Here is a 57,385-nt window from a genome sequence, read left to right on the forward strand (position 1 = left end):
TGATCAACCCGCTGTTTGCTTGCGGTGAGGAGGGCGCATCGGCCCCCTCGATCACCTGCGCGTAATGTTTGGCCCACGTGTAGAACAGCAGCACCGAATGTTTCTTCGCCTGCTCAAGCAGCAGGCTCAGGAGCTCGCGGGCGACCGGGGTGTCGCCGTTGTAGTGAGCGATCAGGCAACCGGCCAGCGCCAGGGTGTAGCAGATGGACGTGCCATGATTGATCTGCATCGCGATGTCGAGTGCTTGTCGTGCGGTACGCCAGGCTTTTTCCGGGTGCCCTTGTAACCAGAGAATGCGCGCCAGAATCGTCAGGGCTGCGACGCTTTGATCGTACTGCACACCAAAACAGTAGGTGAAGCGGTTGAGTTGACCGCTCTGGGCCAGGCATTGAATAACCTGTTCGACATTCTCCCGCGCCAGAGCCTGATCCCCCGCAAAGTGCAGCGCCAGAACCCGCAAGCGTTGGGTGCTCAGGGACAATGCCGCATCACCGTGCAGCCCCAACCGCTCAAATTGTCGGCTCTGCTCCAGGGCCTGTTGGTAGTGGCCGCAACTAAGATCAACCGCCAAGTGCCCGGAAATCGCTTTGAGCTGACCGGCCACATCGTTGCAGTGTTCGGCCAAGTGTTTGGCGCTGACAAACGCTTCGACGGCTTCGTCGCTGCTGCCCAGGGTGTGGTAGCAGGAACTGCCGAGGGCAAGCTTGAGGGTCATGGTCACACGCGGGCAGGGCTGATGCGTCGCTTCGAGCAACGCCAAAGCTTTGCGCACATACACGCCATGCTCCTTGAGCAGCGACAGTTCCTGCCAGAGCGGCGTCGAGGTCGCGGCGAGGCGGATCGCCAAGGCCTGCGGCCCTTGAGCATTCAAGCCCCAATCGAGTGCAGAACGGATGTCTTCCAGGTTGCGGGCGTAACGCTCGATCCAGCGATCGCTCGAGATCTGCTCCCAGTCGTCCCGGGCTTGCTGCATCAAGGCCAGGCAGCGTTCGGCGTGGCGCTCGCGGGTGTCCGGCAATTCCTGGGCCTGGGCGAGTTTTTCCAGTGCATAGCCACGTGTGGTGTCGAGCAGCCGGTAGAACACTTCTTCGTCGCCGACTTCCACGTTCAATAATGACTTGGCGACCAATTGGGTGATCGAGGCGAACACCACGCCGGGTTCGAGGTGTTCACCGACGATCACGGCGGCCGCCGACTCCAGGGTGAAGGCGCCCCGAAAAATACCCAGTCGACGCAGGCAGATTTGCTCGCAGGCATTGAGCAGTTCGAAGCTCCAGTCCAGCGTCGCGCGCAACGTCTGATGGCGGCCCAAGGTCGTTTGGCAGCCTTGGGTGAGCAGGCGAAAGTTGCCTTGCAGCTGCAACAGCAACCCACTCAAACCCAGGCTGCCCACTTGCGCTGCCGCCAGTTCGATGGCCAGCGGTATGCCGTCCAGACGCCGGCAGATTTCAATGGCCAGCGGCAGTTCGGCTTCGCTCAGTTCGAAACTGTCGTGGCTGGCCATCGCCCGTTCGACAAACAATTGCAGCGCCGAAAACGTCAGCGCCTGAGCGCGGTCGAGCACGGCGATGGGCGGTGGGCAGTCCAGCGATTCCAGGCGCTGCACGAACTCGCCTTCGGCCCGCAGGCTCTCGCGGCTGGTAGCCAGAATGTGCACTTGGGGCGCCGCGCGCAGGATGCTTTCACTGAGCAACGCAATGGCATCGATCAAGTGTTCGCAATTGTCGATGACCAGCAGCATCTGCCGTTCGCGCAGGAACGTGGCGAGACCGCTCATGGGTTCGGCGTCGTGCAAGGATAAATCCAGCAGCGTTGCCAAGTGCGTGGTGATCATCAAAGGGTCGTTGATCGGTGCCAGGTCCAGCAGGCGAATGCCGTCTCGGTAGCGGCCGATCAATTGCTCGGCGACGCGCAGCGCCACCGTGGTCTTGCCGATTCCGCCGGGGCCCACGAGGGTGATGAAACGCTGCCGCGTCAATTGCGTTATCACGCTGTCGACCAGAGTCTGGCGACCGATCATGCGGGTCCGACGGATTGGCAGGTTATGCCGGCTCCCATGTTCGGCGCTTTTCGGGCTTTGCTCGATGTGCTCCACAGAGAACGGCGCGACAAAACTGTAGCCGCGCTGAGCAACGGTGATGATGTAGCGCTGGCCGGCCTGACCACCACCGAGGGCCTTGCGCAGCGCAGCCATGTGCACCCGCAGGTTGATGTCTTCCACCACGCTTTTGGGCCAGACCCGGGCGATCAGTTGCTGCTTGCTCACCACCTGCCCGGCGTGCTCCAGCAGGATCAACAGAATGTCCATGGCCCGCCGACCCAGGCGCAAGGGCTGGTCGGCCTCCATCACCAGGCGTTGTCCGGGGTAAATCCGGTAAGGGCCGAAATGGATGGCCTGTTCGGGAGAAAGGGTCAACGGGTCACTCCTGCATCCGTCTATCGCACGGTATCGGGGCATATTCCTCAGGTTTTTTCGGCAGTGCAATGCTCTGTCGTGCACCTCGTCGGTGTGTGCATCGGCTGCTGGATTCCCGTCAGCGCTTGTCGATCCCGTATTTATTGGGTGCGGTGTTGGCCGGGGGCGTGGGCGCCCCGTTGAAAATTAACAACGTTTAACTCGTCGTGTGTCCGGTCTACGCTCAAAAATCCATCCCTTCAAGTTCAACCGAAGGCACCGGCCTTCTTGCAACAAAAAGCGTGCCGCAAAAAGGATGAACCCTTCTGGAGGAGCCGGAATGAGCAACGTGGTGGTTGTCTATCACAGTGGCTACGGGCACACCCGGGTCATGGCCGAGGCCGTGGGCCAGGGTGTGGAACGGCACTTGGGTAGCATCTGTAGGCTGATTCCGGTCGAAGAAGTGGACGATCACTGGGAACGCTTACACCGCGCCGATGCAATCATCTTTGGCGCCCCGACCTACATGGGCAGTGCTTCGGCAGCCTTCAAGGGCTTCATGGACGCTACCGCCTCGTTCTACCTGGCCCAGCCCTGGCGCGACAAACTTGCCGCCGGCTTCACCAACTCAGGCTGCCTGTGCGGCGACAAGCTCAACACCTTGCAGCAGATGGCAGTGTTCGCCGCCCAGCACTCGATGATCTGGGTCGGCCTCGACCTGCTGCCGGCGCGCAGCAGCATTGGCCTGTTCGATGGGCAGTTGAACCGTCTCGGCAGTTCGCTGGGAGCCATGGCCCAATCGAACGTCGAACAGTCCCCCGACCTTGCACCGCCGCCCGAAGACCGTCGCACTGCCGCGCATTTGGGCGAGCGGGTGGCACGCCTGGCTGAACGAATGGTCCGCACCTCTTATTAACCGCCACAAAAACCATGCATGAGGAGACATCGCCATGAGCACCTTTATTACCCGAGACGGCACCGAGATTTACTACAAGGACTGGGGCACCGGTCAGCCAATCGTCTTCAGCCACGGTTGGCCATTGAACGCTGACAGCTGGGAGTCGCAGATGATCTTCCTGGCTTCGAAAGGTTACCGGGTCATTGCCCATGATCGCCGTGGTCACGGTCGTTCGAGCCAGCCATGGTTCGGCAATGAGATGGACACTTACGCCGATGACCTGGCGCAGCTGATCGAGCATCTGGGCCTGCAAAACGCCGTGCTGTTCGGCTTCTCCACCGGCGGTGGCGAAGTGGCGCGCTACATCGGTCGCCACGGCACTGGACGCGTGGCCAAGGCCGGGCTGATTTCCTCGGTGCCGCCGTTGATGCTCAAGACCGAGGCCAACCCGGGCGGCTTGCCGCTGGAAGTGTTCGACGGTATTCGTCAGGCGTCCCTGGCCGACCGTTCGCAGCTGTACAAGGATCTGGCCAGCGGTCCGTTCTTTGGTTTCAATCGCCCGGGTGCCAAGCCGTCCCAAGGCATGATCGACTGGTTCTGGCTGCAGGGCATGATGTCCGGCCACAAGAACGCGTATGACTGCATCAAGGCGTTCTCCGAAACCGACTTTACTGAAGACCTGAAGAAGTTCGACGTGCCGACCCTGGTGGTGCATGGCGACGACGACCAGGTCGTGCCGATCGAAGCCGCCGGCATCGCCGCGGCAAAACTGGTCAAGGGCTCCATCTTGAAGGTCTACCCGGGAGCACCCCACGGCCTGACCGATACCCACAAGGATCAACTCAACGAAGATCTGCTGGCGTTCATCAAGGGCTGATCAAGATCAAAAGATCGCAGGCTGCGCCAGCGCCTACAGGGTTAAGTGAACTCCTGTAGGCGCTGGCGAAGGCTGCGATCTTTTGCTGTTGGGAGAGGGAAGAGAACGCACAGTTCGACAGCGCCAGGCAAACGGTGAAACGCCTTCGCTGCGGGTGAAGATATGGGAAAAATGCGCCTGATCGCAGAAGCCGCATTCCAGGCTGATTTGCGTCAGGGTCAGGTCGGTGTTCTGGATCAGCTGCTTGGCCCGGGCGATGCGTTGCCGGCGAATCCAGTCTTGCGGCGAGAGGCCGGTGCTGCATTTGAACGCACGGGAAAAATGACTGCGTGACAGGGCGCACGCCCGTGCCAGTTCAGTCACTTCCAGGGTTTCATCGAGATGGTCGAGGATCAGCTGCTTGGCCAGATGTTCACGCCAGGGGCTGAGCCCGCCAGTGGTTTTTTTTTGTGTTTGAGTGGCTGACGCGCTGACCGCGTTCTGCTGGAAGTGAGCCATGACAAATGTCCGTGTCGGTGGGAGCGCGCTGGTGCACTGCACGGTGGATCAGCACGTTCCCTTTTCTGAAAAAAACAGGTCTGCGCAGAGGGTTTCATTCTTGGTCGTGGGGGCTTTGGCTTGCGAGTTAAACGTTGTTAATTCCTCGATCTGGGCGGGCCGTCTCGAGTAAAGTCAGATGCTCGTCAACCTTCGTGCCTGGCCGAAATCACCATGGGATTGTGCATATGAACCGTAATGATCTGCGCCGCGTCGACATGAACCTGCTGGTGATTTTCGAGGCGTTGATGTTCGAAAAAAACCTGACCCGGGTCGCCGAAAAACTCTTCATGGGCCAACCCGCGGTGAGCGCTGCGCTGGGGCGGTTGCGTGATTTGTTCGACGATCCGTTGTTGCTGCGCAACGGTCGCGGGATGGAGCCGACCGCGCGGGCGCTGGCGATTCTCAAGGAACTGCAACCGGCGATGGACACCATCTCGGGGGCGGTCAGCCGCGCCAAGGAATTCGACCCAACGACCAGCTGCGACGTGTTTCGCATCGGGCTGTCGGACGATGCCGAGTTCGGACTTTTTCCTCCGTTGTTGCGCAAACTGCAAGAAGAAGCGCCGGGGATTGTGGTCGTGGTGCGCCGCGCCAATTATCTGCTGATGCCGGCGTTGCTCGCGTCTGGCGAGATTTCGGTGGGGGTGAGTTACACCACCGACCTGCCGGCCAATGCCAAGCGCAAACGCCTGCGCGACATTCCCTGCAAAGTGCTGCGCGGTGACGATCGTCCAGGGCCGCTGACGCTCGACGAATATTGCGCACGGCCGCACGCGATGGTGTCGTTCTCCGGTGACCTGAGCGGCAACATCGATATGGATCTGGCCAAGGTTGGCCGCTCTCGCCGCGTGGTGCTGGGCGTGCCGCAATTCAGTGGCTTGCGGGCGTTGTTGGCCGGTACCGAGATGATTGCCACGGTGCCGGATTACGCTGCGTGTGCGCTGGTCGAGGGATGTACTTTGCGCGCCGAAGATCCGCCGTTTCCTATCGACGCCGCGCAGTTATCGATGGCGTGGAGCGGGGTGCATGACAACGATCCTGCGGAGCGCTGGTTGCGTTCGCGGATCAGTCAGTTCATGTCGGTGGCGCTGGATATTCCGGTGGTTTAAGGCTGCAAATACAGGTTTTCAAAACGCCTAAACCCCTGTGGGAGCGGGCTTGCCCGCGATGAGGTCGGCACATCCTGCATTGATGTCGACTGGCAGACCGCTATCGCGGGCAAGCCCGCTCCCACAAGAATCTGTGTCTGTCTGACAGATTTGTTGAATAGTGTTGAAGATGATTTCCGGGAAGCTACAGATCCTTGCGCCGTTGCCTACGACTGCGCCAGAATCCGCCGGCTTGTGCGCTTTGGGCCTGGTCTTTATCGTTTCCGCATCGCTGCCAATCAGCGATCGGGTTTAGCGACTCGGACTATTCAAAGTGCATCAGTGCTCCAGACTTCATTGCCGACTTTTGACGTCTGCAATTGCATTATGGTGGCTGTATGCGGGAGACCCTTGGGTCTACCGGGTGCCTTTGACCGGTTCGCTAACCTGCATACAGCCGCCACCCTTATTTGTTTAGCGACAGGTTCTGGTGGTGCTATTTTCCAAAGGAGATTCACCATGTTCAAAGCCACACCTAACCCGCCAGAAACCGACGACGTTTCCCCCTACGATCCCCTCGATCCCAAAAAACTCAATGAAGCCGCCGAGCGTGCTCTTGATCACTACCTCAAACCGTCCACCGCCAAGACTTCGCGCAAACCGAGCACGATTTACACCGTCGCGCCGGGCATCGACATCGAAGAGCTACTGGCCAATGCCTGCGAATCCTTTGCCTCGGCCAAGGTGATCGCCAGCGACTGTGCCGGGTTTCTGGAGGGGTCGCAGCGCAATACGATACTGGGCGTCGCGCAGCTCATCATGCTGGGTGAACTGGCTGTGAGTCGGGCGCTGGATAGTCTGGAATTGAAGGCCAACCCGGCCCTATAACCTGAGGTCAAACGCTGATCCCTGTGGCGAGGGAGCTTGCTCCCGCTCGGCTGCGCAGCAGTCGTAAACCCTGTACACGCGGTCTACCTGATGCAATTGGGTCGAATGGTTTTGGGGCTGCTTCGCAGCCCAGCGGGAGCAAGCTCCCTCGCCACAATTCCCGCCGTACAAAGAGAGCACGTACATTCAATTTTTCCCTACCCCGTCACTGCACTATTCAGGGCAATGATTGATCAAGGGTAGGGCCATGAACGCTTCGCGATGGGATGAACAGGCTCAAGATTTCGGGCTGCTGTTTTTGCGGGTCAGTGGTGGTCTGTTTCTGCTGTGGGTTCACGGCTTGCCCAAGCTGCTGGACTTCAGTGCGCAGCTGCAACTGATCGAAGACCCGTTCCACCTCGGTGCCCACCTCACCCTGATCCTGGCGATTTTCGCCGAAGTCCTCTGCCCATTACTGATCATCGCCGGGGTGCTGGTGCGATTGGCTTGTTTGCCTATTCTCTTCGTGCTGCTGGTGGCGATGCTGATCGTGCATCCGCAATGGAGCGTGGCCGAAGGGCAGTTCGGTTGGTTGCTGTTGATTCTCTTCACCACTGTGTTTATCGCCGGGCCCGGACGGCTGGCGCTCAATGTTCGTCTCGCTGGAGCCCTCCGTTATGCCTGATTCCAATCGATTCGAAGAAGTCGTGACCCTGATCGTCAAACACCGGGTCAAGGCCGGTTTTGAAGCGGCCTATGAAGCCTGGCTGCGCAACATCGTCAGCGTGGCCGGGCAACGCGAAGGGCACTTGGGCGTGGATGTGATTCGCGGCAAGAGCGGTGGCCTCGACCTGTTCACCTGTGTGCTGCGTTTTTGCTCCACTGACGCGATGCAGCGCTGGCTCGACTCGCCGCAGCGCCAGGCGCTGGTCGATGAAGCTGCGCCGATGCTGGCCGACGGCGACCAGACCGAGGTCAACCCGGTCAATGAGTTCTGGTTCTCACCGCTGGCTGAGGCCGGTTCGCCACCGCCGCGCTGGAAGCAGGCCGTGGTGACGTTGTTGGTGATTTTGCCGCACACCTTGCTGGTGCCGCTGATCTGGGGGCCGCTGTTGCAGCTCAATGCCTTCCTGTCCAACTACGTGGTCGCCACTTTCCTGATCACCCTGACCATTGTGCTGTCGGTGGTGTACGTCTTTATGCCGCTGGCCACGCGCCTGTTCGCGCCGTGGCTGGAAGCCGGCCAGTCCCATTCCACACAGCCTTAAGGAAACGCGATGAACGCCGATCTGATTCTGTTCAATGGCCAGTTCCATACCGTTGACCGTGAGAAGCCCCTCGCCAGCGCCGTGGCGATCAGCGATGGCCGCTTCGTCGCGGTTGGTACCGATGCCGACGCCATGGCCCTGCGCGGTTCGGGCACGCAGGTCATCGACCTCAAGGGCCGTTGCGTCATCCCCGGTCTCAACGACTCGCACTTGCACCTGATCCGTGGCGGCCTGAACTACAACCTCGAATTGCGCTGGGAAGGCGTGCCGTCCCTGGCCGATGCCTTGCGCATGCTCAAGGATCAGGCCGACCGCACGCCCACGCCGCAGTGGGTGCGGGTGGTGGGTGGCTGGAACGAATTCCAGTTCGCCGAAAAGCGCATGCCGACCCTGGAAGAGCTCAACCAGGCCGCACCTGATACGCCGGTGTTCGTGCTGCATTTGTACGACCGCGCCTTGCTCAACCGCGCCGCGTTGCGTGTTGCCGGTTACACCCGCAACACGCCGAACCCGCCGGGTGGCGAGATTGTGCGCGATGCCAACGGTGAGCCGACCGGCATGCTGGTGGCGCGGCCGAACGCGATGATTTTGTACTCGACCCTGGCCAAGGGGCCGAAGTTACCGCTGGAATATCAGGTCAACTCGACCCGCCAGTTCATGCGCGAACTCAATCGCCTCGGCCTGACCAGTGCCATCGACGCCGGCGGTGGTTTCCAGAATTACCCGGACGACTACGCGGTGATCGAGCAGTTGGCCAAGGACCAGCAACTGACCGTGCGCATCGCCTACAACCTATTCACCCAGAAGCCCAAGGAAGAACTGACCGATTTCAAGAACTGGACCGGCAGCGTCAAGCTGCATCAGGGCGACGATTTCCTGCGGCACAACGGCGCCGGGGAAATGCTGGTGTTCTCGGCGGCGGATTTCGAAGACTTCCTCGAGCCGCGTCCGGACCTGCCGCAAACCATGGAAGACGAGCTGGAACCGGTGGTCCGCCACCTCGTCGAGCAGCGCTGGCCGTTCCGTTTGCATGCGACCTACAACGAATCCATCAGCCGCATGCTTGATGTGTTCGAGAAGGTCAACCGCGACATTCCCTTCAATGGTTTGCCATGGTTCTTCGACCACGCTGAAACCATCACCCCACAGAACATCGAGCGGGTGAGGGCGCTGGGCGGTGGTATCGCCATCCAGGATCGCATGGCGTTCCAGGGTGAATATTTCGCCGAGCGTTATGGCGCCCAGGCCGCCGAAAACACGCCACCGATCAAGCGCATGCTGGCCGAGGGTGTACCGGTGGGGGCCGGTACCGATGCGACTCGAGTGTCCAGCTACAATCCATGGACCTCGTTGTACTGGATGGTCAGCGGTCGCACCGTCGGTGGGCTGGCGCTGCACAGCGAAGGCCTGCCCCGGCAGACCGCGCTGGAACTGTTCACCCACGGCAGTGCCTGGTTTTCCTCCGAACAAGGCAAAAAAGGCCAGATCAAGGTCGGGCAACTGGCCGACGTCGCCGCCCTGAGCGCCGACTTCTTCAGCGTGGACGAAGAAGCCATCAAGTGGATCGAGTCGGTGTTGACTGTGGTCGGCGGCAAGGTGGTGTACGCCGCCGGCGAATTCGAAAAGCTTGGACCGCCTAGCGTGCCGGTGCTGCCGGACTGGTCGCCGGTGGTCAAGGTGCCGGGTCACTGGCGTCCGGCTTCACCGATGCAGGCACAGGTTCACCAGTGCAGCGGGCCGTGCGCGGTGCATTCCCACAGCCATGAGCGGGCGCGTTTGTCGAACGCACCGGTCAGCGATTTCCAGGGGTTCTGGGGCGCGTTTGGCTGCTCGTGTTTTGCCTTCTAGTGATTAAACAATGCGCCGGCCTGGTGTGTCGGCGCCCCTGAGGTAAGTCCATCCCCCGAGGAGTTTCACATGAGCAACGTTCCTTACAAACGTCTGAACAAAGATGATGCAGTGGTATTGCTGGTTGATCACCAGACTGGCCTGATCTCGTTGGTGCAGGATTTCTCGCCTAACGAATTCAAGAACAACGTGCTGGCCCTGGGCGACATCGCCAAGTTCTTTAACCTGCCGACTGTCCTCACCACCAGTTTCGACAGCGGCCCGAATGGTCCGATCGTGCCGGAACTCAAAGAGCAGTTCCCGGACGCTCCGTTCATTGCACGCCCGGGCCAGATCAACGCCTGGGACAACGAAGACTTCGTCAAAGCCGTGAAGGCCACCGGCCGCAAGCAGCTGATCATTGCCGGTGTTGTAACTGACGTGTGTGTGGCGTTCCCGACGTTGTCGGCACTCGCTGAAGGGTTTGAAGTGTTCGTGGTAACCGACGCCTCCGGCACTTTCAACACTACGGTGCAACAAGCGGCGTGGGCTCGCATGTCGGCTGCCGGTGCGCAACTGCTGAACTGGTTCTCGGTGGCTTGCGAGTTGCAGGGCGACTGGCGCAACGACATGGAAGGCCTGGCCAACCTGTTGTCCCAGCGCATCCCGAACTACCGCAACCTGATCAACAGCTACACGACGTTCACCGCGAAGTAAGAGGTATGGCTGCCGGCCTCGGCCGGCCGCTTGAAAAGATCGCAGGCTTCGCCAGCTCCTACATGATTGGGTACACCCGCCTGTACTCAATCCCCGTAGGAGCGGGCGAAGCCTGCGATCTTTTGATCTTTAGATTTGGGGAGTCAGAAACGAAAAAAACGGCTATAAAGCGTTTGGCTGTCAACCAGGGCGCGACAATGAACCCGTTCGAAGATATGCGTATGTTTTGCCAGGTCATGGACTCTGGCAGCTTCACGGCGGCAGCCGATCAATTAGGGTTGTCCAAGCAGTTCGTCAGCCGCCGCTTGATGCAACTGGAAGAGCGCCTCGGCGTGCGCCTGCTCAACCGTTCGACCCGGCGGTTGGACGTCACGCCGCTGGGGCAGAGTTATTACGAATCAGCCCTGCGCCTGCTCAGCGAAGTCGAGCAAGTGGAGCAGGGCATCGCCGGCCAGACCACCGAGCCTCGCGGTACCATTCGCCTGAGCGCACCGTTGTCGTTTGCCGTGGCGCATCTGGGCTGTCTGTTACCGGAGTTTTTGCAGCGTTATCGCGAGGTCACCGTGGAAGTCGACCTGAGTGATCGACCAGTGGACTTACTCGGTGAGGGCTACGATTTGGCATTGCGCATCGGAGTGCTGGAAGACTCGACACTGATCGCTCGACGCCTCGCCTCCATCGAGCGAGTGTATTGCGCCAGCCCGGAGTATCTGGCCGAGCGGGGTACGCCGCTTAAACCCGAGGATTTACACACTCATGATTGCCTGCCTTACGGCCACAGTCGTCAGGTGCAATGGCGTTTCGAGGGGCAGGGCAGGCCGCAGAACGTCAACGTCACTGGGCGGATGCGGGTCAACAATGGTGAGTTGCTCAAGGACGCGGCCATCGCCGGTATGGGCATCACGTACCTGCCGACCTTCATCGTCGACTCGGCCCTGGAGGACGGCCGACTTGTGCCGGTGCTGGATGATTTTCGCCCCGTGCCGCTGACCTTGTCAGCCGTCTACCCGCAACATCGCCAGAGGTCACGACCGGTGCAGGCGCTGATCGAGTTTTTGCGTGAGCGGTTGAATCAAGGCGAAGAGGTTTCGCCCCACCGGTGATTACAAGATCGCAACAAAGCTCGAATGGTAGTTTTGCTGACGCTGATCCAGACTCGTGCCGGCCAATCAAAGGCCTGAATTCTGGAGTGTGCAATGGAAATGCCGACAAAAGAAAAAGCCATCGCCAGCAATCGCGATGCGTGGAATGACTCCGCCCAACACCACAAAGACACCCCGGAGTGGCGGGCCTGTTTGAGTGCCGTGAGCCATGGCGATTTTTCCTGCCTGGATGACACCCTCACCGGGTTGCTTCAACAGGTCGGCGTCGCCGGCAAGGATGTGGTGCAGCTCGGCTGCAACAACGGACGCGAAAGTCTTTCACTGTTCGCCCTGGGGGCCCGTCGTGTCGTCGGCATTGACCAGTCGGAAGCCTTTCTCGATCAGGCCCGGGAGCTGGCATCCCGTTCGCCCCATGCGCCCGAATTCATCGAGGCTGACATCCATCATCTGCCGACTGATCTTCACCAGCGTTTCGATGTGGCGCTGATTACCATCGGCGTATTGAACTGGATGCCGGACATCGCTGAATTCTTGCGCCATGCCGCGCAAACCCTCAAGCCCGGCGGTGCTCTGGTGGTGTACGAAACCCACCCGTTCCTGGAAATGTTCGACCCCGAGTCAGCCGATCCCTATCGCCCGGACAGTTCGTATTTTCGCAGCGAACCTTTCGTCCAGAACCAGCCGATCGTTTACGAGGGCAAAGTCGAACAGCCCGTCTCAGCGTCTTACTGGTTCGTCCACACCCTGGGTGCCATCTTCACCGGTGCCATTGAGGCGGGGTTGCAGATCAGCCACTTCAAGGAGTACCCGCACTCCAACCGCGAAGAACTCTACGATCGGTATCAGCAGCAAAAGGCGCAGTTGCCGTTGTGCTACACGTTGGTGGCGGTGAAGCGCTGAGTGTCAGACCTGAGGAATGAGTTGCACTGACTGACGCCTTCGCGGGCAAGCCCGCTCCCACAGTGATCGCTGTCGTTCACAAATCCTTTGGTCAAAGCAGATACCTGTGGGAGCGGGCTTGCCCGCGATGGCGGCGACACGGTCCGCAGTCAAGCAACAACCATCGCTCCCACCAGCCAAAATCACGCCTGCGCCGCAGTCGCCGTCGACTGCGCAGGTTTGCGCAGCGCAGTCAGCCGCGAGCCGCTGTAGTAGGTTTCGCGGAAGAAGCGAAAGCGGCCGAACAGGTCGTAGACGTGGGTGATTCGCCCCTGTTCCTGGTAGTCCATGCGCAGGTGCATTTTCATGGCCTGGATGTTGCGGACATCGCAGACGTCCATGACCTTGTCGCAACCTTGGTCCCGCATCGCACCCCAGATATTGTACTGGGCGTCCACCGACAGGCTGGAGCCGAAGTAGAGAGGGATCATTTCACCGCCGAACTGGAAAAACTCACCCGGTTTGACCCGGAACCAGCAGCCATAATAATGCTGGTCAAAGTAGTCACTGAGGCTGCCCCAGATGAATCCGATGGCATCACCTGCCTCGTCCACATACATGTGCCCGGTGTGACCTTCGGAGGCGATCTGGGCCATGGCCTTGACGCGGTTACCGTAATACTTGGTGAAAGCGATGGCGTTCTCCTGGGTAATCGTCACCCGCTTCAAACCCGTATAGGGCCGTAGTTTGTGCGGCGCCACCGGGGTGACCAGATCGCGCCCCAGCCACAACAGTTCTCGGTGGAAGTACACATAGCGCTTCCAGAGCGTCTGGAGCGTATGCAGCAGGCCTTTTTGTTTGATTCGTTCGCGAAGCTTGGCGATGGCGCTCATGAAGTCCTCCGTGGCTGAAGCCAGGGTTGGGTGGGGAACGTTTTTTTCAATGGCGATTAATCAAGGTTGCAACGTTCGTAGGTCAATCGAGTACTGCGGTTCCTCTTCGAACGTCCTTGGCACTGCGGCATAGGACACTCTCGGAATGCCCGGAAGACGCAGCTCCAGAATGTGAGCCAGAGACTCTCCGGGGTTTAAATAGATATCGCCAAAATCGGCGCCGATATGGGTCGGGTGGACGACGATCTCCAGCAGTCCGTCGATCGGCATCGCCACGTTGCGCAGGTCTACCGGGGTGCATACGTACTGGGCGGTCGCTCCGGCGAGGCGGTTCAATCGATGATTGAGCAGTGTCTTGAACACCCGCTTGCGCACACTCAGGTTATTTCCCAGATGGCGCGCCAGTCGTACGGGCACCCCCTGGTAGGCGGCAAAGCGCGCGACGATTTCGCCGATGGGCCAGATGTTGTGCACGTGCTGATGGGAATCGATGTGGCTTGGGAGAAGGCCGTTATCCAGGCAACGTTGCCATTGAGCCTGGAGTTCCTCCAGCACCGCTTCGCGATCCAGGCGGTTGAGCCAGAGGCTGTGGCGGGGCAGGTCGAGATCGAACATGCCCTGGCTGTCGCAGAACGTCGAACGCGCGAGAATCGACGGGCTCAACGGCCGGCCATAGGTGAGGTTGAAGTGCAAGCCGATTCGCCCCTGGAGCAACGGTTGCCGGGCCAGGACGCAGGCTTCCTCGAACGCCGGCATATTGGCCATGGCGGTGGCGGAGCTGATGACCCCGGCCTGGAAGGCACCGAGGATCACTGCGTTTTCGCTCAGGCTGAGGCCGAAATCGTCAGCGTTGACTATGACTTGGCGAGGCATGTTTGCCCTCCCTGTTTTTTTCGGTGGGCGCAGGGCCTTTGTCGACACGAGTGGGTGTCGCAGGGGATGCAGGAGCAACTGATGCACGCCAGGCCCGCCACTTTTTCAACCACGGCTTGAATTGATGCCAGAGTCGCATGGTCAGCCCCAAGGCGAGGCCGCTGGGGCGCCAGGAGTAGAAGCTCCAGCGCCAGTGCTCAAGTTGCCCGGTCATGCGCTCCTGGAGTTGATGGCTGGAGTTCATCAGGCTGACCCGCGAAGCGTCGATCCAGTGCCAGTTGTCGTCCAGGCCCCAGCGAATCCACTCTTCGAGCAACACACGACCGCTGCCCAGATCGGCGTATTTGGGCAGGAACGCCAGGTTGTAGTCGTACAGCCGGCCCTCTTCCAGCAAGCCGAGCCGGTAGCTGATGCAGCGCCCGTCCACCTCCAGCAGCACCACCCGCAGCAGTCCCTGTTCGGCGAGGGCGGTGAAGGCCAGGTTGATCCATTGTCGGCTACGGTTGCTGGTGAAAATCCCCACGCCTTCGACACCTTTCCAGCTCTGTACTTCGACTTCGCTGAGGGCCTGCAATAAAGGCCCGATGGTGGCTGCGTCAGGGGTAATGCGTCGGACCTGAGCGCCATAGGCCAGGATGCGTTTACGCGCCCGGCGCAGTTTGTAGCGCGGGTCGCCGGACACTTCCTGGCGGTCGATATCGCTGATCAAATGCACCGGCACCCGGCAACTGATGCGACGTTCGCCGGTCGAGCTGTGGGCCATCCATGCGGTCAGCGTGCTTTCTTCGCCGATGGGTTCGGACAATTCGTTGAGTTGCAGCATCGCATGGGGCAAGTGACGGCGGATGATCACCAGCGCCTTGCGCATGCTGTCGGCATCGAGGCAGGTGAGCAGGGCCAGGCGATCGGTGAGGGGATAACCGAGGTGACGCAAGACCCGAAATGGCAGCCTTCCAAAGCGCTCGACGGACGCCACCAGCGGCAGGCACAAGGCCAATTCATCACCTTGCCAGCCCAGCAGAACGTGCAAGCGTTCCCCTGCGGTCAGTGCCTGTTCCGATGCGCACAGCCAGGCGAGGGTGTTGAACGGCGTATGGTCCGTCACACGCCTGCGCAACCCCTCATAAGCAGCTGCCGGAAAGTCCGGGGCGCACAGCGAGGTGCGCCATTCGAATCGAGCCATCATATTTTCACGCCACTGACTCAGGAACAGGTGAACGGGACGGTTTGCGTAGCGCATCCAGGCGTGAGTCGCTGTAACGGGTTTCACGCAAGAAACGCCAGCGACCGAATAATCGATAGACGTGCTGGATGCGTCCTTGCTCTTGATAGCCCATGCGGATGTGCAGTTTCAGCGCGGGTATGTTGCGGGCATCGCAGACATCCACGACCGTGTGGCAGCCTTGGGCCTGCATGGCTTTCCAGAGTCGCAGTTGCAGGTCCACCGAGAGCGTGGTGCCCCAATAGGCACGAGCCAGTTCGCCGCCAAATTCGAAGAATTCGCCTTTCTTTACCGGGAACGTGCAGCCGTAGAAATGCCGGTCGTGGTAATCCCGGGTGCTGCCCCAGATGAAAGCCACCGTGTCGCCTTTACCATCCAGATACATGTGCCCGGTGTAACCCTCGGTGGCCAGTTCTTCCATGATGTTGACCCGGTCGCCAAAGTGACGGGCAAAGGCTGCGGTGTTGTGCACGGTGATGGTCTTCAACTGTAGCGGTGGGTAAGGCTTGAGCTGATGGGGCGGGACCGGGCTGACCAGGTCACGCTTCATCCACAGAAGCTCCCAGTGAACGAACATGTAGCGCCTCCAAAGGAGCCGGACCGTTGCACGCAGGCCTTTTCGTTTGATGTGTTGGCGAAGTTTTTCCAAGGCATTCATATCATTGCCTCCTGACAGAGACCGGTCGCCGCTGGCGTGGTGAAACGCGCGGTCGAGAGCGGCACGGTCGTGGTGATGCAAGTTGGCGGCGTTCATGAGGCACTCCAGCTCAAGGCGAACAGGGTTTCGCCCGGCAGGTCGAAGCTGACGCGACCGTCGTGACAGGTGAACTGAGCGCTACGACTGCGGTTGTCGGCACCGAAGTACACCAACGCTCCCTTGGCCAGCGGGCACGTCGCCCCGGCCAGATCGACACGCTGCAAGCGTCCCCCTTTATTGACCCCTAACAGGCTGCGCTGGCGCTCGGTGGCCATCGCCAATACATCGACTTCGAAGGCGTCGTTGTCCAGGCGCATGACGTTTTTCAGCCAGTGCTGCTGAATGAATTGCTGGGCCAGGCCCACCGGCTTGAGTTCGAAACGATCGCCGCCCAGCACCCGCACCATGCCTTTGGGGTAGGTCGGCTCGTCGGCGGCCTGGAACCAGTTGAGCATGTCCAGCAACCCATCCTGCGCCGAGTTGATGACCACCGAAGTCCACCACAGCGAAGCAAAGTGGGTTTCCTGATCATAGGGGCTCAGGCTTGAACCGCTGGACAGGTTGGTCTGATCCAGCAGCAAGGCCTTGCGTGGCCGGCCCTTGGCATCGAGGCCCACCAGCTCGGCGGCACGGCGTACGCTGTCGCGGTAGACCCGAGTGGCCAGCAGGTCGCGAATCATCCATTCGTGCCAGGCGAGGGCGTCGATCTGCTCACCGGATTCGGCCAGCAGGCGCCGCGCCCAATCGATACCGCGCTTGTCGACGGCGTTGTCGGCGAACGGGCCGTTGACGAAGCGCGATGTGGCGGGCATGGCGATGCGCACACCCGCCTTGGCGTTGGCCGGATCGCTGCGTACCTGCCGGGCCATGCTGTTGAAAATCGACTGGTAGTCGGCGTAGCTCGAGTAGTTGAGGTTCGGCTCGTCGGCGAACGCGATGTAGTGCGTACCGGTACCGCCAAGGGCGCGAGTGGCGGCGAGCCAGGCATCGAGGCCGGCGTTGCTTTGAGTGTCGGCGCGCAAATCCGCCTGGCGCTGGCTGCCGGCCAACAGCGTGAGGTCCTGGGTGATGCCGAAGCGGTTCTGATAGAGCTGGCGGAACGCATCTTCGTGGTGCGGATTTTGCGCGGTGACGTCAACGAAACTGTAATAGGTGCCCGCCTGGGGCCTGAGGGCGTCGAGCGCTGCGAAACTGGATTGAGGGGGCAGCACGTAGGGCAAGTAAATGCCCAGGTTCGGGGTCGGGCCGAGCATTTCTTTGTGCAGGGTCAAGCGGGTCTGGCCATCGTCCTCGCGCAGCGGTTTGAGCTGCTGCGGTTTCTGGGCAAACAGATTTGCCGTGCCATCGAGCCAGAACGCGACCTTGCCGCTGCCTTGCAGGCGCAGGCGCCAGACCTGTTCGTCCTGAGTGACGGGCAATGCCACCTGATCGAACTGCCAATAGGCGCGATGGGGTTTCAGTGCCAGCGACAGCTGTTTGTTGTCGCTCACGCGCTGGGCCTGCAGGGCGTTGATCCCACCGTGAAACTTGCCGGCCAGTACGGCGTGTTCCCCGGGTGCGACCTTGAAATACAGCTCATCGCCGCCGCGGGTTTCGGCGCTGAAATGCACCTTGGCGGGGGCGAACAACGCCACTGTGCGTTCATCGTGTTCGATCGTGTAGCGGCGGAAACTGTAGCCCGGGATTTCCAGTCGATAACTGGCGGCACTCGGCGCCAGTGGCCAACTGTGCTTGCCTCGGGTTTCACTGGCGGCGATCAGGCGCTCGCCCTTGAGGTTACCGTTGCCGTCGAGCAGGTACAGGCGTTCTTCGTTGGCATCGGCCTGCCACGCCGGAGCCCAGCGAACAGTCAGCGTGTCGGGGCGATCCGTTTGCAGGTACAGGCTGCCGTCGCGAATATCAGCCCAGCGCATGGGCGCCGCCTGGGCGCTCAAACCGAGGCTCAGGCTCAACAGCAGCATGAGGCGTTTCATGCCGATTTCCGTTGCAGCATCTGAAGCATCGGAGCCACATCGCTGGGCAGGATGATCAGGGTTTGCCAGACCGGTACGCCACTCAACCGGCAATACATCACCAGCAGCGCGAGGGTGACCGCCAGGTAGGCGATGGACGATGCCGTCGCAGCGCCGACGATGCCGTAAATCGGGATCAACAACAGGTTCAGGGCCAGGTTCAGCAACGCGCCGAGGCCCATCAACAGCGAAATCGTGCCGGGGCGATTTTTGCCCAGCAAGTCCAGGCGCAAGATGCTCGCATAGCAAAGGCCGAGCAGCCCCGGCAGCAGCGCCAGCAACGCCGGGTAGGCTGGCTGATAGGCAATGCCGAACAGCGTGACGATCAGCCATTCACCGATCACCGCCATGGTCAGGCAGGCGCCGAGCATCACCGTGGCGGTCAGGCGCAGGGCCAACGGCGTCAGGCGATCCATGCCTTCGTCCTGTTGCAGCAGGCGTTTCATCAGCGGCGTGGTCACCGCCTCCGGGACGATCAGCAGCAACTCGGCAGCGGCGCTGGCCATGGCGTAATGCCCCAACGCGGTGCTGCCGAGCAGGGCGCCGATGAACAGGTAATCGGAGCGCAGAATCACTTGCTGGAACAACAGGTCCGGATGGCTGCGAGCGCTGTAGCGCAGCAGTTCATTCTGGCTGGCACGGTCCCACTGCAACTTCAAGGGCTGAGCGCGCTTGAGCCAGAACCACCCGGCCAGCACCACCAGGCTGAGGCCGGCCAGCCAACTGATCAGCGCCGCCTCCAGGGCTGCGTCTTTCCACATCCAGAACAAGGCCAGAAACAGCAGCAGTGGCGCCAGGGATTCCACCAGCCGCAAGGCATTGAACGCCACCACACCGCCCGACGCATTGTGCAAGGTCAGCAGGCCGCTCTTGAGGACGGTCAGCGGCACCGCCAGCAGCAACAGCCAGGCGAGCAATCCCAGTTGCGTGGTGATGTCGAGTTCACCACCGAACTCGCGCACCAGCGCCACCACCAGCAATGTCAGCAAACCCGCCAGCAGGCAACCGAACACCAGCACCTGGCTCAACAACAATCCCATGGGCCGTTGCTTGGCCGCCTGATACCCCACCGCCGAATTCAGCCCGCCGCTGGTGGCGGCGCTGATCAAATCGGGCAGGGTACTGAGCAACGCAAACAGACCGCGCTCGCTGGGCCCCAGAATCCGCGCCAGTAATACATTGCGCAGCAGCCGCAGGCCGATCATCGCCAGTTTGGTGCCCATGCTCAGGGCCAGGTGTTTGAGGTAATGACTGCGACTCATGGCCTGGCTCCGCGATAGATGCGCCAGGACAGCAACTCCGGATTGCGCGCCGTGCGATGGCTGATGCCGATTCGCGGCAAGGCCAATGGATCGCTGATACCCCGATAAATCCCGAGGTCGGTGCCCAGGGCAAACGGGAAGTCATGATCCGCCACGTGTTCGCGCACCCGCGCATCATGGTTGCCATTGGGGTAGCAGTAGACCGGCAGTGGCCGGTTGCAACCGTTGTGCAGGGCATTGCGGCTGCGGCTCAGTTCTTCATCCAGACGTTGATCGTCCAGGTCGGTGAGAATTGCGTGGCTGGCGCCGTGCGGACCGAAGCGGATCAATCCGCTGGCTTCCAGCGCGCGTACCTGATGCCAGTCCAGGGCCTGGGGCAACGACTCTTCAGGGCATTGATCGCTGAGCCGATTCAGTTCGCCCGATGGCAAGTTTTTCAGGCTGTGCAAAAAGTGCAAAAGCGCCAGGCTTCGGCGCTGCACATCCAGATCATCGAGCAGCACCGGTAACGGTCGCCCGATCTGTTGCAGGCATTCAATCAAATGCGTCCGGGCTTTTTCACCGTGGCTGTGCCACAGGGTTTCTCCCAGGCTTTCCCACCAGAAGCGTTGTCGGCTGCCGATGAAATCGGTGGAGAGAAAAATGCTCGCCGGCACCTGATACTTTTTCAGCAACGGGAAGGCATTCAGCGCGTTGTCGCGCCAGCCGTCGTCGAAGGTCAGCGCGATTTTTGGTCGTCCGGTCCTGATGGCGCCCGGTTGCAAGATCTCCATCAGAGGCACGCAGTCGAAGTTCTTTTTCAACCAGGCGAGCAGATGTTCGAATGCCTTCGGCCCGACGCACAGTTCATTGCGATGGGGCAGGTCGGCGGCGCGGTCATTGGCCAGCACCCGATGCAGCATCAGGATCACCCCGGCACCGTGCAGTTGATGACGGCCTACGGGCGAGTTGAGATAAAGCCAGCCACTGGTGCGTTTTAATAATTGTTTGATCGCCATGGCACGGTCCTTTCAACGATTTTGCTCGGGGTTCCATTGCGCGTACCGCTGGCCGCGCAAGAACTGCCACAGACCGATACTCATCCCGGCCAGGGTCACCAGAACAAACGCGGCGAGGCGAAAGGGTTTGGGCAAACGGTGTTGCACATCCAGCAGGCCGACGATAGCCATCGCGTAACCGAGCAGTTGCGCGATCAGGCTCAGGCGATAGAAGCCATGAACATTCCACAGCCAGACATTGCTCAGCAGCAACGGCACCAACAGGATCGGTGCCAGGCGTCGAATCAGCTTGTGGCTGATCAGTGCAATCGCATACAGGCCATACCGCCAAGGGTTCAGCAGCTCCCGGCGCTGGGCCAGGCTTTGCAGACCGCCGACGGTGACGCGCTGGCGACGGCGCCACTGTTTGGCGATTCCGTCGACGCCCTGGTCGCTCACTTGTGCTTGGGGCACATAGACGATGCGTTTGAACGCCACCGGTGCGCAGGTACTGATAAAGAAGTCATCGTTGACCTCCGCCGGCACGTGCTGGAACAACTCGCGGCGCAGGGCGAGCAGGGCGCCGTCGGCGGAGACCATGCAGCCGGTGCGATTTTCCACCTTGCGCAACCAGCCTTCGTAATGCCGATAAAGGCTGTCGCCCAGGCTCAGGCCCTTGCCCGGCACCGGGATCAGCATGTGCCCGGCACAGGCCCCGACCTGTGGATCGGCCAGGGGTGCGAGCAACTGGCCGAGGGTGTCGGTCGACCATTGGTTGTCGGCATCGGTGAACACCAGAATCTCGCCCGTGCTCAGGGCTACGGAAGCATTCAAGGTGGCTGCCTTACCCTGACGAGGCAGGTCGAGCACGCTGATGCGCGGGTCAATGACCTTGTGGGCGCAGGCCACGGTGTCGTCGGTGGAGCCGTCGCTGGCCAGAATGATCTGTAGCGAGCGCGCCTGATAATCCTGGGCGAGCAGGATGCGCAATTTCTCTTCGATATGCCGGGCTTCGTTGTGCGCGGCGATGATGATGCTGACATTCATGGGGGGGGCTGGCGCATGACGCCGCGCGCGGAACAACGGCGCGATCAGTGTCAGCAGCAGCGGATAGCCCAGCCAGGCATACACCGGCAATAACAGGCACAACCAGAAAATGAATTCAGCCACGGGCCGGCCTCCTGGCATTCCAATGACACAGGCTCAAAATGAGCGCGGCACCGGCCAGGTGCAGGCGCACCCAGTGCAGGCCCCACAGTTGCAGCATCAGGCCTATGTCATGGTGTTTCAGGCTTTGGCGCAGGCTCAGCACCAGCGCTGGCAGGCTGGTGATGAATACGATGAACAACGTCGCTTTGGGGAAACCATTGAGCAGGGCCGACAGAGCGATGAAATCCAGTGCCCAGACGCCCATCGAAAAGGCCGGGAATCGCAGCAAGCGCAGGCTCATCCCTTGGGTGCGCAGCAGTTGCAAGTGACTGCCCTGGCGCCACAACTCCTTGCCCATCCATTCACGCCAACTGCCTTCGAAACCCCAATGTAAGGCGACGCTTTGATTGACCGCGAGCAATCGCGCGCCGGCTTCACTCAGACGCAAGGTGAACGCCTTGTCTTCGCCGGTGCGCAGGGTTTCGTCGAAGCCGCCGACCTCGTCGAACCAGGTGCGGCGCATCAGCAGGTTGGCGCTGGGCAGCCATTGCACCGGGTGCAAGGCGTGAGTGGTCGGGCGGGCCATGCGGCGTTGCCAGGCCGTGGCAAACCACGGCGCTTCGACAGGAGTGTGCAAGTCCAGGGCAAGCACATCGGCCTGGCCGCCGGACTCGAGTTCGAAAAGCCGCGTCAACCAATCCTCGGGCATCTCGATATCGGCATCGATGAAGCCTAGCCATTCACCTGTCGCCACCGCCGCCCCGCGATTGCGCAGGGCGCCGATCAGCAAGCCGGGCAGCACCAGCACCTGCGCACCGAACTGGCGAGCGATGTGTGGTCCCTGATCGTCGGAGCCGTTATCGACCACAATTAACTCGCATTCCAGCCTGGCAGCCTCGACGGCCTTTTTCGCGGCAAGCAATGTACGGCCGATGTGTCGGGCCTCGTTGTACATCGGGATGACGAGGCTGATGCGGCTCATGCGCTGGCCTCCGTCGGCGGACGTTCTTCAGCCTTCAAGCGCAACACGAACGTCAGCGCGAGCATGATCCACAGGTATTTGTGATTCGGTGCGCTGAGGAACATCAAGAACAGCAGCAACGACACATAGCTCATGCTCAGGTGCGTGATCAGGTCGGCCTGTTCCCAATTTCGTCGCAGCATCCAGGCGTGACGGGCGCGGACCAGGTTGTACATCCCCAGGCCCAGCATGCCGACGAACAACAGGCCGGCGGGAATCCCCACTTCGCTGAAGATTTCCAGGTAAGTATTGTGCGCGCGGCGGTACAGGTCGGCAGGCTTGCGGTTGGCGGAAAACACCTTGGCGTAACCGGTGGTGGCGTAGTGCAGCGGGAAGGTGCCGGGGCCGGAACCGAGTAACGGGTGCTCCTGGATGATCTGGCTGCCGACCACGATGTACGACGCGCGACGGCCGAGGGATTCGTCCTGGCTCTTGGCACCGGCCTTCAAGATGCTCAAGGACTGGATGCGCGCGATGTAACCGGCCGGCATCGAGTAAATCGCCAGCGGGATGACGATCGCAAGGCCAAGCATGGCAAAACCCAAGTGACGCGGACGGATGCGCGGCAGCTGTGCACGGTAGTGCCAGGCGCCGATCATCAAGCTGAGAAAAAGCACCACCAGCCCGGAACGGGAATCGGTCTTGGTCATGCCGCCCAGCAGCAAAATGCAGCAGCCGCCCCAGAACAGTCGGTGCAACAGGTTCGGGCCGCGGATCACCAGCAGCAGCGCCAATGGCACGGCGAAGGCAATCAGCAGGGCAAAGGAGTTCGGGTCTTCCAGCAGTCCGGAGGCGCGGCCCTGGTCCTGATACTTGGTGGAGAACATGGCCAGCGCGCTGGTCGCGCTGACGCTGAGGGTCACCAACCGGGCGAACATATCGAGGTTCAACTCACGGCCGATCAGCAAGGTGATCACAAACAGAACCAGGCCGACGCTCAGATCCCGCAGATGACTCTGGGACATGTCCAGGTTATCGGTATTGATCATGCTCAACCCGTACAACACCATGAACCAGATAAGGAAGCGCCAGATGTTGCTGCGCAGGCGCTCGGACGGAATCTGGTGGATAGCCAGTTGCAACATCACGATCAGCGCCAGTGACGCACCGATGAATTTGGTGCCCGATAGCGCGCTGCCCTTGAAGAAACCTTCGAACGGCACCAGCGCCGCGATGCCCAACAAACCCCAGGCAGGTTTTCGGTACAGCACCGCGATAGCCACCAGGCCCAGTACTGCGCCTGGCGCCAGATAGGGATAAGGGCTGGCCAGCAAACCAAGGCAGACCAGGGCGAGCAGACTGACGATCGAGAGCGGAAAGATCACGCGCGTGCCTCCCGTGCAGTACGGATATAAAGCTGCGACCAGCGTTCGGCCAAGGCCTTCAGGTCGTAACGGTCCAATTGCGTACGTCTTGCGTTGTCGATCAATTCGCGAGCCAGGGCTGGTTCACTCAGCAGCGTGTCGATCTGCCGGGCGAGGGCGGCGCTGTCGGTGGGTGTCGCCAGCAGGCCGTTGTGCCGGTCCTCCAGCACATCGGGAATCCCGCCGACGCTGAACGCCACCACCGGCACTCCGGCCTGCATGGCCTCCAGCAAAATCATCGGCGTGCCCTCGGTACGCGAGCTGATCACCAGCGCATCGAGTTGCTGCCACCACCGGTTCATGTCGGTCTGATACCCCGGCAAGGTGATGCGTTTGTGCAAGCCGGCAGCGGCAATCCGCGCCAGCAAGGTTTTCTGTTCCGGGCCGTCGCCGAGCATCACGGCGTCCAGTTGCGGGTGTTGCTGACAGAGCGGAATCAGGGCATCGAGAAACAGGTCCGGGCCTTTCTCATTGCTCAGCCGACCGACGTAACCCGCCAGCCAGCGCGGGTGTGTGGCAGTGTGAGGTAGCAGGCCGCAGGCCTTTGGCAGACCATTGGGAATCACTTGCAGTTTCTCCGTCCGGACACAAGCCTTGCGGTGCAGCACGGCGATGCTTTCGGCCACGCAAACCACGCGGTGCACCGACGCCGTGCGACACAATTGCAAACTCAGCCAGCCATAAACGCGTTGCTTGCGACTGCGCGGGGTGAAACCGTGTTGCGTAATCACCAGCGGTAAGTCCAACAACGTGGCGGCCACCCAGCCAAATAACAGCCCCTTGAAATTGTGCGTGTTGATCAGCGGCTGTTCAGCTCGCCGCTGACGTAAATGACGCAGCAATTCCCTCAAACCCGTGAAGCTACGGCAGTCGACCCCAGCCCCGCGAAATCGCGCGATCAGCGCTGGCGGCGCATCGAGAAACAGCACTTGGTGCTGCCCCGGCGTCGCCAGGCAATGGTCCAGCAGCATCCGCTCAGCCCCATAGAAGCCGCCGCTGCTGATCAAATGCATGATCGGCAGAGCGCTGGCGCTGAGCGGCCCGTTCAATGGCGCACCCAATGCACGAAGCTATCCACGGTCCAGTTTTTGTGCGGGTTGGTCGGCATAACGTCTTGCTCGTTGATCACCAACAGCACCGGCAAGCCCAGTTCATGGGTAATTTGCGCTGGGTGTTTGAAGCGGTGATCGAAGAACTCACGCACGTAGACGAAGGCAATCGCCAGCAGCAGACCGGTCAGCATCCCGAACGGAATGATCAGCATCGGCTTGGGAAATGCCGCATCGGCCGGTTCGTACGGCGGGCTGAGTACCCGGGCGTTGGACATATCGTTGTCCAGCAAACCGGCGGTGCTGCTTTCGGCAAAGCGTTGGGCATAGGTGGAGAACGCTGCGTGCAGGGCATTGATCTCGGTGTCCATTTGCGCCAGTTTGCTTTGAGCCACTTGCAACTGATGGATGCGCTCCTTGAAGTCGGCGATGCGTGCGGTTTTCTGCTTGATCACCGAGGTGACAATCGCCAGGTCGTTGGTGCGCTCCTGAATCCGGTTGCTGACGATTTTCAGGAACTGCTGACGGGTGCGGGAAATCTGCTCGCGGGTCAACAGCATGGGTTCACTGCCCGGCTGGAAGACCGCCAGGTCGTTCATGTAGCGGCTGACCAGAGTGGTCAGTTGCTCACCGAGCTGCCTGATCTCGCGGTCTTCGAAAGCAATGTTGTCCACGGTGGTGGTGAAGGTGAAGGGGAAGGTGTACTCGCTGAGCCGGGACGTATTGGTGGCAGACGTCAGGGCGGTTTTCAGGTAGTCGAGCCAGCGCTGGCTTTGCAACAGGCGATCCTGATACAGGTTCAGGGCCTGTTCCTCGGTGTTGATGGCATTGAGGCGAAAGGTGATTTCTTCTTTCGGATCGGATGAAGCCACGCCTTCGAGCAACGCCAGCCGCGTGCCTTCCAGGCCATCGAGACGCACCTGATACTGCTTCTTCTTGGTTTCGTAGAAGCTCTGCGGCAGGTCGATCGATTGCAGCTCCTGACGGCTGGCCAGGTAGTTTTGCAGCAGCGCCGCGACAAACCGGGTGCCCTGGGCGGGATCGCCAAAGCTGTAGACAATGGAGATCACGTTGGAACCCGGCAGGGTTTCGATTTTCAGGTTATCGACGGCCTCTTGGGTGTAGGTATCCAGGGCGGTGTCCCGAACCGGATCGGTCTCAAGCCCGAATGCATCGCGCACCGGATTGACCACGTATTCACGCAAGGGGGTGGTCACAAAACGCTTGATCGGTTCGGTCACCAGTTTGCTGAAGATCCCGGGGTTGGGCGCGTACTCGCCTTTGTCCCGCAGGTCGCTGATGGTCTGACGGATCAGGGCCGGGGAACGCAGGATATTGCTCTCGGTTTCCATGTCCGCCAGTGACGGCGGAATGAATGAGGCATCACCTTGGGTCAGGGACGTGGTGGCGTCTCCCTGGGAGAGTTTTTTGGATTGCACGATCACCTGCGCGGTGATGTCGAAGCTCTGTTTGAGCATCAGCGGCAAGATCAGGGCGATCACTGCAAAGATCAGGAAGACGCGTTTCACCAACTGCTTGTTGGCGAAGAAAATCCTGAAGAACTCATGCAGGTAGTTTTCCTTTGGGTTCATGGTCGGTCACCTGAGCGTTAGTTGTCGCTGTCTTTGTTGTCGACGCGGTAGGCGAATCCGAAGCCCACCCCCTGGAACAACACCACGTCCGCCAGTTGCCGCGCGAGCTCACCGGCGCTGGCCAGTTTGGTCTTGGGCACGTAGAGCATGTCGTCCGGTTGCAGGTAAGCAATCTGCGACGCATCACCGGACAAGGCTTTTTCGACGTCGTAGTGCACGGCCTGCACATGGTTGCCGGTGCGGCGCATGATCACTACCGAATCGAGCCGCGCCTTGACGTTAGTGCCACGGGCCAAGGTCAAGGCTTCGAGCACCGAGACCGGTCGGCGAATCGGGTAGGAGCCCGGTTGCGCGACTTCACCCAGCACATAGATTTCGTTACCCGACGTGGATTTGAGCATGACGTCGACTTTCATCCGCCCCGGCAATTGCGCGTAGCGTTGATTGAGGAACGTTTCCAGTTGATTGACCGTCATGCCTTGCAGCGGCACGGAGCCGATTTCCGGGAAACTCGCATATCCGTCGTTGCCCACAACGATCTCCCGGCTCATGCCGGTAGCGGGGTGGTTCAGGTTGCTCTTGAGGTTTTGCTCGTCGCTCAGCGGGCTGGTCACCAGCACCGTCACCTGATTGCGATTGGGCTGAAAAAGAGATTTGCGCTCATAGGCACGCTGGATCTCCTGCCGTGCTTCGACAGCTGTCAACCCGGCGATTTTCACCGAGGTATTGGCCCCCGGCAGTTCGATGGTGCCGTCGGGCAGTACCCGTTGGGTGCCATTGAGCTGGCTGGCCGCGGTGAAGTTCAGGGCGACCTGGTCACCGGACTGAATGCGGTAAGCGCCCGAGCTACTGGTGCTGATGTGAAAGATCACATCCAGCACGTCCTTGGGCCGCAGGGTCTGTTCGACCTTGGGCATGTCGGTGGCCTGGGCATTGGCCGGCTCGGCCGTGAGGATCTGCACCGGCATCTGTTGGGTTTCACTGGTGCTGGAGCAACCTGCAAGCGGCAGCAACAGCAGGAGAAGCATTTTGGCGTTCATGGCGTCATCCTTTTCTGCGGTTGCTTACAGGTTTTTGTAGAGCCATTTGGGCATGTAGTACTTGCGCCGGTTGAAGACGCTGCCCACCAGTTTTGCGCCCGCCTGAGTCAGGCGCTGGACTGCGGCCTGGGCCACCTCCCAGCGCGTGTCTTCGGCACGCACCACCATGATCACGCCGTCCACCAAGGTGCTGATGACCAACGTGTCGGCGGCCGAATACACCGCGTCGCCGTCGATCACCACGAAGCGATAGCGATCGCCCAACTGGTTGAGCAACGGGGCCAGCTGTTCAGTCGTCAGGTGCTCGGCGCCGCGGATGTGCCGCCCGTTCGGCAGGATGTGGAAGGGCAGGCTGGAGACGTTCACCAGGCAGTCCTGCAACAGTGGCGGCGAGGCGTTGAACAGCAGGTCGCGAAAGCCGCGTTCTTTGGTCAGCCCCAGCTGTTGCGTGAGGTTGCCCTCCGACTGGCTGGCGTCGACCAGCAGCACTTGGCCGCTGCTCATTGACGCCAGTTGGCTGGCCAGCGCCAGGGCGCTGGTGGTGGTGCCGGCGCCTGGATTGGCAGCGGTCAGGAAGAGGATCCGCAGATCCAGGTCGAGCACGGTCGAGGTCAGGTTGGACTCGCTCGGGCTGGCGATGGTCAGGCTTTTATTCGATGAACCGTCCATTTAACTCGCTCCGTGGCCGCTGAATACTTTGAAGGGGGTTTTCAACAGGATCTTCAGATCAAGCAAGAGGCTCTGCTCGGCGATATAGCTGAGGTCCAACTCAACGCGCTGGTCGAAGTCGATATTGCTGCGCCCGGATATCTGCCACAGGCCGGTCATGCCGGGGTAGATGCTCAGGCGTGCAAGGTGGCTGTCTTTGTAGCGATAAGCGTTGAACGAGGTCGGTCGGGGACCAACCAAACGCATGTCGCCGCTGACCACATTGATCAGGTTGGGCAACTCATCAAGGCTGCTGCGCCGCAGGAAGCTACCGATAGGGGTAATCCGCGGGTCGTTGTCGATCTTGAAATCGATGGCATCGGCGCCGTGCTTGTTCAGATGCCGCAAGGATTCCTTGAGCTCTTCGGCGTTGGTCACCATGGTGCGGAACTTGTACATGCCGAACAGGCGGCCGCGGTAACCGGTGCGCTTCTGCACGAACATCACCGGCCCCGGGCTGCTGAACTTGATCACCAGCGCCAGGCCCAGCAGCACAGGGGACAGCAGCAGCAGAATCACCAGCGCACCAAGGCATGCAACCACTCGGTTGGTTCGCGACAGCGTCCAGGGCCGACCACCGTCACGGCCGGTCATCCAGCCGCGGCCCTGCATGTGGATCGCCGTGTCCAGGCGCATTCGGTGTTCGGGGTCCAGGCGTTTGTCACGCAGCATGTGATTGAGCAACACGCCTTTTTCATGTCCAGTCATAGAGTCCTCCGCTGAAGCCCTTTCGCGAGTGGCGAGTGGGCGTTGCGCAGTGGGTAGTAGTCACGGAACCAGGCGATGAATCGTCCGAGTCCTTCATCCAGCTCGATCCGTGGCTGGAAACCGGTGGCCTGGGCCAGATCGCTGGCATCGGCGCAGGTGTTGAGCACGTCGCCCGGCTGCAGGGGCAGCAACTCGACGAGGGCTTTTTGTCCGAGGTGTTTTTCCAGCAGCGCCAGGTAGTCCTTGAGCTCCACTGGCTGTTGTCCGCCAATGTTGTAAATGCGCCATGGCGCCATGCTGCTGGCCGGGTCAGGTTGTTCGCGGTTCCACTCCGGTGCTGGTTGGGGGGCGCGCTCGATCAGACGGGCGATGCTCTCGATGATGTCGTCGATGTAGGTGAAATCACGCTGGTGCTGGCCGTAGTTGAACAGCTTCAGCGGCTGGCCTTCGGCAATCGCCCGGGCGAACTGGATCGGCGACATGTCTGGCCGGCCCCAAGGCCCGTACACCGTGAAAAAACGCAAACCGGTGCAGGGAATGCCGAACAGATGGCTGTAGCTGTGGGCCATCAGCTCATTGGCTTTTTTGGTCGCGGCATACAGCGACAACGGATGGTCGACGCTGTCCTTGACCGAATAAGGCGTGTGCTGATTGGCGCCATACACCGAACTGGACGAGGCATAGATCAAGTGCTTGACCGGGTGGTGGCGGCAGCTTTCGAGGATGTTCAGAAACCCGCTCAGATTGCTGTCGACGTAGGCCCGGGGATTTTCCAGGGAGTAACGCACCCCGGCCTGGGCTGCGAGGTGAATCACCACCTGCGGTTGTTCAGCGACAAACAGTGCGTCGAGGGCCGTGGCGTCGGCCACATCGACTTTCGCCAGCGGAAAATCGCCGACTTGCTTGCGCACCCAATCCACGCGGTCGTGTTTGAGTTGCGGGTCGTAGAAGTCGTTGAAATTATCCAGGCCGCATACCTCATGCCCGTCGCGCAACAGCCGCAACACGCAATGGCCGCCAATGAAACCGGCCGCTCCGGTGACGAGTATTTTCATGGCCGTGGCGCCTCGGGAGCGATGTGCCGGAGCCCGATGCCGCTGTAGTGCAAACCGGCCGCCGCCACGTGTTCCGGGTTGTAGAGGTTGCGCCCATCGACGATCACCCGCGCGCGCAGTTTGCTCGCCAGCAGGTCGAAATCGACCACACGGAAATTCTTCCACTCGGTGCAGATCACCAGCGCGTCGGCATCTTCCAGGGTGTCGTCGCGGGTGGCGCACAGGTGCAGGTCATTGCGGTAGCCGTAAATGCGCCGGCACTCGGACATGGCTTCCGGGTCGTAAGCCTGCACGCTCGCACCTTCGGCCCACAGCGCCTCCATCAGATAACGGCTGGGCGCTTCGCGCATGTCATCGGTATTGGGCTTGAAGGCCAGGCCCCAAATCGCGATGGACTTGCCGCCCAGCCCATCGGGAAACAGCGCCTGCAGTTTGCTGAAGAGGATGTGCCGTTGGCTGTCATTCACATCGGTGACGCTGCGCAGCAGACGCAATGACATGCCGTTGTGTTCGGCGGTGTGCAGCAGGGCGCGCAGGTCTTTAGGAAAGCACGAGCCGCCGAAGCCACAGCCGGGGTAGATGAAGTGGTAACCGATGCGCGGGTCCGAGCCGATGCCTTTGCGCACCGCTTCAATGTCGGCTCCCAGCAACTCGGTGAGGTTGGCCAGTTCGTTCATGAAACTGATGCGGGTGGCGAGCATTGCGTTGGCGGCGTACTTGGTCAGCTCGGCGCTGCGGTTGTCCATGAACATGAGCTTTTCGCGGTTGCGGCAGAACGGTGCATAGAGTTCGCTCAACTGGTTGCGCGCTTCATCGTCATTGGTGCCGACAATGATCCGGTCCGGGCGCATGCAATCGGCCAAGGCGCTGCCTTCCTTGAGAAACTCCGGGTTGGACACCACCCGCACGTTCAACGCTTGTTTGCCACGGCGTTGCAGTTCTTCGTTGGCAGCGCTCGCCACTTGGTCCGCGGTGCCCACCGGCACGGTGGACTTGATGATCAGGGTGCGATCGGACTCCATGAAACTGGCGATCTGCCGAGCGACATTCAGCACATGGCTGAGGTCGGCGGAACCGTCTTCATCGGCGGGAGTGCCCACCGCGATGAAAATCAGCTCCGCGTGTTCGACCGCGTCACTGGCCTGGGTGGAGAAGAGCAGGCGACCGGCCTTGATGTTGTCTTCCAGTTTGCTGGACAGTCCCGGTTCGCTGATCGGGGGCACGGCTTGTTGCAGTTGCTTGATCTTGTTGAGGTCAATGTCGACGCACAGCACGCGATGTCCGACATCGGCCAATGCCGCAGCTTGTATCAGACCGACGTAACCCGTACCAAATACGCTCACGTCCATATTGGCGTGCCTCGTAAAACGGTGGATGTAACTGAAATGAGACTGTCAAAAGGGGTATAGCCCAGCCGTGGGAAAGCGAGTCAGCAAAATGACGGGTAACGCGACCGGGAAAACCCCGGTTTCACGGGCTTTTTGCCATCAAGTGCTTGCCGCTGCTGGATTTGCCGCGGTTTTGAGGGGTTTGTAAGGGTTTTAAGAAAACGATAAACGGTCGTAGGGCTTGAAACACAAGGGTTACAGACGCTTGAGTGTGTCAGATTCGAGGCAACGTTTTTTTGACGCTTTGGGGAAAAAACCGGCATTTCTTGCGCTTCGAGGGCTCGGTGCTAGTGTCAGAAAATGGCCGACAATCCATTGGCCACGGAGGTGCTGTAATCACCATGATCCGTTACCTCAAGGAACTGCTGCTGGTTCTGTATCTACTCAAGAATTACGACGACTACCTCGATCGTCTTGACGCGCTGGGCATCGGTTTTCCGATGCTGCTGTATGGCGCAATGTTCGTCGTGCTGACAGTGGCGTTGTTCATGACCGCGTACATCCGTCAGACGCTGATCCGTCATCTGTTCGCGTTGGTGATGTCTGGCTCGGCGGTGTTCTTCGACGTCTATACGCAAGTGACTGCCGGTTACATGACCTACAGCAGTTTTGTGTCACTGGTGTATTCCGGTGGGTTCATTCAAGAGGCCGCGTACCAGTACCGCGATGCAATCATCAGCGCGATGGTCAGTGGTTTGTTGCTGCTGATCGGTATCGGGCTCAAGCCGCGGCGACGAGCGCCATTACCGGGTGCACTGTTGGTGGCGGCGCCAGTGCTCGGGGTGCTGATGCTCAGCACCGTGCTGTTCGTGCGGGCCGGCGAGGGCGCCCGTGGCTTGCCGATCATGTACACACCGTTGGCCTATCTGAATCTGTTCACCTATGAAGCGCTGCACAACACCGTCGGCCCGCGCGAGCCAGTGAGCCTGTCGCGCGTCGATCAGCCGGTGGGGCACGACATTGTGCTGATCATCGACGAGAGCATTTCCGGCAACTACCTGGACATCAACACGCCATTCGGTGTGCACAGCAATCTCAAGGAGCCGCGCCCGGGCGTGGACATCTTCAATTATGGCTACGCGGCGTCCATCGCCAATTGCAGCGCCGACACCAATGTCACCCTGCGCTACGGTGGCACCCGCGCCGACTACATGCGGATCAACAGCACATTGCCGTCGATCTGGCAGTACGCCAAAAAAGCCGGGCTGCGCACCGTTTACATCGACGCCCAGCGCACCGGCGGCAACTTGCAGAACCTGATGAACGCTGCCGAGAAAAAGGACATCGACGACTTCGTGCAATTCGACCGCACCAGCGTGCGTGAGCGCGACATGGCCGCGGCGGCCAAGCTGATCGAGCTGCTCAACGACGGTAAGCCGGAGCTGGTAGTGATCAACAAGGTCGGTGCGCATTTTCCGGTGCACGACAAGTACCCGGACGCCTTTATGGCTTACCGCCCGACATTGCCCCGTGGGCAGTTTGTCGAAGTGGTGGACACGGGCACACGCGATGGTTTCAACGGTCAACCGGATGATTGGTTGCTGTACCGCAACGCCTATAAAAATACCGTGCTGTGGAATGTCGGCGAGTTTTTCGCGCGGGTGTTTGCTCAGGCGGATTTGAGCCATGCGCTACTGATCTACACCTCGGATCACGGGCAGGATCTGCATGAGCGCGGTAACCCCGGGCTCAATACTCACTGCGGTGGTGATCCGGTGGAGGAGGAGGGGTTGGTGCCGTTGGTGGTGATTTCGGGCAGCGATTTGCAGACCCTGGACTGGCAGGCGCAATTGCCGGCCAACAAGGATCGCTCCAGTCACTACAACATCTTCCCGACGTTACTGCAGGTGATGGGTTATGACCTGGCGGGGATTGAGGCGGTGTATGGCAAACCGCTAAGTGTGCCGACGGGGGACGATTTTACCTTTAACTATCGGTTTAATGCGCGGTTGGGGGCCAAGCCGGAGTGGAAGCACATTGACCTGAACAGCATTGTGACGCCGGGGCGGGTGGTGCCGAGTGTGGCGGTGGGGCAGTGAGATTTTCGATGGAATGACCCGGCCTCATCGCGGGCAAGCCCGTTCCCACACTTTCAGTGATGTTCACAGATTTTGTGTACGACACGGACACTGTGGGAGCGGGCTTGCCCGCGAAGGCGCCAGACCGCTCAACCAACGATTATCGGGTGTACTCTCTACCTCTGGCCCCCACTCATCAAAAGAGTTTCCCCTTCATGCTTCACGTCCAGGGCGTCTTCAAAAGCTACGCCACCCCCCAAGGCCCGCTGCCGGTATTGCAAGGCGTCGACCTCACGTTGAAACCCGGTAGCAGCCTGGCGCTGATGGGGGAGTCGGGCAGTGGCAAGAGCACCTTGCTGCACCTGATCGCCGGGCTGGACAAGGTCGATCGCGGCAGCATCCGCAGCGGCGAACATCGGCTGGAGCAGATGAACGAAAGCCAATTGGCGAACTGGCGACGGACCGAAATCGGTCTGGTGTTCCAGCAGTTCAACCTGATCGGCAGTTTGCGCGTTGAAGACAATCTGGCGTTTCAGGCACGTCTGGCCGGGCGCCACGATCCACGTTGGCAGGCGCATCTGGTGCAACGTCTTGGGTTGGGAGATTTGCTGCGGCGCTATCCGGAGCAACTGTCCGGCGGGCAACAGCAGCGGGTCGCCTTAGGTCGCGCCCTGGCATCGCAACCCAAACTGCTGCTGGCCGACGAGCCCACCGGCAGCCTCGATGAAGCCACCAGTGATGAGGTGTTGAAGTTGTTGCTGGAACTGCTCGACGACAGCCCTACAACGTTGTTGATGGTCACTCACAGCCCACGGGTCGCCGCGCGGCTGGCAGACAAAGTGGTGCTGCACGGTGGCCGTCTGGCTGGCGCGGACGAGCGCTGAAGTGCGGGTTTTTCGTGAGACGCTGCGGGCGCTGCTCAGCCATTGGCGACAGCACCCGGTGCAATTTTTCAGTGTGCTGACCGGGCTCTGGCTCGCCACCAGCCTGCTGACCGGCGTGCAAGCGCTGAACAGCCAGGCGCGAGAAAGCTACGCCCGGGCCAGTCAGCTGATCGGCGGCGAACCGCAAGCCAGTCTCACTGCACTCGGCGGTGGGGTGTTTTCCCAGCAAGTGTTTGTCGACCTGCGTCGCGCGGGTTGGCCGGTATCGCCAGTGTTGCAAGGGCGAGTAACGCTCAAGGGCCATGAAGAGCAGCGCTTGCAGTTGATGGGCATTGAGCCGGTGTCGCTGCCGGCCGGTTCCGCAGTGGCCGGGCGGGCGTTGCCGATCGAGCAGGTTGTCGAGTTTTTCACCCCGCCGGGCAGCACCTGGATTTCACCGCAGACCTTGCAGGCGTTGGGCTTGCACGAAGGTGAAACCCCGATGGCCCAGAGTGGAGTCACCTTGCCGCCGCTGCGTGCCCAGACTGACATGGCGCCCGGTGTGTTGCTGGTGGACATCGGCTTCGCCCAACAGATTCTGCAATTGCCCGATCAATTGTCACGGCTGCTACTGCCCAAGGATTTCACCGCGACCCTGCCTGATGAGCTCAAGGGCCAACTCCAGTTCAAAAGCAGCGGCGAAGAAAACAACCTCGCGCGCCTGACCGAGAGCTTCCACCTGAACCTCGATGCCTTGGGTTTTCTGTCGTTCGTGGTCGGCCTGTTCATCGTTCACGCGGCGATCGGCCTGGCGCTGGAGCAACGCCGAAGCTTGCTCAGAACCCTGCGCGCCTGCGGGGTCAGTGCCCGCATGTTGATTGCCTGCCTGGCCGTCGAGCTGGGTGCTCTGGCGCTGATCGGTGGTATCGCCGGCGTCGTCAGCGGCTACCTGCTGGCCGGCGTGCTGTTGCCGGATGTGGCCGCCAGCCTGCGCGGCTTGTACGGCGCCGAAGTGCCGGGGCAGTTGAACCTCAGTCCGCTGTGGTGGTTCAGCGGTATCGGCCTGAGCCTGTTCGGCGCCTTGCTGGCCGGCGCCAACAGTTTGCTGCGGGCGGCGCGGTTGCCGTTGCTGGCGCTGGCCAATCCGCAAGCCTGGCACCTGGCCCACGCGCGCTGGTTGCGGCGCCAGGGGTGGGTCGCGGCGATGGCGGCGATGATCGCGTTATTGGCGTTGATCTTCGGCGACAGCCTGAGCAGCGGCTTCGTGTTGATGGGCGCGTTGTTGATTGGCGCCGCACTGGCCTTGCCGGTGGTGTTGAACAGCATGCTCAACTGGGTGCTTGGGCGCAGTCGTTCGGTGCTCGGCCAATGGTTTCTCGCCGACTGCCGCCAGCAACTGCCGGCCCTGAGCCTGGCCTTGATGGCGCTATTGTTGGCGCTGGCGGCAAACATCGGCGCCGGCAGCATGACCGCCGGTTTCCGTCAGACCTTCAGCAACTGGCTCGAACAACGGTTGACCGCCGAGCTGTACCTCAATCCGCAAAATCCCGCCCAGGCTCGAGAACTGCACACCTGGCTCAAACAACAACCCCACGTCAGCGCGGTGCTACCGAACTGGCAGGTATCGATCCAGTTGCAGGGCTGGCCGGCGGACGTCTTTGGCGTGATCGACCATCCGACTTATCGTCAGCACTGGCCGCTGCTGGAAGCCTTGGGTGACAACCCTTGGGAGCGACTGGCCAAGGACGACGCGCTGATGCTCAGCGAACAATTGGCCCGGCGGTTGAAGGTACGACTCGGTGATCACCTGACAATCCCGACGCCGAATGGCCCATGGTCGCCACGGATCGTCGGGATCTACGCCGACTACGGCAATCCCAAGGGGCATCTGCTGGTCAACATTAATCATCTGCTGCGCGGCTGGCCGCAATTGACGCCCAACCGTTTCAACCTGCGCATCGACCCGGCATCGATCCCTGGGTTCCTGACCGCGCTGCAAGCACGCTTCGCCCTGGACGACAGCCGTATCGTCGATCAGGTCCGGCTCAAGGGCTGGTCCACGCAAGTGTTCGAACGCACCTTCGCCGCCACCGCCGCGCTCAACAGCCTGACGCTGTGCGTCGCGGGCGTGGCGCTGTTCATCAGCCTGCTGACCCAGAGCCAGAGCCGCCTTGGGCAACTTGCGCCGCTGTGGGCTTTGGGCGTAACCCGTCGCCAATTGATGCTGTTGAACCTAGGGCAAACCTGGTTGCTGGCGGTGTTGACGCTGGTGCTGGCGTTGCCCTTGGGCATCGCGTTGGCGTGGTGCCTGGACACGGTGATCAACGTTCAGGCCTTCGGTTGGCGCTTGCCGTTGCGGGTGTTTCCGTTGCAACTGTTGCAGTTGATGGGCCTGGCGTTGCTTGCAACATTGCTCGCGTCAGCATGGCCGTTGTACTCGCTGTATCGCACGCAACCGGCGGATCTGCTGAGGACGTTTGCTCATGAAGATTAAGGTTGGCCTGTGGTTATTGGCCGCGTTGCTGAGCGGATGCGACAACACGCCTGCGCCGGAGAAAGGCTTCGCCGGCCTCGGCCATCAGGCCGCCGCATTTACCCCGGTGATACCCGGCCGGGTATTCAGCTTCCCGGCGGATCACGGCCCTCACGATGGTTTTCGCATCGAATGGTGGTACGTCACCGCCAACCTCAAAGACGATCAGGGCCAGGAATTCGGCGCGCAATGGACACTGTTTCGCAGCGCCTTGAAAGCGACACCCGAGCAACCCGGCTGGGGCAATCAGACCATCTGGCTGGGTCACGCGGCCGTGACTTCCGCCACGGTACATCACGCCGCCGAACGCTACGCCCGAGGCGGCGTCGGCCAAGCCGGCGTAAGCCTGACGCCGTTCAAGGCATGGATCGACGATTGGCATTTCAGTAGTCAGGCCACCGATGAAGATCCGCTAGCGGACCTGCAACTCAGCGCCCGTGACAAGGCTTTCAGCTACCAGCTTCGACTGACCTCCACACGTCCACTGGTGCTTCAGGGCGACAAAGGCTTCAGCCAGAAATCCGAACAAGGCCAGGCGTCGTACTACTACAGCCAGCCGTTTTTCCAGGCCAGCGGAACCCTGGAAATCGATGGCAAAACCTACACCGTCAGCGGCCCGGCCTGGCTCGACCGCGAGTGGAGCAGCCAACCCCTGACCGCCAACCAGACCGGTTGGGACTGGTTCTCCCTGCACCTGGACAGCGGCGAACAGGTCATGCTCTATCGCATGCGGCAAAAGGACGGCGCGCCATACCTCACCGGCACCTGGATCGATGCCCAAGGGCAAACGCAGTTATTGCACGCCGACGACATCAGCCTCACGCCTCAGGAGAAGACCAATGTCGCTGGCCGTTCGATGCCTGTGAGCTGGTCGATCAAAATCCCCGCCAAACACCTCGAAATCACCATCAACGCCCTCAACCCCAAGGCCTGGATGGACTTGCGCATTCCTTATTGGGAAGGACCGGTGCAGCTCAGCGGCAGTCATGGCGGGCAGGGGTATCTGGAGATGACCGGCTACTGATCCGGAACTCTCGGCGCCACGCCGTTTTCCTACGTAATGAAGCCCATTCATGGGAGCCCGCCATGAGCAACGACCTCAAACCGCCCACCCTTGCCACATGGCAGCGGCTGTTCGACGACAAAGCCTACTGGCAGCAATCCCCCGACGCGCATTACAGCGAATTGCTGCGCATCGCCGACGATCTGCTGGGGCAGGGCGCCATCGACCTTGATCAATGGCAAATTCTCAAAACCAAGGCCGATCAATCCCACAAAGACTCGCCCGCCGTGAATGTTGCCCATGAAGTCGACGATCCCGAAGCCTGAGGACATCCCCATGAATCGCAAACCGACAACTCCCTCGGAAAACCCCGACGAACCCCGGCCACCAGGCGAAGTCGAGCGCGACAACGACGCCCTGCGGCCCACCGACCCGACCCGGCGCAAGGAAAGCGGCAAGGGCACAGACAGCGGAGAATCCACCGCGCAAGAAACTGCGAACACTCCTTGATCAGCGTCTATGCAGGCGAAAATGAAAGATCTGAACGTAGAACAGAGCGTTGTGGTGATCGATACCGATAGGTCGAAAGTGACCCGCCATCCCGCAAGTTGATCATTACTTGTACATATTGATTGTTCTTGTGCTGATAGTTGTATAAGAACAATCAGTTTTAATGGTCGAACTGGTGAGTTTTGGAAGTTTGTAGACGCTTTGTAAGCAAAGCCTTACGAAATATTACGTGCATAAATTTCATGTTTGTACACGAGGACATATCGGCCAAATTCTATTAAAATCCTTCCCGTTCGCCCGGTGTCAGGGCTCTTTACCGGTGCATGGATTGCCAGGCCATTACACTGGGCGAACACCTCCTCTGGAACGCGGTGTTTAAAAGTTTCGGACATAAAAAATGGGCGACCTTGAAGTCGCCCATTTTTATTGGATGATTTAAAGCTGCGCCCGCAACCGCCGCCCGCGCAAATGCCTGCTACAACGCAGCTTCATCGCCAAGCGCCTCGCCCAGGGGAAGCGTTTCCAACCGTTGAGTCATGCTGCCAATGGGCCTTGAGCCCATTTAAACTTTAAATGGCATCCACTACCTGAGTGCTGGCCTGAAGCTGCTGCCGGTAGTTGGCTGCACGCTGAAGCACTCGGGTCAAGGCCATAAAGTTCGCCGGTTTGGTTAAAACGTCATTGGCACCAGCGGCCCTGAAACGCTCTGTCTCGCTCGAAAAAGCGCTCGCGGTGAAAGCAACGATGTAGCAAGTATCGCCCAATGGTAGTTTGCGGATTTCACGAATGGCCGCTAGCCCATCCATAACAGGCATGTTGATATCCATAAAAATGATATCTGGAGCCGAATTCATATACTGATTGACCGCCTCCAGGCCATCTGACGCAAGGTCGGGTGTATAACCTAACTCCTGTAGCATCGCCATGGCAACTTTCTGACTCACGGGATGGTTTTCCACCAGCAGGATATCGAGCGGGTAGTCCCCGGCAAAAGATGAGTCGAAACCCACCACTGCATGATCGTCCCGGATGGGTAGTTCCGAGACTGAAAAAAGCTCCATGGGGAGTGAAAAGGAGAACGTCGATCCGACGCCAGGCTGACTGGTAAAGGATAAAGTCCCCTGCTGCGCCTCGACCAGACTTTTGCAGATGGAAAGACCGAGCCCACTCCCGGTAAAGCGTTGACTGGCCGGTCCTTTAAACTGAGCAAAGGGCTTGAACAGGCTGTCTTGCCGTTCCATGGGGATACCTATGCCGGTATCGCGGATGGAGAATTCGAGTCGGGCTCGAGTGCCGTAACCGCTAGTCGTGACCATGAGCGATACCTTTCCGGCCTCGGTGAATTTAACCGCATTGCCCAGCAAGTTGATCAATATCTGGCGCAGGCAATTGGTATCGGTTTTGACCAAGGGAGGTACGTCTGGTGAGACCTGAGCCTCAAGTACAATTGGCTTGTCCTGAATGTTTTGCCGGATCATTTCAATACTGGATGAAACCAGAGCTCTGACTTCGAAGACACGAGGCTTCAATTCAAGTTTGCCTGCTTCGATTTTTGCAAGGTCGAGAATGTTGTCGATAAGAGATAGCAGGGCTCGCCCACTTGTATTGATCGTTTTTAGCAGACTGCTTTGCTCGCGATTCAGGGCGGACCTCGCCAGCAACTCCGTCGCGCCGATAACACCGTACATGGGCGTGCGAATTTCATGACTCATGGTGGCCAAAAATCTGGTCTTTGAACGATCAGCGTCCTCGGCGGCATTTTTTGCCTGATTCAATATCTCTTCGTTAATTTGCAATTGCTGGAGATGAGCGCGCATGCGAATAAGGCTGAAGACGAGAAATACCAGAATGGCCAGGATGATATGGTGCAGGGAGTCTTGATTAAGTTGCTGGTAGTAATCCGCCAACGTCATCTCCGCACCCGCAATATAAATCGTACCGTCCTGCGATTTCATCGGGACGAAGACGGCGCGAAAATCTCCCCAGTGATCCGAGTAGTCAATCCAGGTGGGTTCGGTGCGTTCAAAGCTGTCGAGCAAAGCCTGACTGGCATCCGGGTAGGGATCGAAAAAGCGTACAAAATTCTTCTCCTGTATCTCTTTTTTCGATGCGCTGGAGCTGACCAGATAAGCCTCGCCCGAGCGTTTGACCACACTGTAGACAAAAGCAGTCCCCATGGAGTCGTTGAAGCTGGAGAGCCGTTGAATGGCATTCCAGTCCTCCGCCTCGGATTTGGACTGTTTGTCGATCAGATTGTCATGGTAGCGATCGCCAAGGATGGCCGAAGCCCCCAGCGCGGCATGCAGCAGCTTGTTATTAATATTGTCAGTGAGGATCCCTTGAGTCTCGACGTAGAGGTAGTAGATATAGCCACTGACACCTACTATGTAGACCAAGAGAAAAATCCACGTTTTCCGTTTGAGTTTGAACATAAATCACAGCCTCCATACTGTAGGGCCAAGCATAATTTGAAGGCGTGGTGAAAACCATTGTTTTGTTTTTTGCTGTTTTCAGGTGAGGTGTTATTTGACCGAAGAGCCAGTTTTTTTGGTTTTTTTGCTCACGATGTTGAGTCGATTTTTTTGGATTGATCAGAAATTTAAAGACGGTTTTTAACAAACTCTTGCGAAGTACTGCGTGCATAAGTCTGGGAGGCGGAATTGACAATTTCGGATATAAAGTTGCGCTCGCAACCGCCGTCCGACCACATCCAGCAAATCGCAGCCATCGCGCAACGGGATGGCCAACACCCGCGCAAACTCTTGCAACAGCGCAGCATCACCACCAATCGCTTCGCCCAGGGAAAGCGTTTCCAACAGTTGAGTGACACTGCGAATGCGATACGCCGCCGTGTCGTGCAACACGTCGACAGGCGCTTCGATGTCGATCAGCAGGGAAGGGATCGTGCAGTCGATGCCGGTAATCGGCATGTATCGAGTCATGGTTGAGCCTGCTCAGCGTCGGACATCTCACCGGGTGGATCGAGATTGTCCAGCGCCCGGTTCACCAATAACTCGCCCAGTACGGCCAATTGCTGAATCGACAGCGCCAGACTGCGGTGCGAGCCTTCGAGCTCGCAGGCAAAGTCAGTGGTCAGCACGTTGAGCGAGGCGAGGGTTTCGCAGGCGTGGCTTAACAGGGTTTCGGCGTTGATGTTGGGGAGGAGGGTGAAGATGTGGCTGATGGGGTCGGGATTTTTTGGGTCGCGGAGCCGGGCGCTGATGGTGCGTTGGGTTGCTTGGCTGAGTTGATTGGGGTCGAGGGATTCGGGTGGAAATTTTTTCATTGTGAAGCTCCTGAAACAATGGAGCCGCAAAGCGGCATTTGCATGCCTTGATCGTGTTCGGCCTGTCAAAACCGGTCGCTGAGGTTACAGCGGCTGGGGGAGGTTATCTGGGGAGGAAGGGGTGTACAAGTTCATTGGGGGCGACGGGTTTTGTGGGAAATGTCCGATGCTTTTGTCAGCCGTCCCGAGGGGCAGAAAAATTGAGTCAGATTTGGTTTTAAGTGAACTCGGGTTTTTTATCGCTCATGTAAACTGAGGGTCCACAAAGTAGTGGATATTTCGTTGTGAATTCAATTATCGAGCTGTTGTTCGAAGCGTGAATCGTGAAGAGATTTTCGCTCTGAGTGATTCTTATGCTAAGTTTTTTCTTTTGTAGGTATATTTTTGATCGTCAGGTTGCTGATTTCGCTGCAGTTTAAACCGATGCGACATGTATTGAATTCAGCCTTTTTCCATTTTGCGGGAGGGGCGTCAGGGAGCTCTTCGATGTCAAATTCCAGTATTATCGTTGGTCTGTTGTTGTCGATATTTACTGTGGAAAGTTCAATGAAGCCGATTGGTACGGGGCTTTTGAAAATCTGATTGAAAAAAATGCTGCCATCGATATCGTTCCAGAACTTCATTTTTGCTCCTTGTGGCCAAACTTAGTGGGCAGATTTGTTTTTATGAATGCGTAAAAATAGATCCATTCTCTTTTTTTGTTGTGCTTTTTTTGATTTTTGGTTAAGGCTTCCAGAAATCAATATTCTTCATGTGTCTTTCTATGTCGTCCATATCATCTTTGCCAAGTGTGTTGTCAAAGCTCTCGCTTAGTATTCGTCGTACCTTGGCGAGTTTTTGTGTGATTTTTTCGTTGTCTATAAAGTCGGTTGTCGCACGTTGGTAGTCTGCAATAGGTTTGTCACTATAATAGCTACCCATTTTATGTAGAGATATTAATATGAACTCTATCTCTGCTAGTGCATCGAGTGCGACTCTCCGTGGATTATGATTTTTTTGTTTGTGTCTAGCATTTGTCATTTTTCCAGTTTGTTTAAAGTATTGGAAATTGCTTTGTTTAATTCTGTCCAGCTGTTTGCTTTTTCGCTAAAAATCGGGTGCTCCCAGTCATGGGCTTTAATTAAAGAAATTCTAAATGTGCCGTTTTCACAAAACTCAGGGTGCCAGCCTATGTCAATAAGCTGATCATGAGGGAAGACGGCTTGGAATAGATCCTCCTTTAAGTCATCAACGATCATCGAAGTATCAGCAAGCTGATTGAGGTGGGATATATCATCAAATGATATTGTTCCGCCAAGCTCAATTATTTTTTTAGTGTCCATTCAATTTCTCTTCGTCTTTGCTCAAGGTGGCAAAGTTGTTTCATGAGCGAGTAGAAAATAAATCTGTCCTGCCTTCGTCTTCATAGGACTATTTTAAGTAAGAAAACTTTGGATTGAAGATCGTCTGGCCTTTGCACGGAGCTAGGGAGACGCTGAACAATTAACCCGTTCGCGCCGTCCCTCCATTTTCAAACCGTTTTTTCAACCCATCGGCCTTATTCTTCGTTTCTGGGGCCGATATCTGCCCTCATTTTGCTGATTTGCGGGCCAGTCTCGCCTTTCAGACGGATTTATCCCGCCGCCCGTTGCAAATACCGCTTGGCCAGCATCAGATTGGCCAACCCAAACAGACTGAACAACTGCGCCGTATTCTTTTCCAGTCCACGGTAGCGAACCTTTCGGTAATTGAAACGCACCTTGATCACCTGGAACGGGTGCTCGACCTTGGCACGCAGTTGCGCCTTGGCGTATTCGATCTTGCGCTTGACCCGGAACAGCAAGCTGCCTTTGCCGTGGTGCTGGTAACTGCTTGGCCGTGCTGCAATCGACCAAATAACGTCCCGTTCAGCATGCTCCGGTCGCTTGGCCGCACCGGTGTATCCAGCATCACCCGAAACATAGGTTTCGGCACCGTGCAGCAACTGGTCGACCTGGGTGATATCCGCCACGTTGGCGGCCGTCCCGACCAAGCTGTGTACCAGCCCCGACGTGGCATCGACACCAATGTGGGCCTTCATCCCGAAGTGCCACTGATTGCCTTTTTTAGCCTGATGCATCTCAGGGTCGCGCTTGCCTTCTCGGTTCTTGACCGAGGGCGGCGCGGCGATCAGGGTGGCATCGACAAGGGTGCCTTCCTTGAGCAGCAAACCCTGGCTGGCCAGATGCTGGTTAATCGTTTCAAACAGCACCCGCGTCAGATGATGGTTTTCCAGCAAGCGGCGAAATCGCAGCAAGGTGGTGGCATCCGGTGCCGACTCACGGCCCAAGTCGATGCCGATAAAACCACGAATGGCCTGGCTGTCGTAGACGGCATCTTCGGTACCTTCATCGGAGAAACCGAAACACTGCTGCACGACATACATGCGCAGCATGCGCGACAACCCAATTGCAGGGCGCCCGCGCTTGCCTGTGGTGTCGCCATAGAACGGAACCACTTGCGCCTCCAGTTGTGCCCAGGGCACCAGCTGTTCAAGGTCAGCTAAGAAGCGATCGCGACGAGTCTGCTTTTTCTTGCCGGCGTATTCGAATTCGGAGAAGGTCTTCTGCACGTGCGTAACAAGGCTCACGGAGAGGGGGCTGGTGGGGGGCTCAGTGTGCCAAGGGTGAGGACGGTTGGCTATTTTTGCAGCGTCTCCCTAGCTCGCTAACCTCAAGTTTAGATTCCGATCGCAGATGATCTAGGGCTTCTTGTGGAGTAAAAAAATTCTTGGATTCTTCCTTTAAATATTCTTCCATGGTTATTTTTGAGTCGTAGATTTCGCTTGAGTATGTTTTATATTTTTCTTCATGCTTTTGTATTGCAATCGAAAGCCAAAGGACGTCATTTTCAGTATCTAGCTTTCCTCGGCCCCCCACCTGTTTGCCGGCCTCTATCCAGTTGATAATTTTTTCATCCGTATTCATGTTGCCTTCCGAATACTGATGACGATTTTGGGGGGCATGAGTGCGTAGAAAATAAATATATCCCATTTTCTTTTCTTTCTCTTCTTTTTTTCGATTCGCCTTTCAGTCTAGCGGATAGTCACATGTCCAAGGTGGAGTGAATAGCTCTGGATCGATGTTGTTCTCTTGAAGGTAGTCATTTATCTCTTCTTCGGTTTCTAATGTTTGACACTTGATAATGGTAGTGTCACTGCTTCCAATGCTATCTCTTGTTTCAATTATTAACTTAGGTATTGTGAAGTCTATTGCTACATATTTTGAATTTTTTGCGTCTTCCAAGAACTTATAATAGAGTTCTCCTGGGTATCTGTTTGTAAAATTCAAATGGTATACCGCGTATATAGCAATCCATCTGCGTAAGGAGTCGTCGTTTGTAGTGAGTTCTTGCGCGATTTCTGTATACGATTTCGCTTCCAGACCCCACCAGACTTTTCTTGGAATTATTTTTGGATTGCTCATTTTTGACCTTTAAATGGATTTGGCCAGTAGATTCGAATTGCTTCACCTTTGACAGGGTGTAGTTGTAAGTGTGGGCGATCACCATGAGGATCATTGGGGTCGTGGTTTGCCATGGTGACTTTCCTTGCAAAAAAGGGGACAGATTTTATTTTTATGAGCGCAGAAATATATCTGTCCCCTTTTCTGAGAAAAATGGGAGGCTTATGAGTTCGAAAGTAAATTTAGTTCTCCTACCCCATTATTTACCTTAATTTTCGAGCATGTATGTCTCGATTTTACTTATGTATTCTTGTTTGCTTTTTGTTTTAAAAATCTCAATGGTTTGTACAGAGTCGCCGATAGGCTCGCCTTTTTTGTCGTATTTTATTGTTAAAAACTCAACGACGAACTCACCGTCAGGATCCCCCTCAGGTTCGACTCGTGAGTCAAAGCAATATCCTGTGCCTTTACGGGCGCCACCCAACAATACAGAGCTGCTGAACCAATGTGCTGTTTCTGGTTTTAGGTCTACTTCAAAAAGATTGTTTATGGTAATGGTCCAGCCACTGGGCACTCTAATAGGCTGCAGCTCGAACTCTAGTTTCTTTTTCATTTGACTTTTCCCATGTATTTTTTAACTTGCTGGGGGGGAGCTGGGAAGCTATGGATAACGGGTTTATTGCCGCCATTAGTTAATTCGATTCTTACCCGGTGTGTGAGTTGTCCTTAGTAGAAAAAGGGGGCAGATTTATTTTCATGCGCATAGAAAATAAATCTGTCTCCTTTCTCAATGTTGGCGGTGCTAGTCCGTGAATTCTAAGTGAGATTGTCAGCGCCCCAATAAAATTTAAAAAAACCTGAATTTTAAAGGGCGAAAATCTAAATGTGAGGTTAATTGGCCTTTTTTGATTGTGTAAAAAAATATAAGTTGGAGGTGGAATTGTCTATTTTTTTAACCATATTTTCTTGGATGTATTGGTTTAACTCTGATTCAACTGTAGCGAGGTTTGTGTATTTTGCATGTTTCTCTGGGAATTCGCATGCATAGTTATACAAGCGCCATGCGTCGAATCCATCGGTTCTTTCATTTGGCCCGAAATCGAAATCCACACAGTACTCTGGGTATTCGATCATGCATCCGTTCCCATGTAATTGATAGCTTACACCCTTAAAAATCTCTCCTCGTTGAGCTATTTTATTGTCATGCCATAATTGGTGTAGTGATCTCGAGCCGAATTTGTCTTCAAGCAATTTCAGTGAAGCTTCCACGGCGCTTAAAAAATCAAAAATTAGTGATTCCAGGTCCTTGTTCATCATCTTCTGGGTCGCTCCAGTCTATCGTTACCAACATACTTTGCCGACTCTAGTACATCTTCGGTGGTGGCGTAATTTTTATTTCCATACTCTTTTAAGTCGGTGATGAGTCTGATACTTACCGGAGTATGAGTTCGCCGTGCTGCCGCCGCTCGATGATGTCCATCTATTATGTAGTAGCTACCTTCGTGTTCTACAACATCTATAGGTTGACCCTTGTTGAAACCATTTGTGCGCATGTCACTTGCGATGTTCTCTACTCTCTTAGTAGAGCTTTTCCCTTCGATGCTATGAGTGCGGTTCAGTATATTCGGGTCAACATCATGCATGACTACTGGAGGTTTTGGGCCACCATCGTTCGTTTCCGATTTTTCTTCGAAACGTTCTTGTGATTTTTCTGACTTGGTTCCACCAGATCCAGGGCATTCGCTCAAACCCAAAGGATCCACCCAGCCCGTAGGGTTTCGTACGTACTGGTAGCCGTTTAACCCACCCGCAAGCTTGATCGGATCCGGCGTCAGAAACCGTCCAGTCCCCGGATTGTAGTAGCGATGCCGGTTGTAATGTAACCCTGTCTCGGCATCGAAATACTGGCCCTGAAAGCGCAACGGGTTGTCGATTTCGGCGACGTCCAACGCAGCGAGGTTGCCGTAGGCGCGGTACTTGGCCGACCACATGATTTCGCCGCTGTAGTCAGTGAGTTCCTGCGGGGTGCCGAGGTGGTCGAGTTGGTAGTAGAACGGCGCGGCCTTCAGCGGGCCTTCAGCGGGCCTTCGCCGTCGAGCATCGCCAGCGGGCGGAAGCTGCCGGGTTCGTAGACGTAGCTGCGATAGCGGTTGTCGCCGCTCTCGGCGATGAGGCGTTCGCCTTGCCAGAGGAATTCGGTGGTATGGCCGTCGACGGTCTTTTCGATGCGTCGGCCGAAGGCGTCGTACTTGTAGGATGCGACGCTGCCACCCGGCAGGCTGACGCCGATCAGGCGATGTTGGCAGTCGTAACGGTACTCGGTAACGAGTTTCTGCCCGGCGCCTCGGCGTTCGCGGATCAGGTTGCCGTAGGCGTCGTAGTCGTAATGACGGTCGCCCTGCATCAGCAGGCGGTTGCCCTTGACGTTGGCCAGGGTCGCGGTCGGCTCGTTGTTTTGGCCGAGGAGGTTGCCCGCCGGGTCGTGGGCGAAGCTTTCAGGCGTAGCGCCGCGTACATTGATCAGGCGGTCAAGCGGATCATAGTGATAGCTGCGGTGGCCTTTGCGGCTGTCGTCGATGCCGGCGAGGTTGCCATTGGCGTCGTAGGTGTAGCGGCGCTGGAACAGATTCTTTTCGCGCTGGCTGACGCTGTGTGCTTGCAACCGACCCTGTTCGTCGTACTGGTATTGGCTGAGCAGCAGCCCTTGTTGGCGCTGTTGTTCGCGGCCGGCGTTGAACTGGTGGCTGGTCAGGCGCGAGCCGTTGAGGTCGATGCTGCTCAGCTGGCCGCCAGGCTGGTGGCGGTAATCGAGCTTGCTGCCGTCCGGGAGGCGGCAGTGTTTCAGTTGGCCGACGTTGTCGTACTCGTAGCGCAGAGTGCCCCAGCCCTGGTGTTCGGTGATCAGGCGATCTTGCAGATCGTATTCGTAGGCGAGGGGCCAGTGGCTGTCGTCGACGTTGACAAGGCGCCCGAGGGAGTCATAGCTGTAGTGAATTTCTTCACCGTCAGCCAGGGTTTTCACCAGCAGACGGCCAGCAGTGTCGCGCTGGTACTCGGTGATCAGCTCGCTGCCGTCGTCGCCGAATTCAGTTTTCTTCAGCAGTTGGCCATTGAGATCGTACTCGTAAGCGGTACGGCGACCGTCGAAACCGGTTTCCTGCTGGATCAGGCCGTTCGGGTAATAGTCGAGGCGGTAGTGCTCGCCACGTTCGTTTTCGATCTCGGTGAGCAGCAGGCGCGAGTTGTCGTAGCGGTAGCGCAGCTGGCTGCCGTCGGGGTTGATGCGGCGGCTCACGAGGTGCAGGTTGTCTGCGTATTCGTAGCGGGTGATGCGCCCGAGTTCATCCCGTTCGGCGGTGACGCGACCATACGGGTTATAGGTGAAGGCGCGGGTGGCGCCGCCCGGGAGGGTGATTTGTGTCAGGCGATCAACGGCATCCCATTGGTAATGGGTGATGGCGCCGGTTTCTTCCTGACGGGTGATCTGCCGGCCCAAGGCATCGTAGCGGTACTTGCGCTGACCGCCATCGGGCAGGCGCTCTTCCAGTAGTTGGCCGAGGTTGTTCCAACCCAGTTGATGACGACTGCCATCGGGATGGCGGATTTCCAGCAAGCGGCCTTGACGGTCGTAGTTGTAGTGGGTTTCGGCGCCGTGAGGGTCTGTTTGCTGGGTGATATCGCCTTGACGGTTGCGCTCGTACTTCCAGCGCGCTTTACCTCGCTGGACATCAATGAGTTGACCATTGAAGTAGTTGTAACGGGTCGGTTCGTCTTCTGGCGGGATCACGGCCATCAAGCGCCCGGCATCGCTGTACTGATACTCGGTGATGGCGCCCATCGGGTCTTTTACTGCGATCAGGCGACCCTGATCGTCATAGGCTTTCTGCGTTTCCCCACCATCGGGAGCGGTCTCGCTGATCAAACGCGCATTCTTGTCATGCACGTACACATGCTCGCTGCCGTCGGAGTTGTAAGCAGTCACTGAACCTTTGTCATCCCACTCGTAACGCGCTTCCAGCTGCGAGTAGTTAGCCCAGTGGCGGATGCAACGGGAAAGCTTGCCTTCACGCTCCCATTCCCAGAAAAAACTGGCACCACCGGCCAGTTGCCGTTCCAGAATGACGTGCTGGTCGTTGTAGTGGTAATGCTCGGTTTCACCTGCCGCATTGGTCGAGGATACGAGCTGATTACGTGTGTTGTAGCGGTAGGAGACCAAGGTCTGAATGGTTAGCCATGGATCCTGGCGTTCACCGCGGTCGTTGTACTCGGAGCGTTGTTGCTGATGATCCACCGCGGCGATATGACGATCGTCGTAACGCAACAGCAAGGCGCGGCCTGCACCGTTGTCGACGCGTTGAATACGGTCGACAAAGTCATAACTGATATGCACCCGATTGTCGTAGGCATCGCTGATGCTGATCAATCGCCCGGCACGGAAGTGATAGAAGCGTGCTTTTGGTCCCGCCTGGGTAAGGATTAACTCACCGGGTGCATCGCCCAAATAAATCGCCGCCTGCGCCAGGCTGTTGGTGATAGCCGGGCGTTGTTCGGTTGGCATCGGGAAGCGAATCTGGCGGTTTTCGTTGTCCGTCCACAGCACACCTTCATCGTCCAGCTGCAAACGATGAGACAAGGAATGGCTCCAACCATGGCCAAGACGGCTGTCGATTTCGACCGCACTGCTTCGGTAAAGGCGCGTCCATTCCAGAGGCAACAACCCACCCAGCTCGCCGTCGGAGAGGGTCAGCAATTCCTCGCCGGTCACCATCGAAATCGGGTCGTCTTTGAGGCAGGTTTTGTTGGCACACTCGGTGGGTTGGTCAGCCGGGTTTTTCGATTGGTTTGGCGCGTTGTCGACCGCCTCTTTTTGTTCGACGCGTGTGGCGCTTTCAGTTTTGCCGCGCGCCTGAATCTGCGCATCCGTTTCCAATTTGCCACCGGCGACAGGTGGCTTTTTCTTTGGCGCCGTTGCTGTTTCGGCAGGTTTGGGTGGGGTGATCTCAACGTTGGCTTTACGCGCCGGGTTGAATGCCGAATTGCCATTAAGCAGTAAAGGCCGAGCAGCCTCGGTATGCGGTGTGGCGCTTGTTTTGCTGACTTTCATCAGCATGCCGGTAAAATCTTCAATCAGTTTCACAACTTTGGCGCTGTTTTGCGTGGCTTTAACTACCTTCGTGCCAATGCGCACGGCCAGGCCGAGACCACCGGTCAGGACCACACCGACCAGAATGTTCAGCAGGAACTCTGTGGTCAGCTGAGCCAGCACTTCTGTGCATGTCTGCGGCGGCAGCATCTTCACCCAGGCCATGATGGCGGCAACGTAGATCCACATCAGTGGTTCATCGCTGGCGATCAACAAGGCGGTGTGAATGGCCTCAGCGGAGGCGTCATAAATCTTCTTGATTTGCTCTTCGGTGAAGAAGTTTTTCAGCTTCTCGTAGTTCTCACGAGGATGCGCAACCAGGTTGTAGAGGCTTTTGATATCGCCCCACAGACCCATGATCGCTTTCAGAAAGCCTTCCCATGCGGCCTCCAGTTCCTGCAGGGCACGGCCACCCATCGAGGCATCGGTATGTGCCTGCCAAAGCGGTAGGAAACTGGTGCTCCATTCAGTCTGCAACCAGCCGCTCAAATCGCCGATCACGCCCTGATAGGAATTGAACAGGCTGTCGATCTGCGCGCGAGTAGGATTCGGGAAGAACGTGATTTTGTATTGCTGATTGGGCGTGAGGCCGGTGACTTCCAGAATCCCGGTCGAGTCGATTGTCTTGTTGATTTCCGGTCCGGCTTCGTTCTTGCCAATGAACCGGCCATCCACCACAGGCACCAGACGGACCGGCGTATTGCCGATCGGAACAAATCGCGCAGACTCGAAGCTATGCACAAGCGTGAGCTTGCCGTTGGCCGGGCAGTTGGCATAAAGGGTGTTTTCCTTTTTGCTGTCCTTGTCCTGAGTGTGGACCTCATCACCGACCTTGAATTGCTGTTCCGCGTCCAGCACACCGCCGTACCAGGCCTCGGCATGTTCACGATAATCCTTCAGGCACTTCTTGAAGTCACTGATGATGGCCTGAGCATCAGGTTGTTTTGCCGTGAGGTTGCCTACGATCTCACCCATCAAAATGCTCATACAGCCACCTCATTTTCCAGATGGGCCTTCAACAGCCCGGTGAAATTTTCTTCCGTGAGCGGCGTGCGTTTTACGAAGCGCGCCACTTTTGTTCGTAAGTTGGATTCGGGGAGCGAGAAGTACAGGTCGGCGTGATCCTCCTTCAACCACTGCATCATGTTGCCGACTACGGTCGATGGGTTTTGCTTGGTCAGGCCATCAAGCAACGCCTTCGGCACCTCCCACCAAGGCCAATCCTTCGCCGGTGGCACCACCCTCGGCCCAACCTCCAGGCTCTTGCCATTAATCAAATACCGATCAAACACCGGCAGCACTTCCCCAGCGGCATCGCCGAGTCCTTCCAGAATCGGGTAGATATGCCGCCCATCCCAGAACCGGAAAAACACTTCGGTCCCATCCGGCATCCGAACCTGCGTGAGGCTACGCAGATGTTCGAACACCACGTTCGGTTCGCTGCTGGAAACGGCCAGCCACCCCCAATCGAGGGCGTCCGTTTCGGCAATCCATGGCAGGAAGCTTGAGTTGGGTTTCAACTCGGTGAGGTAGGGCATCACTGGCTGCCAAGCCGCGTAGGGTGTACCGCCCCAGATCGGGATCGCCTGGATTGTGGGTTCATTTTGGTAGAGCGTCTTGAGCGCTTCGGCATCGCTGGCGGCGCTGACGATCAGGTACAAACGTTCGCCCGTCTGCAACGGCCGTTCAGCCAACCAAGCCTGTGGAGTCATCGGATCAGATCGCACAAGCACCTGCCTTGCATTTCTCGCACTCTTCACAGAACGGCGCATTCCGTTTCAGCGTATTGATCTGCGCCGGGCTCAGCACCGCACCCGCCTTATCCGCATCCGCCTGCTTCAACACCCCCGGCATCAACGGCGCAGCCCCCGTCCCGCTGCCCGGGCTACCCCCGGAGTTCATGTTGATCACCGGCCCGCTCAGCGTTACGCCGCTGGCGTCGATCTTGATGAAGCTGCCCCCGCCCTTGAGGGTCAGTTCGCTGCCGGCCTCGAGCACGACTTTCATGCCGCTGCTCAGGTGGATTTCCTGGCCGGCTTCGATGAACTGGCCGGTGCCGACCTTGATGTGCTGGTTTACGCCCACGGTCAGGTGGTCGTTGGCGCGGGCTTCGACTTTGCGGTCTTCGTAGACGGTGTGGTGTTCTTCGGCCTTGAATTCGCTGTAGCTGTTTTGCTCGACGGTGTCGTGGCGTTCGTTGCCGACGCGGATTTTCTGGTCGTGTTCGACGTTTTCGTCCCAGTCACGCTGGGCGTGCAAGAAGATCTGTTCCTGGCCCTTTTTGTCTTCGATGCGCAGTTCGTTGTAACCGCCGCCGCCCGGAGAGCTCAGGGTTTTGAAGGTGCTGCGGGTTTTGTTCGCCGGCAGGGCGTACGGGACGACGTTTTCCTTGTGGTACAGGCAGCCGCTGATCAGCGGTTGGTCGGGGTCGCCTTCGAGGAAGCTGACCAGCACTTCCATGCCGATCCGCGGGATGGCGATGCCGCCGTAATGGGCGCCGGCCCAGGCGGAGGAGACGCGCAGCCAGCAGCTGGTCTTGTCGTCGGCCTGACCTTCGCGGTCCCAGTGGAATTGCACTTTGACGCGGCCGTACTGGTCGCAGTGGATCTCTTCACCTTTGGGCCCGGTGACCACGGCGCTCTGGCTGCCGAGGATCCGTGGTTTGGGGTGGTTCAGCGGCGGGCGGTTCGGCACGTCCCAGGGGGTGGCCTGGAAGCGGTTGCGGTAGCCCTGGTGGAAATCGTCCTTGAGGTTAGTCGTACTGCTGGTGACCGACTCTTCCAGCACTTGCGGCTGTTTGCCTTCGTGGAGGATTTCGGTCAGCAGCCACAGGTCGTTCCACTTGGCCTTGGGGTGTTGGGTCAGGGCCAGGAAGTGGCCGCTGACCAGCAACGGCTGATCGCTTTTGCCTTCGACGAGCTGGAAGTCGCTGCGGTGACGTTCGAGGGCGCGCTTGGCCAGGTGCTTGCCGCGTTCGCGGTCGATGAAGCGACCGGGGTAGTCGTAGTCTTCGAGGTCGGGCAGGGCGTCGCCACGGTGTTCGCTTTCCAGGGTCAGGCGCGGTTTTTCGAAGTCGTAGTCGCGGCGGGTGGTGCGGCTGGTGCGGGTTTCCAGGCGCAGGTCGAAGCGCTTGATCACCGGGTCATTGGCGACCATGCCGGAGTCTTGCTGGTAGGCCACGGGCGCGAGTTTCGGGAACACCGTCTGATCATCGCCGAACACCAGCTTGTGGGCCGTGGCGCTGTGCTGGAAGTGGTAGTGGATACCTTCTTCCTCGCACAGGCGCTGGATGAACTGCAGGTCCGATTCATCGTACTGAACGCAGTAAATGCGCTCGGGATAAATCGCCCCGACTTTGAATTGGTAGGCATTGCTTTGGATGCCGTGCTCTTCGAGGACCATGCCGACGATTTTCGGCACGCTGAGGTTCTGGAAGATGCGTTGGTTGATGCGGTGCGCCAGGTAAGACAGCTGCGGACGCAGGGTCACGGCGTAGCGGGTCAGGCGTTTGCCCGAATCGCCTTGGGCGGCGCGGTAGATCTGGCCATGGATGCCGCTGCCGTCAGGCGAGAGCTGCAAAAAGGCCGGTTTGTGCAGTAGCGTTTCGAGGTCCAGGGACGGCTGTTCACTGACCAGCTCCACCTCAAACACAAAAGGCTGGCTGATGGCTTCCCGACCTTGCAGGGCAAGGACCTGGAGGTCGTTTTCCAGACCTTCGACAGTCAGGGCAAAGTGAGTCTGATTGGCCGGCGCGAACATCCCTTGTTCCTCGTGCAGTGCTGCGGCGCACGCCGGCACCCAAACGGGCGCTTGCGGACGCGAAAATTCCTGGTAGGCGCAAATGACATCGACCAGCAGAGCTGGCCGATGTTTGGAACCGTCAGCCGCGATTAAGCGACTGGAACACGCCAGTCATCGGAACCCGAAGTACCGGATACTTCGTGGGTCCAGGTGATTTTGCGGTAGGTGAATTGCACTTCTTCCAGGTGCGTGAAGTGCGAGTTCGACGGATCCTGGCAGTTGTGCATTTTGTTGTTGATGGCGACGATGATCGCGTCTTCCAGTTTGGTGGTGTAGTAGTGCTCTTGGGTACCTTGAGCCGAAGTGCGGTACCACTGGATAACGATTTCGCTCATGCGCTCGCCGGAGGTCAGCGCCGCTTGCAGCAGTGGCGAGGACTTGTCGTAGACCTTGGTGATCACGACTGGCTTGTGTACACGCTGACCGGTCGGTTGGCCCGACTGTGGGTCACGCGGGATGATCACGTCGTGGCTGAAAGCCTGAACCATGACCTGGTCTTCGTGGCCTTCCTGGTAGGTGTTGCCAACGGAGTCGGCGGTGAACGCGCCGGCAGTGATCAGGCCTTGTTTCTCGCCGGTAACGGACATGTACGCTGGTGTAGCCATGGATGTGCTCCTTGCTAAAAGTTAGGGTGCCCGGGAGGCGGTATCGCCCGGTGGGTGCCTGACTGTTATCAAGGAGCGTGCCATAAATGATTAATTCTATATAAATCAGGTGGTTGAGGTGGTTTTTCCAACGCCGGAGAGGTTTTTGGCAAGGATCAGCTGAAAAAGTGCGCAAGAAGTTGCGCACCACTGCGCAACTTCTTGCGCACTCGGCTGGAGGGCTTGATAAACCTGGCGTTCAGCATCGCCGGGGGACTTTTCACCGAAATAGTTGCGCAACTTCTTGCGCATCAAGGCCATGAGCCGTCACCCCCGACAATGGGCGCAACGAACAGCGCTGCCCGGAGGTCAAATTCAGCGCCGAGATCACTGAACAACCCTGGCATCGACTGGAGAACGACATGAAAATCCTGATGGTTTTAACGTCCCACGATCAATTGGGTAATACCGGTAAGAAAACCGGCTTCTGGCTCGAAGAATTCGCCGCACCGTATTACACCTTCAAGGATGCTGGCGCGCAGTTGACCCTGGTTTCACCCAAGGGCGGCCAGCCACCGCTGGACCCTAAAAGTGATGAGCCAGACGCGCAAACCGCGGCCACCGATCGCTTTCGCAAGGATTCCGCTGCCCAGTCCGCATTGGCGTCTACCGGGTTGCTGAATACCGTGAGAGCCGAAGACTACGACGCTGTTTTCTATCCAGGCGGGCATGGCCCGTTATGGGATCTGGCTGAAGACCCCTTTTCAATTGCGCTGATCGAGGCGTTTCACAAGGCGGGCAAACCCGTGGCGGCGGTCTGTCATGCGCCGGGGGTGTTGCGTCACGTCAAGGATGAGGATGGTCAGCCGTTGGTTAAAGGCAAGCGCGTGACAGGCTTCACCAACTCCGAAGAGGCCGCTGTGCAGTTGACGGATGTCGTGCCGTTTTTGGTGGAGGATATGCTCAAGGCCAACGGGGGGCTTTTCTCCAAGGCCGATGACTGGGCGAGTTACGTGATCGTGGATGGTCTGTTGCTGACCGGTCAAAACCCGGCGTCTTCGGAAGCGACCGCCAAGGCGTTGTTGGCGAAGCTGGGTTAAGCGATATAGCCTGCGGGTCGACACTTTTTATGTGGCGAGCGAGCTTGCTCGCGCTGGGCTGCGTAGCGGCCCCAAAACTCTGCGTACAAGCGGAGATTTTGTGAGTGCTACGCACTCAAGCGGGAGCAAGCTCCCTCGCCACAAAGTGTGTTTGACTGAAGGCTCCTTGGGTCAAGTCAGATTCGCTAACCCCAATGTCTTGCAGCACTCATCAATCGACCGCCGCTGCGTCTCGGCATACAGCCCTAACTCATCAATCGTCGACCGTCCCAAGGCCTTTTCGAACGCTTGCTGGTTCGAATGCACGCCATAGTGGGTTTGCGCCGCATCCCCCAGGTTCGACTGAAAAATCCCCGCCGCGCTGACCGGCAGAAAGTCTTCGTACACCAGCGGTTCAACCCGCACATAGCCGTCGCGAAGCAAATCCTCCAGCGACAAACCATTCAGCCCCTTCGCCGCCACGCCTTTTTCCGTCACGAAGTAGCGAAAATACGCCAGTTCCTGTCGGCGCATATCCTCGACGGTGTCAGGGAATTCGCCAAAGTGCTGTGTCATTAGCGCGTTGTAGCGTGCGGCGTTGGCTTCGTTGGGGAAATCCTTGAGTTCATCCCGGGCAGCGTTGAGCAAGCGGTCGTAAAGCGCCCGGCCTCTGGGGGTGAGCGCCGCGCCGCGTTGCTCGATTTCACCGAAACGGGCGCTATGACTGCCGCGGGTCTGGGTTTGATCGGTGAAGGTGACAGGCTCGTCCAGCGCCTTGAAACTGGTTTGGCGCAGCAGGATCGGGCATTGGCGGCGGGGCGGGCCTTCGATCACTGCTTTTGGGGTGATGCCATGGGCGGGCATTTGCGCCTGCACGATGTCGATGTCCAGGGTGCGTGGCGTCAGGTGGTTGATGTGCGGGCCTTTGAAGGCCACCACGTCGGCGATCAGTCGATGCTGGGCGCTGAGTTGCTGGTACTGCTCGGCCGTGACGGTGGCGCTGTGGTGCCAGCGGAAGGTTTCCAGGGCTTGTGCGACGAAATCCTGCACCTCGTCTTCGCTCAGGCCGCCCCGGGTTTCAGCGCGTTCGATGAGGGCCAATGCCGCCGGGGTGAAGATTGAGCGCTTATCCAGCACCGACTGGGCAAAGGTTCGCAGTTCGGCGTCTTCGATCAGTTCCAGGCGCAGCAGCGAGGTGAACACCCGGAACGGGCTGACTTGCAATGCGGCTTCATGCACGGCGCGGAACGCAGTGGAATGCACCGGAACACCGGCGGGGGTCAGGTCGTAATAGCCCACCGGCTGCATGCCCATCACCGCAAACAGGCGGGCGAGGGTCGACAGTTCAGCGGCAGTGCCGACCCGGATCGCGCCGTGGCGTTCCATGTCCAGGCGCTGGATTTCGCCGGTGCTGTGCAGCTGTCGGGCGATCTGCGGGTCGCTGTCCAGCACGTGGCGGTTGGTCTGTTCCACCAGTTCCATCAGCGCGCCGTACAGCGGCACTTCTTCGCGGTACATGTCGGACATCGCTTTGGAGAAGCGTTGGCGGATCAGGTCAGGGCTGACGAAGTTCGGATGGCTCATGAAAAGTTTCCTGGCGCAGTGACGTAACGGATGCCGGAAAAGATCGCAGCCTTCGGAGGCGCCGACAAACGAAGTTTCTGACGAACTTCA

51 protein-coding genes and 1 pseudogene (1 of these 52 running past the window's edge) are annotated in these 57,385 nt (G+C 58.5%); 17 read left to right on the forward strand and 35 right to left on the reverse strand.

What is annotated here, in order from left to right; all coding sequences use genetic code 11:
- Window positions 1–2,416: the 5' portion of an ATP-binding protein gene (locus AB7M26_RS15620; protein ID WP_429385122.1), read on the reverse strand. Its footprint begins 386 nt before the window's first position; the window shows 2,416 of its 2,802 coding nt (coding positions 1–2,416); the start codon lies at window positions 2,414–2,416; its stop codon lies beyond the left edge, outside the window.
- Between the two features lie 319 nt (window positions 2,417–2,735).
- Between AB7M26_RS15620 and AB7M26_RS15625 the strand changes: the two genes are divergently transcribed.
- The gene (locus tag AB7M26_RS15625) at window positions 2,736–3,311 is read left to right on the forward strand and encodes a flavodoxin family protein (RefSeq protein ID WP_007900790.1); all 576 of its coding nucleotides are present in this window, start codon (window positions 2,736–2,738) and stop codon (window positions 3,309–3,311) included.
- A gap of 34 nt (window positions 3,312–3,345) precedes the next feature.
- Window positions 3,346–4,170, forward strand: a complete 825-nt coding sequence (locus AB7M26_RS15630; protein WP_123497651.1) for an alpha/beta fold hydrolase — start codon at window positions 3,346–3,348, stop codon at window positions 4,168–4,170.
- A 33-nt stretch (window positions 4,171–4,203) separates the two neighbouring features.
- Here AB7M26_RS15630 and AB7M26_RS15635 read toward each other — a convergent pair whose 3' ends face one another.
- Window positions 4,204–4,668 (reverse strand): helix-turn-helix domain-containing protein, encoded by a 465-nt coding sequence (locus tag AB7M26_RS15635; protein WP_429385124.1) that lies wholly within the window; start codon window positions 4,666–4,668, stop codon window positions 4,204–4,206.
- Between the two features lie 227 nt (window positions 4,669–4,895).
- Between AB7M26_RS15635 and AB7M26_RS15640 the strand changes: the two genes are divergently transcribed.
- From AB7M26_RS15640 to AB7M26_RS15675, 8 genes are all read left to right on the forward strand, one after another.
- Window positions 4,896–5,819 (forward strand): LysR family transcriptional regulator, encoded by a 924-nt coding sequence (locus AB7M26_RS15640; RefSeq protein WP_123497647.1) that lies wholly within the window; start codon window positions 4,896–4,898, stop codon window positions 5,817–5,819.
- Window positions 5,820–6,317: 498 nt separating this feature from the next.
- Window positions 6,318–6,686, forward strand: coding sequence for a DUF6124 family protein (locus tag AB7M26_RS15645; RefSeq protein WP_429379470.1), 369 nt, complete (start codon window positions 6,318–6,320; stop codon window positions 6,684–6,686).
- Between the two features lie 247 nt (window positions 6,687–6,933).
- Complete coding sequence (locus tag AB7M26_RS15650) at window positions 6,934–7,350, forward strand: DoxX family protein (protein WP_429385127.1); 417 nt, start codon at window positions 6,934–6,936, stop codon at window positions 7,348–7,350.
- Window positions 7,343–7,933: an antibiotic biosynthesis monooxygenase gene (locus AB7M26_RS15655; RefSeq protein ID WP_123497641.1), complete on the forward strand. Its 591-nt coding sequence runs from the start codon at window positions 7,343–7,345 to the stop codon at window positions 7,931–7,933. The genes AB7M26_RS15650 and AB7M26_RS15655 overlap by 8 nt, the downstream gene beginning before the upstream one ends.
- 9 nt (window positions 7,934–7,942) lie before the next feature.
- The gene (locus AB7M26_RS15660; protein WP_123497639.1) at window positions 7,943–9,781 is read left to right on the forward strand and encodes an amidohydrolase; all 1,839 of its coding nucleotides are present in this window, start codon (window positions 7,943–7,945) and stop codon (window positions 9,779–9,781) included.
- A 69-nt stretch (window positions 9,782–9,850) separates the two neighbouring features.
- Complete coding sequence (gene ycaC, locus AB7M26_RS15665) at window positions 9,851–10,477, forward strand: isochorismate family cysteine hydrolase YcaC (RefSeq protein WP_007900772.1); 627 nt, start codon at window positions 9,851–9,853, stop codon at window positions 10,475–10,477.
- A 197-nt stretch (window positions 10,478–10,674) separates the two neighbouring features.
- Window positions 10,675–11,580, forward strand: a complete 906-nt coding sequence (locus tag AB7M26_RS15670; RefSeq protein WP_429385129.1) for a LysR family transcriptional regulator — start codon at window positions 10,675–10,677, stop codon at window positions 11,578–11,580.
- Between the two features lie 93 nt (window positions 11,581–11,673).
- The gene (locus AB7M26_RS15675) at window positions 11,674–12,480 is read left to right on the forward strand and encodes a class I SAM-dependent methyltransferase (protein ID WP_429379479.1); all 807 of its coding nucleotides are present in this window, start codon (window positions 11,674–11,676) and stop codon (window positions 12,478–12,480) included.
- 182 nt (window positions 12,481–12,662) lie between these two features.
- Here AB7M26_RS15675 and AB7M26_RS15680 read toward each other — a convergent pair whose 3' ends face one another.
- From AB7M26_RS15680 to AB7M26_RS15760, 17 genes are all read right to left on the reverse strand, one after another.
- On the reverse strand, window positions 12,663–13,352 hold the full coding sequence (locus AB7M26_RS15680; protein WP_429385131.1) for an N-acetyltransferase: 690 nt from the start codon (window positions 13,350–13,352) through the stop codon (window positions 12,663–12,665).
- Window positions 13,353–13,412: 60 nt separating this feature from the next.
- A complete protein-coding gene (locus AB7M26_RS15685) occupies window positions 13,413–14,225 on the reverse strand; it encodes a ChbG/HpnK family deacetylase (RefSeq protein ID WP_123497814.1) in 813 nt (270 codons plus the stop codon).
- A complete protein-coding gene (locus tag AB7M26_RS15690) occupies window positions 14,197–15,411 on the reverse strand; it encodes a GNAT family N-acetyltransferase (RefSeq protein ID WP_429379482.1) in 1,215 nt (404 codons plus the stop codon). Before AB7M26_RS15690 ends, AB7M26_RS15685 begins: the two co-directional genes overlap by 29 nt.
- Window positions 15,412–15,415: 4 nt before the next feature.
- Entirely contained in the window at window positions 15,416–16,105 is a 690-nt protein-coding gene (locus AB7M26_RS15695) for a GNAT family N-acetyltransferase (protein WP_429388853.1), read from the reverse strand.
- A gap of 92 nt (window positions 16,106–16,197) precedes the next feature.
- Complete coding sequence (locus tag AB7M26_RS15700; protein WP_429385132.1) at window positions 16,198–18,117, reverse strand: hypothetical protein; 1,920 nt, start codon at window positions 18,115–18,117, stop codon at window positions 16,198–16,200.
- The gene (locus tag AB7M26_RS15705; protein ID WP_063340325.1) at window positions 18,114–19,418 is read right to left on the reverse strand and encodes a lipopolysaccharide biosynthesis protein; all 1,305 of its coding nucleotides are present in this window, start codon (window positions 19,416–19,418) and stop codon (window positions 18,114–18,116) included. The genes AB7M26_RS15700 and AB7M26_RS15705 overlap by 4 nt, the downstream gene beginning before the upstream one ends.
- Window positions 19,415–20,416, reverse strand: a complete 1,002-nt coding sequence (locus tag AB7M26_RS15710) for a polysaccharide deacetylase family protein (RefSeq protein ID WP_429385133.1) — start codon at window positions 20,414–20,416, stop codon at window positions 19,415–19,417. Before AB7M26_RS15710 ends, AB7M26_RS15705 begins: the two co-directional genes overlap by 4 nt.
- 12 nt (window positions 20,417–20,428) lie before the next feature.
- Complete coding sequence (locus AB7M26_RS15715; protein ID WP_429385134.1) at window positions 20,429–21,565, reverse strand: glycosyltransferase; 1,137 nt, start codon at window positions 21,563–21,565, stop codon at window positions 20,429–20,431.
- Window positions 21,558–22,526: a glycosyltransferase family 2 protein gene (locus AB7M26_RS15720; protein WP_429385136.1), complete on the reverse strand. Its 969-nt coding sequence runs from the start codon at window positions 22,524–22,526 to the stop codon at window positions 21,558–21,560. The genes AB7M26_RS15715 and AB7M26_RS15720 overlap by 8 nt, the downstream gene beginning before the upstream one ends.
- Window positions 22,523–23,890: an O-antigen ligase family protein gene (locus tag AB7M26_RS15725; protein ID WP_429385138.1), complete on the reverse strand. Its 1,368-nt coding sequence runs from the start codon at window positions 23,888–23,890 to the stop codon at window positions 22,523–22,525. The genes AB7M26_RS15720 and AB7M26_RS15725 overlap by 4 nt, the downstream gene beginning before the upstream one ends.
- On the reverse strand, window positions 23,887–24,942 hold the full coding sequence (locus tag AB7M26_RS15730) for a glycosyltransferase family 4 protein (RefSeq protein ID WP_429379691.1): 1,056 nt from the start codon (window positions 24,940–24,942) through the stop codon (window positions 23,887–23,889). Before AB7M26_RS15730 ends, AB7M26_RS15725 begins: the two co-directional genes overlap by 4 nt.
- Before the next feature lie 32 nt (window positions 24,943–24,974).
- A complete protein-coding gene (locus tag AB7M26_RS15735) occupies window positions 24,975–26,570 on the reverse strand; it encodes a GumC family protein (protein WP_429385139.1) in 1,596 nt (531 codons plus the stop codon).
- A gap of 17 nt (window positions 26,571–26,587) precedes the next feature.
- A complete protein-coding gene (locus AB7M26_RS15740; RefSeq protein ID WP_123497615.1) occupies window positions 26,588–27,610 on the reverse strand; it encodes a polysaccharide biosynthesis/export family protein in 1,023 nt (340 codons plus the stop codon).
- Window positions 27,611–27,634: 24 nt separating this feature from the next.
- Window positions 27,635–28,279, reverse strand: a complete 645-nt coding sequence (locus tag AB7M26_RS15745; RefSeq protein ID WP_123497613.1) for a CpsD/CapB family tyrosine-protein kinase — start codon at window positions 28,277–28,279, stop codon at window positions 27,635–27,637.
- On the reverse strand, window positions 28,280–29,026 hold the full coding sequence (locus AB7M26_RS15750) for a sugar transferase (RefSeq protein WP_008073318.1): 747 nt from the start codon (window positions 29,024–29,026) through the stop codon (window positions 28,280–28,282).
- Window positions 29,023–30,081: an NAD-dependent epimerase gene (locus AB7M26_RS15755; protein ID WP_429385141.1), complete on the reverse strand. Its 1,059-nt coding sequence runs from the start codon at window positions 30,079–30,081 to the stop codon at window positions 29,023–29,025. The genes AB7M26_RS15750 and AB7M26_RS15755 overlap by 4 nt, the downstream gene beginning before the upstream one ends.
- Window positions 30,078–31,430 carry a UDP-glucose dehydrogenase family protein gene (locus AB7M26_RS15760; RefSeq protein WP_429385143.1) on the reverse strand — a complete coding sequence of 451 codons (1,353 nt, stop codon included), beginning with the start codon at window positions 31,428–31,430 and terminating at the stop codon, window positions 30,078–30,080. The genes AB7M26_RS15755 and AB7M26_RS15760 overlap by 4 nt, the downstream gene beginning before the upstream one ends.
- Before the next feature lie 380 nt (window positions 31,431–31,810).
- On the opposite strand from AB7M26_RS15760, the gene AB7M26_RS15765 reads away from it, so the two are divergent.
- The 6 genes from AB7M26_RS15765 to AB7M26_RS15790 all read left to right on the forward strand — a co-directional run bounded on the left by AB7M26_RS15765 (window position 31,811) and on the right by AB7M26_RS15790 (window position 38,396).
- Window positions 31,811–33,508: a sulfatase-like hydrolase/transferase gene (locus tag AB7M26_RS15765; protein ID WP_429385144.1), complete on the forward strand. Its 1,698-nt coding sequence runs from the start codon at window positions 31,811–31,813 to the stop codon at window positions 33,506–33,508.
- Between the two features lie 194 nt (window positions 33,509–33,702).
- Window positions 33,703–34,371, forward strand: coding sequence for an ABC transporter ATP-binding protein (locus tag AB7M26_RS15770; protein WP_048394989.1), 669 nt, complete (start codon window positions 33,703–33,705; stop codon window positions 34,369–34,371).
- 1 nt (window position 34,372) lies between these two features.
- Window positions 34,373–36,844 carry an ABC transporter permease gene (locus tag AB7M26_RS15775; RefSeq protein WP_123497809.1) on the forward strand — a complete coding sequence of 824 codons (2,472 nt, stop codon included), beginning with the start codon at window positions 34,373–34,375 and terminating at the stop codon, window positions 36,842–36,844.
- On the forward strand, window positions 36,834–37,907 hold the full coding sequence (locus AB7M26_RS15780) for a lipocalin-like domain-containing protein (protein WP_123497605.1): 1,074 nt from the start codon (window positions 36,834–36,836) through the stop codon (window positions 37,905–37,907). The genes AB7M26_RS15775 and AB7M26_RS15780 overlap by 11 nt, the downstream gene beginning before the upstream one ends.
- 62 nt (window positions 37,908–37,969) lie before the next feature.
- On the forward strand, window positions 37,970–38,212 hold the full coding sequence (locus AB7M26_RS15785) for a hypothetical protein (protein ID WP_007900692.1): 243 nt from the start codon (window positions 37,970–37,972) through the stop codon (window positions 38,210–38,212).
- Window positions 38,213–38,222: 10 nt separating this feature from the next.
- Window positions 38,223–38,396: a hypothetical protein gene (locus tag AB7M26_RS15790; protein WP_185022158.1), complete on the forward strand. Its 174-nt coding sequence runs from the start codon at window positions 38,223–38,225 to the stop codon at window positions 38,394–38,396.
- Window positions 38,397–38,965: 569 nt separating this feature from the next.
- On the opposite strand, the gene AB7M26_RS15795 is transcribed toward AB7M26_RS15790, so the two are convergent.
- The 15 genes and pseudogenes from AB7M26_RS15795 to AB7M26_RS15865 form a co-directional block, all read right to left on the reverse strand.
- Entirely contained in the window at window positions 38,966–40,828 is a 1,863-nt protein-coding gene (locus AB7M26_RS15795) for an ATP-binding protein (RefSeq protein ID WP_123497603.1), read from the reverse strand.
- A gap of 180 nt (window positions 40,829–41,008) precedes the next feature.
- Complete coding sequence (locus tag AB7M26_RS15800; RefSeq protein ID WP_123497601.1) at window positions 41,009–41,338, reverse strand: hypothetical protein; 330 nt, start codon at window positions 41,336–41,338, stop codon at window positions 41,009–41,011.
- Window positions 41,335–41,682 carry a DUF6124 family protein gene (locus tag AB7M26_RS15805; protein WP_123497599.1) on the reverse strand — a complete coding sequence of 116 codons (348 nt, stop codon included), beginning with the start codon at window positions 41,680–41,682 and terminating at the stop codon, window positions 41,335–41,337. Before AB7M26_RS15805 ends, AB7M26_RS15800 begins: the two co-directional genes overlap by 4 nt.
- A 356-nt stretch (window positions 41,683–42,038) precedes the next feature.
- The gene (locus AB7M26_RS15810; protein ID WP_259698693.1) at window positions 42,039–42,305 is read right to left on the reverse strand and encodes an immunity 50 family protein; all 267 of its coding nucleotides are present in this window, start codon (window positions 42,303–42,305) and stop codon (window positions 42,039–42,041) included.
- A gap of 393 nt (window positions 42,306–42,698) precedes the next feature.
- Window positions 42,699–43,004 carry a hypothetical protein gene (locus AB7M26_RS15815; RefSeq protein WP_123497597.1) on the reverse strand — a complete coding sequence of 102 codons (306 nt, stop codon included), beginning with the start codon at window positions 43,002–43,004 and terminating at the stop codon, window positions 42,699–42,701.
- Between the two features lie 290 nt (window positions 43,005–43,294).
- Complete coding sequence (locus AB7M26_RS15820; protein ID WP_123501377.1) at window positions 43,295–44,272, reverse strand: IS5 family transposase; 978 nt, start codon at window positions 44,270–44,272, stop codon at window positions 43,295–43,297.
- A 40-nt stretch (window positions 44,273–44,312) separates the two neighbouring features.
- Window positions 44,313–44,627, reverse strand: coding sequence for a hypothetical protein (locus AB7M26_RS15825; RefSeq protein ID WP_148050156.1), 315 nt, complete (start codon window positions 44,625–44,627; stop codon window positions 44,313–44,315).
- Between the two features lie 102 nt (window positions 44,628–44,729).
- On the reverse strand, window positions 44,730–45,125 hold the full coding sequence (locus AB7M26_RS15830; RefSeq protein WP_007900675.1) for a hypothetical protein: 396 nt from the start codon (window positions 45,123–45,125) through the stop codon (window positions 44,730–44,732).
- Window positions 45,126–45,372: 247 nt separating this feature from the next.
- A complete protein-coding gene (locus tag AB7M26_RS15835) occupies window positions 45,373–45,717 on the reverse strand; it encodes a hypothetical protein (protein ID WP_123499714.1) in 345 nt (114 codons plus the stop codon).
- A gap of 278 nt (window positions 45,718–45,995) precedes the next feature.
- Entirely contained in the window at window positions 45,996–46,421 is a 426-nt protein-coding gene (locus tag AB7M26_RS15840) for a DUF6896 domain-containing protein (protein WP_123499713.1), read from the reverse strand.
- A pseudogene (locus tag AB7M26_RS15845) lies at window positions 46,418–51,234 on the reverse strand (RHS repeat-associated core domain-containing protein). Before AB7M26_RS15845 ends, AB7M26_RS15840 begins: the two are co-directional and overlap by 4 nt.
- Window positions 51,231–51,959, reverse strand: a complete 729-nt coding sequence (locus AB7M26_RS15850; protein ID WP_429388859.1) for a DUF4123 domain-containing protein — start codon at window positions 51,957–51,959, stop codon at window positions 51,231–51,233. Before AB7M26_RS15850 ends, AB7M26_RS15845 begins: the two are co-directional and overlap by 4 nt.
- A 4-nt stretch (window positions 51,960–51,963) precedes the next feature.
- The gene (gene tssI, locus AB7M26_RS15855; protein WP_123499707.1) at window positions 51,964–54,006 is read right to left on the reverse strand and encodes a type VI secretion system Vgr family protein; all 2,043 of its coding nucleotides are present in this window, start codon (window positions 54,004–54,006) and stop codon (window positions 51,964–51,966) included.
- A gap of 131 nt (window positions 54,007–54,137) precedes the next feature.
- Complete coding sequence (locus AB7M26_RS15860) at window positions 54,138–54,653, reverse strand: Hcp family type VI secretion system effector (RefSeq protein WP_007900657.1); 516 nt, start codon at window positions 54,651–54,653, stop codon at window positions 54,138–54,140.
- Window positions 54,654–54,758: 105 nt separating this feature from the next.
- Complete coding sequence (locus tag AB7M26_RS15865) at window positions 54,759–54,953, reverse strand: hypothetical protein (protein ID WP_123499706.1); 195 nt, start codon at window positions 54,951–54,953, stop codon at window positions 54,759–54,761.
- Window positions 54,954–55,054: 101 nt separating this feature from the next.
- Here AB7M26_RS15865 and AB7M26_RS15870 point away from each other — a divergent pair, with 101 nt between their 5' ends.
- Window positions 55,055–55,732 carry a type 1 glutamine amidotransferase domain-containing protein gene (locus AB7M26_RS15870; protein ID WP_429379524.1) on the forward strand — a complete coding sequence of 226 codons (678 nt, stop codon included), beginning with the start codon at window positions 55,055–55,057 and terminating at the stop codon, window positions 55,730–55,732.
- A gap of 171 nt (window positions 55,733–55,903) precedes the next feature.
- On the opposite strand, the gene hglS is transcribed toward AB7M26_RS15870, so the two are convergent.
- Entirely contained in the window at window positions 55,904–57,295 is a 1,392-nt protein-coding gene (gene hglS / locus AB7M26_RS15875) for a 2-oxoadipate dioxygenase/decarboxylase HglS (protein ID WP_429385150.1), read from the reverse strand.
- Window positions 57,296–57,385 lie beyond the last annotated feature (90 nt).

It is taken from the genome of Pseudomonas sp. F-14 TE3482, assembly GCF_053629455.1.

Coding starts and splice junctions, on each gene's coding strand:
- AB7M26_RS15750 (WP_008073318.1), bottom strand. CDS start 29,026: ATGACTGGACATGAAAAAGGCGTGTTGCTCAATCACATGCTGCGTGAC.
- AB7M26_RS15625 (WP_007900790.1), top strand. CDS start 2,736: ATGAGCAACGTGGTGGTTGTCTATCACAGTGGCTACGGGCACACCCGG.
- AB7M26_RS15695 (WP_429388853.1), bottom strand. CDS start 16,105: ATGAATGCCTTGGAAAAACTTCGCCAACACATCAAACGAAAAGGCCTG.
- AB7M26_RS15815 (WP_123497597.1), bottom strand. CDS start 43,004: ATGGACACTAAAAAAATAATTGAGCTTGGCGGAACAATATCATTTGAT.
- AB7M26_RS15735 (WP_429385139.1), bottom strand. CDS start 26,570: ATGAACCCAAAGGAAAACTACCTGCATGAGTTCTTCAGGATTTTCTTC.
- AB7M26_RS15710 (WP_429385133.1), bottom strand. CDS start 20,416: ATGGCGATCAAACAATTATTAAAACGCACCAGTGGCTGGCTTTATCTC.
- AB7M26_RS15870 (WP_429379524.1), top strand. CDS start 55,055: ATGAAAATCCTGATGGTTTTAACGTCCCACGATCAATTGGGTAATACC.
- tssI (WP_123499707.1), bottom strand. CDS start 54,006: ATGTTCGCGCCGGCCAATCAGACTCACTTTGCCCTGACTGTCGAAGGT.
- AB7M26_RS15780 (WP_123497605.1), top strand. CDS start 36,834: ATGAAGATTAAGGTTGGCCTGTGGTTATTGGCCGCGTTGCTGAGCGGA.
- AB7M26_RS15705 (WP_063340325.1), bottom strand. CDS start 19,418: ATGAGTCGCAGTCATTACCTCAAACACCTGGCCCTGAGCATGGGCACC.
- AB7M26_RS15680 (WP_429385131.1), bottom strand. CDS start 13,352: ATGAGCGCCATCGCCAAGCTTCGCGAACGAATCAAACAAAAAGGCCTG.
- AB7M26_RS15635 (WP_429385124.1), bottom strand. CDS start 4,668: ATGGCTCACTTCCAGCAGAACGCGGTCAGCGCGTCAGCCACTCAAACA.
- AB7M26_RS15825 (WP_148050156.1), bottom strand. CDS start 44,627: ATGAATACGGATGAAAAAATTATCAACTGGATAGAGGCCGGCAAACAG.
- AB7M26_RS15720 (WP_429385136.1), bottom strand. CDS start 22,526: ATGAGCCGCATCAGCCTCGTCATCCCGATGTACAACGAGGCCCGACAC.
- AB7M26_RS15640 (WP_123497647.1), top strand. CDS start 4,896: ATGAACCGTAATGATCTGCGCCGCGTCGACATGAACCTGCTGGTGATT.
- AB7M26_RS15655 (WP_123497641.1), top strand. CDS start 7,343: ATGCCTGATTCCAATCGATTCGAAGAAGTCGTGACCCTGATCGTCAAA.
- AB7M26_RS15685 (WP_123497814.1), bottom strand. CDS start 14,225: ATGCCTCGCCAAGTCATAGTCAACGCTGACGATTTCGGCCTCAGCCTG.
- AB7M26_RS15765 (WP_429385144.1), top strand. CDS start 31,811: ATGATCCGTTACCTCAAGGAACTGCTGCTGGTTCTGTATCTACTCAAG.
- AB7M26_RS15645 (WP_429379470.1), top strand. CDS start 6,318: ATGTTCAAAGCCACACCTAACCCGCCAGAAACCGACGACGTTTCCCCC.
- AB7M26_RS15690 (WP_429379482.1), bottom strand. CDS start 15,411: ATGATGGCTCGATTCGAATGGCGCACCTCGCTGTGCGCCCCGGACTTT.
- AB7M26_RS15670 (WP_429385129.1), top strand. CDS start 10,675: ATGAACCCGTTCGAAGATATGCGTATGTTTTGCCAGGTCATGGACTCT.
- AB7M26_RS15740 (WP_123497615.1), bottom strand. CDS start 27,610: ATGAACGCCAAAATGCTTCTCCTGCTGTTGCTGCCGCTTGCAGGTTGC.
- hglS (WP_429385150.1), bottom strand. CDS start 57,295: ATGAGCCATCCGAACTTCGTCAGCCCTGACCTGATCCGCCAACGCTTC.
- AB7M26_RS15760 (WP_429385143.1), bottom strand. CDS start 31,430: ATGGACGTGAGCGTATTTGGTACGGGTTACGTCGGTCTGATACAAGCT.
- AB7M26_RS15785 (WP_007900692.1), top strand. CDS start 37,970: ATGAGCAACGACCTCAAACCGCCCACCCTTGCCACATGGCAGCGGCTG.
- AB7M26_RS15840 (WP_123499713.1), bottom strand. CDS start 46,421: ATGATGAACAAGGACCTGGAATCACTAATTTTTGATTTTTTAAGCGCC.
- AB7M26_RS15865 (WP_123499706.1), bottom strand. CDS start 54,953: ATGGCCTTGATGCGCAAGAAGTTGCGCAACTATTTCGGTGAAAAGTCC.
- AB7M26_RS15660 (WP_123497639.1), top strand. CDS start 7,943: ATGAACGCCGATCTGATTCTGTTCAATGGCCAGTTCCATACCGTTGAC.
- AB7M26_RS15795 (WP_123497603.1), bottom strand. CDS start 40,828: ATGTTCAAACTCAAACGGAAAACGTGGATTTTTCTCTTGGTCTACATA.
- AB7M26_RS15830 (WP_007900675.1), bottom strand. CDS start 45,125: ATGAGCAATCCAAAAATAATTCCAAGAAAAGTCTGGTGGGGTCTGGAA.
- AB7M26_RS15790 (WP_185022158.1), top strand. CDS start 38,223: ATGAATCGCAAACCGACAACTCCCTCGGAAAACCCCGACGAACCCCGG.
- AB7M26_RS15770 (WP_048394989.1), top strand. CDS start 33,703: ATGCTTCACGTCCAGGGCGTCTTCAAAAGCTACGCCACCCCCCAAGGC.
- AB7M26_RS15805 (WP_123497599.1), bottom strand. CDS start 41,682: ATGAAAAAATTTCCACCCGAATCCCTCGACCCCAATCAACTCAGCCAA.
- AB7M26_RS15650 (WP_429385127.1), top strand. CDS start 6,934: ATGAACGCTTCGCGATGGGATGAACAGGCTCAAGATTTCGGGCTGCTG.
- ycaC (WP_007900772.1), top strand. CDS start 9,851: ATGAGCAACGTTCCTTACAAACGTCTGAACAAAGATGATGCAGTGGTA.
- AB7M26_RS15745 (WP_123497613.1), bottom strand. CDS start 28,279: ATGGACGGTTCATCGAATAAAAGCCTGACCATCGCCAGCCCGAGCGAG.
- AB7M26_RS15700 (WP_429385132.1), bottom strand. CDS start 18,117: ATGAAACGCCTCATGCTGCTGTTGAGCCTGAGCCTCGGTTTGAGCGCC.
- AB7M26_RS15730 (WP_429379691.1), bottom strand. CDS start 24,942: ATGCATTTGATCAGCAGCGGCGGCTTCTATGGGGCTGAGCGGATGCTG.
- AB7M26_RS15810 (WP_259698693.1), bottom strand. CDS start 42,305: ATGAAGTTCTGGAACGATATCGATGGCAGCATTTTTTTCAATCAGATT.
- AB7M26_RS15630 (WP_123497651.1), top strand. CDS start 3,346: ATGAGCACCTTTATTACCCGAGACGGCACCGAGATTTACTACAAGGAC.
- AB7M26_RS15835 (WP_123499714.1), bottom strand. CDS start 45,717: ATGAAAAAGAAACTAGAGTTCGAGCTGCAGCCTATTAGAGTGCCCAGT.
- AB7M26_RS15860 (WP_007900657.1), bottom strand. CDS start 54,653: ATGGCTACACCAGCGTACATGTCCGTTACCGGCGAGAAACAAGGCCTG.
- AB7M26_RS15850 (WP_429388859.1), bottom strand. CDS start 51,959: ATGACTCCACAGGCTTGGTTGGCTGAACGGCCGTTGCAGACGGGCGAA.
- AB7M26_RS15675 (WP_429379479.1), top strand. CDS start 11,674: ATGGAAATGCCGACAAAAGAAAAAGCCATCGCCAGCAATCGCGATGCG.
- AB7M26_RS15755 (WP_429385141.1), bottom strand. CDS start 30,081: ATGAAAATACTCGTCACCGGAGCGGCCGGTTTCATTGGCGGCCATTGC.
- AB7M26_RS15800 (WP_123497601.1), bottom strand. CDS start 41,338: ATGACTCGATACATGCCGATTACCGGCATCGACTGCACGATCCCTTCC.